The following is a 54439-nucleotide window of genomic DNA, read 5'->3' as shown; positions in this document are numbered from 1 at the left end:
CCGAGCAGGGCTCGTCCATCAGGATGACCTCGGGCTTCACCGCGATCGCGCGGGCGATGCACAGACGCTGCTGCTGCCCGCCGGAGAGGGAGAGCGCGTTCTGCTTGAGCTTGTCCTTGACCTCGTCCCAGAGCGCGGCCTTGGTCAGCGCCTCCTGGACCAGGTCGTCCATCTTTCCCTTGAAGCCGTTGACCCGGGGGCCGTAGGCGATGTTGTCGAAGATCGACTTGGGGAAGGGGTTCGGCTTCTGGAACACCATGCCGATGCGGCGGCGGACCTCGATCGGGTCCACGTGGTCGCCGTACAGGTCTTCGCCGTGGAAGGCGATCTTGCCGGCCGCGCGGGCGCCGGGGATCAGGTCGTTCATCCGGTTGAAGCAGCGCAGCACCGTGCTCTTGCCGCAGCCGGACGGGCCGATCATGGCGGTGATCTCGCGGTTGCCGATGGTCAGGTCGACGCCGCGGACGGCCTCATAGTCGCCGTAGAAGACGCTGAGCCCGCTGACCGTGAACACCGGGTCGAGGGCTTCGAGGTTACGTGGCACTTCGGGACCGCGCACTTTCACATTGGGCGTGGAGATTTCTATCTCGGACATATGCCTCTCACCAGCGCTTCTGGTAGCGGTTACGGAGCCAGATCGCGATCGAGTTCATCAGCAGCAGGATCGCCAGCAGGATCACGATCGCCGCGGAGGCCAGGACGTGGAACTCCTCCCGCGACTGGGTGATGAAGCTGTAGATCTGTATGGGCAGCACGGTGAAGCTGCTCCAGACGCCCTCGGGGTTGAACCGCACCAGCGTCGCCGCGCCCAGCATGAGGAACGGCGCGGCCTCGCCGATCGCCCGGGACAGCGCCAGGATGGAACCGGTGGCGATGCCGGGGATGGCGGAGGGAAGCACCTGGCGGTAGATCGTCTGCCACTGGGTGGCGCCCAGGGCCAGTGACCCCTCGCGGATCGACGGCGGCACCGCCCTGATCGCCTCGCGCGCCGAGATGATCACGATGGGCAGCACCAGCAGCGACACGGTCATGGCGCCGGTCATCACGGTGAAGCCGAACTCCAGCCAGCGGGCGATGATGCCGAGCCCGAGGATGCCGTAGACGATCGAGGGCACCGCGGCCAGGTTGGAGATGTTCAGCTCGATGATCTTGTTGTACCACTTGGTCCTGTCGGCGTACTCCTCCAGATAGATCGCCGCCAGGACGCCGGTGGGCAGGGCCATCAGCGCGGTGAGGCCGATGATCCACAGGGTGCCGACGATGCCGGACTGGACGCCCGCCGTCTCCGGGCGCCGGATCGACGGCATGGCCTCCCACAGCGTGGGACTGATCCTGGGCCAGCCCTCCTGCACCACGTAGATGAGCAGCAGCGCCAGGAAGCCCAGCGCGATGACCAGGCTGGACAGCAGCGCGATCCGGAAGAGGTGCTCGCGCAGCGGGCGGCCCTTGCCCGCCAGCTGCACGGCCGACCGAGGCGTCGAGAGAACGGCCATTACTCGTACACCTCTCGGTACTTCTGCACCAACCGGGCACTGAACCAGTTCATGGCGAAGGTCATGATGAACAGCAGCGAACCGACGGCGAAGATCGTCTTGTACGCGGTCGAGCCGGCGGAGGCGTCACCGGAGCCCGCCTGGGCGATGAACGCGGCCATCGTCGACATCTCGTTGGCCGGGTTGAAGGTGAACTCCGACCGGAAGCCGCCCGCGATCGCCACGATCATGGTCTCGCCCGCCGCGCGGGAGATCGCCAGGATGATGGCGGCGACGATGCCGGAGAAGGCGGCCGGCACCACGACCCGCACCGAGGTGAGCATCTTGGACGCGCCGAGCGCGTAGGAGCCCTCGCGCAGGCCGTTGGGCACCGCGGCCATCGAGTCCTCCGACAGCGAGGCCACGATCGGGATGATCATCACGCCGACGAGGAGCCCCGCGGCCAGCGCGTTCTTGGCCTCGAGGTTCAGGAACGGGAACCAGCTCTGCAGCAGCGGGGTGACGAAGACCAGTGCGAAGAAGCCGAAGACCACGGTGGGCACGCCCGCCAGGACCTCCAGCACCGGCTTGAAGATCTTGCGGACCCGCGGGCTCGCGTACTCCGACAGGTAGATGGCGGCGGCCAGGCCGAGCGGCACGGCGACCACGATGGCGATGAGCGTGATCTCCAGGGTGGCCACGATGATCGGCCACACCCCGAAGTAGGGCGGGCTGAACAGCGGGCCCCAGGTGGTGGAGCCGAAGAAGTCGGCGAACGAGATCTCCGAGAAGAACTCGATGGTGGGCTCCACCAGCGCCGCCACGATGCCGAGCGTCGTGGCCACCGAGATGAGCGCGGCGACCAGCAGGATCGCCTTGACGATGTGCTCCCCGTAACGCGGGCGCGACCGCGCGAGGGACTTGGCCCCCCGCGCGGTCGGCTGTTGCTGTGTCGCCATCAGCCAGCGCTCTTCAGTGCCTCGTAGTCGGACTTGAGCTTGGCCTCCTGCTCGGCGTTGAGCGGGATGAACTGGGCGTCCGTGGCGATGGCGTTGATGTTCCCGACGTAGTAGTCGAGGAACGCGGCCACCTCGGGCTTCTTGACCGCGGCCGTGGACGGGTAAATGAACAGCGGGCGGGACAGCGGCGCGTAGGTGCCGTTCTGGGCCGTCTCCACGCTCGGGGCGACGCAGCCGTTGCCCGAGTCGATCTGCACGGCGGTCAGCTTGTCGGCGTTCTCCTCGAAGTAGGTGAAGCCGAAGTAGCCGAGGCCGCCCTTGGCGCCGGAGACGCCGGTGACGATGTCGTTGTCGTTCTCGCTCGGACTGTAGTCCTTGCGGCTCGCGCCCTCCTCACCGTTGATCGCGTCGGTGAAGTAGTCGAACGTGCCGGAGTCGGTGCCGGGGCCGTAGAGCTTCAGCTCCTCGGCCGGGAACTTGGCGTCGACGTCCTTCCAGGTCTTGACCTTGCCCTCGGCCGCCGGCTCCCACATCTTCTTGAGCTGGTCGGTGGTGAGGCAGGTCGCCCAGGTGTTCTCCTTGGGCACGACCACGGTGAGGGCGTCGGTGGCCACGGTGAGCTCGGAGAAGGTGATGCTCTTCGCCGCGCAGGCGGCCTTCTCGTCGTCCTCGATGGCCCGGGAGGCGTTGGAGACGTCGGTTTCGCCGTTGCAGAACTTCTCGAAGCCGCCACCGGTGCCCGAGGTGCCGACCGGCACCCGGACCTGGGGCTGCTCCTCGCCGAACAGTTCCGAGGCGGCCTGAGTGAGGGGGGCGACGGTGCTGGAGCCGTCGACCTTGACTTCGCCGGAAAGCTGGGCGGCGGCGCCGCTCTCGGCCGGTGCGGCCGAGGACGTGTCGCTGGGATCGCCGGCATCGCTGCCACCGCAGGCCGCCGAAGATAAGACGACCACGAGCGCGGTCGTCGCCACCGCGCTCAGGCGGCGCTGTCCTCTGGTCACGGTATGTAGTCCTTCTCCGTAGTGAGATCCAAGCCGTTGGGTAAAGAAAACTTGGTGAAGATGAACGAAGATGAAACGAGTCATGACCGAGATCGGAAGACGTGTGACGAGGCATGTGAATTGGGTGAGTGCCTGATCCCCACGTTCTGAACACGCTCCGCGGGCTGGCATGCTGAGGCCATGAGCTACCACGTGTGCCTGGTCTGCCTGGGCAACATCTGCCGCTCCCCGATGGCCGAGGTCGTGGTGCGCCGCACTCTCGCAGATCACGGCCTGGACGGGCTGGTCACCGTGGACAGCGCGGGCACCGGCGGATGGCACGAGGGCGCCCCGATGGACGACCGCGCCGCCGCGGTGCTCTCCGGGGCCGGTTACGACGGTTCCGCCCACCGCGCCCGCAGATTCCTGCGCGAGTGGTTCGGCCACGCCGACCTGGTCCTGGCCATGGACGCGGAAAACCTGCGCGCCCTGCGCGCGCTCGCCCCTCCCGGCGCCGACGTGCGGCTCTTCCGCTCCTTCGACCCCGCCGCGCCGGAGAACGCCGACGTGCCCGACCCCTACTACGGCGGCCCCGAGGGCTTCGACGAGGTGCTGCGCATGGTCCAGGCAGCCGCCGACGGCCTCGCCAAGCACCTCGAAGCGCGGGTGAGATGAGAACGGTCCAGGACCTCGGCTCCTCGCACGGCTGGCACCGGCGGCGGGCGGAGCTTCCCGATGGCCGGCACGCCTTCGTGAAGACAGGGCTCGTTTCCCAAGTGTTCACTTCCGAGGCGGCCGGGCTGCGCTGGCTCGGGGAAACCGGCACGGTCGCCGTGCCGGAGGTGCTGGAGGCGGGCGAGGACCGGCTCGTCGTCGAGTGGGTGGAGACGGCCGACGCCACCGCCGAGGCGGCCGAGCGGTTCGGCCGCCGGCTGGCCGGGCTGCACCGCGCCGGAGCCGGCGGGTACGGCGCGCCGTGGCCCGGCTTCATCGCCGAGCTGCCGATGGACAACGGCCCGGCGGCCGACTGGCCGTCCTTCTACGCCTCCCGCAGGCTCCACCCCTTCATCCGGCTGGCCCGCGACACCGGGCGGCTCGGCGCGGACGACGTCGGCATCCTGGAGGAGGTCATCGGGCGGCTGCCGGAGCTGGCCGGGCCCGCCGAGCCGCCCGCCCGCCTGCACGGCGACCTGTGGAGCGGCAACCTGCTGTGGACGACCGGCGGCGTCGTGCTGGTCGACCCCGCCGCGCACGGCGGCCACCGCGAGACCGACCTCGCCATGCTCGCGCTCTTCGGCGCCCCGCACCTCAACACGATCCTGGCCGCCTACCGGGAGGAGGCCCCGCCGTCCGACGGCTGGCGGGCGCGGGTGCCGCTGCACCAGCTGCATCCGCTGCTGGTGCACGTCTGCCTGTACGGCGAGCCGTACCGGGACAGCCTGCTCGCCGCGGCGGCGCGCAGCCTGGAGATCTGAGGGGTCACAGGGCGCCGCCGAGGCGCTTGAGGACCTCCTCGTGCAGGGGGCCGTTGGTGCAGACCAGGCTGGCGCCGATGCCCGGGGCGCCGGCCAGGTCGCTGCACCTGCCGCCCGCCTCCTCGACGATCACCGTCAGCGCCGCCATGTCCCACGGCGACAGGTCGGGCTCCGCGGACAGGTCGACCGAGCCCTCGGCGACCATCACGTGCGACCAGAAGTCGCCGTAGCCGCGGGTGCGCCAGCACGCCCTGGTCAGGTCGAGGACGAGGTCCAGCCGGCCGGCCTTCTCCCACTCCTCCAGGTCGGAGAAGGAGAACGACGCGTCCTCCAGGCGGCGGACCGCCGACACGTGGATCGGGGAGGCGTCGCCCGGCCCGCGCCCGGCCCAGGCGCCCTGGTCGCGGGCGGCCCACCAGCGGCGGCCGAGCGCGGGCGCGGAGACGACGCCGGCCACGACCCGCCCCTCGTCCATGAGCGCGATCAGCGTGGCCCAGACCGGCACGCCGCGCACGTAGTTCTTGGTGCCGTCGATCGGGTCGACGATCCAGGACCGGGTGGCGCCCTGGCCGGTCCAGCCGTACTCCTCGCCCACCACGGCGTCGCCGGGGCGCTCGCGGCCCAGGATGGCGCGGATGGCCTCCTCGGCGGCGCGGTCGGCGTCGCTCACCGGGGTGAGGTCCGGCTTGGTGTCGATCCGCAGGTCGCTCGCCCTGAAGCGGCGCATGGTGAGCTCGTCGGCGGCGTCCGCCATGGCGTGCGCTAGGCGCAGGTCGTCGCTGTAACCCGTCACAGGGGGAAACGCTACCTTGTCCCGGGTGTCTCAGTCGGTCTCCGGGTCGGGCGCGCCCTCGCGGCTCGCCAGCAGGCGCCGCAGCGACGCCAGCCGCACCGGGTCGGCGTGCCCCTGGGCCACCCAGGCGTCCAGGGCGCACTGCTCGCCCAGGTGGGTGCACCCCTTGGGGCAGGTCAGGGAGCCCTCCACCAGGTCGGGGAAGGCGAGCAGGACGGTGTCGGCCGAGATGTGCGCGAGGCCGAAGCTGCGCACCCCCGGCGTGTCGATGATCCAGCCGCCCTCGGGGAGTTCGAGGGCCATCGCCGACGTCGAGGTGTGCCGGCCCCGGCCGGTCACCGGGTTGACGTGCGAGACCGCCCGGTCCGCGTCCGGCACCAGGGCGTTGACCAGCGTCGACTTGCCCACGCCCGAGTGCCCGACGAGCACGCTGATCCGGCCGGTCAGCCTCTCGCGCACCTCGTCCAGCGCACCGCCCTTGCTGACCACCACGAAAGGCACGCCGAGCGGGTCGTACAGCGCGACCAGGTCGGCGGGCGGCGCGAGGTCGGCCTTGGTGAGGCACAGCAGCGGATCGATCTCGGCGTCGTAGGCGGCGACGAGGATGCGGTCGATCATCCTGGGCCGCGGCGGCGGATCGGCGAGGGCGGTCACGATCACGAGCTGGTCGGCGTTGGCCACGACCGGCCGCTCGATGCCGTCGGTGTCCTCGGTGTCGTCGGCCGAACGACGCAGCATCGAGGTGCGCGGCTCGACCCGCACCACCCGGGCCAGCGTGTCCGGCCCCCCGGTCACGTCGCCCACCAGGCCGACCCGGTCGCCCACCACGATGCCCTTGCGGCCCAGCTCCCTGGCCTTCATCGCGGTGACGAGCACGCCGCCAGCCCCGCGGCGGTCCTTCTTACGCCGGCGGTCGGTGTCGCCATCGGACACCAGGCAGGTGTAGCGGCCGCGGTCGACCGCCACGACGAAGCCCTGCACGGCACCCTCGTGGGCAGGACGGATCCGGGTGCGCGGTCGGGAACCCTTGCCCGGCCGGACCCTGACGTCGTCCTCGTCGTACTCCCGCTTTCTCAGCGACCGGCCTCCTGCTCTCCTGTCAGCATGTCCTCCCACATCCGGCTGAACTGCGGCAGGGTCTTGGCCGTGGTCGCGATGTTCTCCACCTGGACCCCGGGCACCGCCAGGCCGAGCACCGCGCCCGCCGTGGCCATCCGGTGGTCCTCGTAGGAGTGGAAGACGCCGCCGGTCAGCGGCCGGGGATGGATCCGCAGCCCGTCGTCGGTCTCCCGCACGTCGCCGCCCAGCCCGTTGATCTCCGCGGTCAGCGCGGCCAGCCGGTCGGTCTCGTGGCCGCGCAGGTGCGCGACGCCGCGCAGGGTGCTCGGCGAGTCGGCGAGGGCGGCCAGCGCGGCGATCGTCGGCGTCAGCTCGCCCACGTCGTGCAGGTCGGCGTCGATGCCCTCGACCCGGCCGGCGCCGCTGACCCGCAGCCCGCCGGGCACCCACTCCACCCGGGCGCCCATCGCGGCGAGCAGCGAGCGGAGCTCGTCACCGGGCTGCGTCGTCTCCGCGGGCCAGCCCGGGATCGTCACCGTGCCACCGGTGATCAGCGCGGCGGCCATGAACGGCGCCGCGTTGGACAGGTCGGGCTCCACGGTGAGGTCGGCCGCGGTGATCGGCCCCGGCTCCACCCGCCAGACGTCGGGCTCCGCGTCGTCCACCGCCACGCCCTGGGCGCGGAGCATCTGCACCGTCATCCTGATGTGCGGCGTGGACGGCACCGGCGGGCCGTCGTGCCGGACCACGATCCCCTTGCCGAACCGCGGCGCGACCAGCAGCAGCCCGGAGACGAGCTGGGAGGAGGCGGACGCGTCGAGGACGACCTCGCCGCCGGTGACCGGCCCGTGGATCGTGAACGGCAGCGCGTCCGCGTCCACCCTGGCCCCGAGGGTGCGCAGGGCGGCCAGGATCGGGCCCATCGGGCGCTTGCGGGCGTGCGGGTCGCCGTCGAAGAACACCGCTCCGTCGGCGAGCGCGGCCATCGGCGGGACGAAGCGCATCACCGTGCCGGCCAGGCCGACGTCGATCCGCGCCCCGCCGCGCACCGGGCCCGGGGTGATCGCCCAGTCGGTGCCGGAGTCCGTCTCGCCGGAGGGGGTCATGGTGGTGCCGAGCGCGCGCAGGGCGGCGGCCATCAGGTCGGCGTCCCGGCTGCGCAGCGCCTGCCGTACCGTGCCGGGGCCGGTCGCGAGCGCGGCGAGGAGCAGCGCGCGGTTGGTGACCGACTTGGAGCCGGGCAGGGCGACGGATGCCGCGACGGGCTCGGTCGCGACCGGGGCGGGCCACAGAGACATGGTCAAAGCCTACCGGCCCGCCCCCCGGACCCACCGAATCCACCGGTTTCCCCCCGCCGGGGCCGGGTCACGGGACGAGCACGGCGCGGCCGGTGACCTCGACGGCTTCGAGTCTCTTCAGGACGGACATGGCGGCGGAGAGCGGATGGCGTTCGACGGTGGCCCTGATCCGGCCGGCCGCGGCGAGGGCGAGCACTTCGTGCAGGTCCGCGCGGGTCCCGCCGTACGGCTTGGTGATCGTCACGCCCCAGGGCAGGCCGACGGCGGCGGCGGGGAAGGGGAGCGACCCTCCGGCGAGGCCGACGGTGCTGATGTGGCCGTAGGAGGACACGACGGAGGCGCCGAGCGCCAGCGTGCCGTCGGTGCCGACGAAGTCGAGCACCACCTCGGCTCCGAGGCCGCGGGTGAGGCCGAGGACGCGCGCGGCGGCGTCCGGCCCGGCCGGCACCGTGTCGTCCGCGCCGTACCCGCGGGCGGCGGCGAGCCGTGACTCGTCCACGTCGACAGCGACGATCCGGCTCGACGTGACGGCCCGCAGGATCTGCACGGCCATGTGCCCGAGCCCGCCCACGCCGATCACCACGGCGGTCGCGGACGGGGTGAGCAGCGCGCGGCAGCGGTCGATCGCGTGGTAGGGCGTGAGGGCGGCGTCGGCCAGCGGCGCGGCGTCCACCGGGTCGAGCCGGCCCAGCGGCACCAGGCAGCGCGCCGGAGCGACGAGGTATTCGGCCATCGCCCCCGGGTGGCCGAGCCCGGGGCCGGGCACCATCCCGCGCGGGAACCGTTCGCAGGCGTTCTCGGCCCCGGCGGCGCACCGCCGGCACAGCCCGCACCCCCAGACGATGTAACAGATCACCGGCTCCCCGACCGTCCACCCCGTGACCTGCGGCCCGAGCGCCGCGACGTGCCCGGCGGGCTCGTGGCCGAGCGTCATCGGGTACGGCAGCACCTGGGTGCGCAGCAGGTGCAGGTCGGAGTGGCACACCCCGGCCCCCGCCACCTTCACCAGCACCTCGCCCGCCCTGGGCTCCGGCACCTCGACGTCCCGCACCTCGCCCTGACCCGAGGCGACCAGTTGAAAAGCCTTCATAAACCCGCAACCTACCCGGGCGGTCCGGAAACGGCCTCCTTGTTCACACGGCGACTTGGACATCGCACACGCGAGCGAGAAAGAGAAGTGGCAGGGTGGGCTCATGTGCGGTAGATACGCCTCTGCGCGGAAGAAGCACGAGCTTCTGGAGGAGTTCCAGGTCGAGATGGACGCGGCTCCGGAGGAGGAGCTGCGGCCCGACTACAACGTCGCGCCGACGAAGAAGGTCTACGCGGTCCTGAGCCGGGTGCCCAAGGAGAGCGGGAGCGACCGGGCCGTGCGGCAGCTGCGCGTGCTCCGGTGGGGGTTCGTGCCCTCCTGGGCCAAGGATCCTTCGATCGGTTCACGCATGATCAACGCCCGGATGGAGACCGTGGCGGAGAAGCCGGCCTATCGCAAGGCGTTCGCCGCCCGGCGGTGCCTGCTGCCCGCGGACGGCTATTTCGAGTGGTACCAGGTGGACAAGAAGCGCAAGCAGCCCTACTACATCCACCCGGCCGACGGCGGTGTGATGGCGATGGCCGGGCTCTACGAGTTCTGGCGGGACCGGGGGCGGCCCGACGACGACCCGGAGGCGTGGCTGGTGACCTGCACGGTCCTCACCACGCAGGCCGAGGACGAGCTGGGCCGCATCCACGACCGGATGCCGATGCTGGTCGAGCCCGACCGGTGGGCCGACTGGCTGGACCCGCACCTCACCGAGCCCGACCGGGCCCGCGCCCTGCTGGTGCCGGCCTCGCCGGACCGGCTGGCGGCCCACCCCGTCTCCACGGCGGTCAACAACGTCCGCAACAACGGGCCGGAGCTGCTTGAGCGTCAGGAGCCGGAAGGTGACGGGGAGCTGTTCTGATCGGAGCGGTGTAAGAGCGGCGCGGAATGGGAATCCGGTGAGGAAAGGCGAGCCTCCATCCACGTTGGACGCCGCCATATAAACCCCCTGCGCACGGCGGAAGATCCGGGGTATTCCGCCGACAGGCATGACCCATCCCGGAGGTGCGGATTCGTGGAGGACGCGACCGTGCGTATGCGCCTTGAAGGCATGTCGGCGGAGCTTCAGAGGTCGATCAGGGTCCTACGGGGTGATCCGGTCCCGGTGGGAGACCGGTCGGCGGCGGACGCGGGCGCCGACCTCTCCGACGCCGACCGGGTCAGGGCCATGCTCGACGCGGCGACCACCCAGCTCAAGGCGATCACCGAAGCCCTCCGCCGTCTGGAGGAGGGCAGGTACGGCCGGTGCGTGGACTGCGCGAAACCGGTGCCCGAAGGCCGCCTGGAGGCGAGGCCGGAGGCGGCCCGCTGCGTCCAGTGCCAGGCCAGCCGCGAACGCCGCCGCTGATCACACCTTCTTGGCGCTCGCCACCAGGTGGATGCCCACCGTGTCGTCGTCGTCCGGGTGCGCCTCCAACTCCGTGCGGACCAGCCAGGCCAGCGCGCGCGAGTCGGAGGCCAGGACGTGGTCCACCGTCGAAGGGGACAGCACGGTGCGCGGGCGCACCCACTCGACCTCCAGGCCGGCGCCGGCGAGGAGCTCGCGGAGCTGGATGCTGCTGAAGCAGCGGGTGATGCTCCCGTCCGGCCAGGGCACGAGCATGACCTCGCCGGTCTGGCACAGGTGGGCCCAGTAGTTCTGCTCGGCGAGGATGGCCATGCCGAGCACCAGCGAGTCGACGCACACCAGGGCCCGGCCGCCCGGGCGCAGCACCCGGGCCATGTCCTTGATCGCCGACTCGGCCATGAGCTCGACCGACAGCGCCCGCTCCTCGGCGACCACCGCGTCCACGCTCTCGTCGGGCAGGAAGCCGAGGTCGTCGGCGCGGATCTGGCGCACCTTGTCCACGTCGTGCAGCTTCCCCTGTGCGGCGAGCCGGAAGTCGATCACCTCGATCACCCGGTGTCCCGACCTGGCGGCCTGGGCGCCCCAGGCGCCGGCGCCGCCGGACATGTCGAGGAGGACGGACGGCCGCTCGGGAAGCCACCGGTTCAGCTGCTCGGCGGCGACGGCCCTGTAGAAGGTCCAGTACGGCCCCAGGCTTCCTGAGCCGTTCAGTTCTTCGGCCGGAATGGGCAGCACAAGCGGCTCCTGGGCGTCGGGGTTCCGGGGACACGGGTTACCAGGCGGTACGTATTCTTTTTCCCCGTACCGGGTCGATCGTCACCTTCCAGTTTGCGGGAACAGACGATCGGGCGCGGGTGTTGCAGAACGTCGAAGCACGATCTTCTCCCGAGAGGTTGGCTGCGCATGCTGGCGCTCCTCGACAACGGCACCCGCCCTGCCCGCCGGTTGGATACCGGTGAGCGGGTATTCTCCGCTGAGTACGGTATCCCGCTTCCGCCGGGCACCGGCGATCTTAAGGGGGTGGGTCAGGTTCCAGCGACAGACGCGGAGACCCTGGAGCAGCGGAGCTCACGGTTCGAGCGAGACGTCATGCCGTATCTCGACCAGCTCTACTCCGCGGCGCTCCGGATGACCCGGAATCCAGCGGATGCGGAGGATCTCCTGCAGGAGACCTTCGTCAAGGCGTTCGCGTCCTTCCACCAGTTCCAGGAGGGCACGAACCTCAAGGCCTGGCTCTACCGCATCCTCACCAACACCTTCATCAACAACTATCGCAAGAAGCAGCGTGAGCCCAAGCAGTCGGGCACCGAGGAGATCGAGGACTGGCAGCTCGCCCGCGCGGAGTCGCACACGTCGGCCGGGCTGAAGTCCGCCGAGATCGAGGCCCTGGAGCATCTCCCCGACAGCGACGTCAAGAACGCGCTGGCCTCCTTGCCGGAGGACTTCCGCATCGCGGTCTACCTCGCGGACGTGGAAGGTTTCCCATATAAGGAGATCGCCGACATCATGGGCACCCCTATCGGTACCGTGATGTCGCGGCTTCACCGCGGCCGTCGCCAACTGCGGGCGCAATTGGAGGATTACGCGCGTGAGCGCGGCCTGGTCCCGGTGGAGGGATCCTGATGAGTTGCGGCAAGCATCACGATACCGACTGTCGTGACGTTCTCGACATGGTCTACAGCTACATCGACGGCGAGCTCGACGAGGGCAACTGCTCTGACATCCGGGTGCACCTCGACGAGTGCGGCCCCTGCCTGGAGGAGTACGGCCTGGAGGAGGCGGTCAAGAAGCTGATCGCCAAACACTGCGGCTGCGACACCGTCCCCGCCGACCTGCGGGCCCGGGTGCTGACCCGGATCGACCAGGTTCGCGCCGAGCTGGCCGACTGACCTCCTAGGATCTCCGTAACGAGCAGCGAGCAAGTGTCGCGGCGCTCGGCGGTGACCATCCGACGCCACGGAGGCGGGGTGCGCGGCGCCCGCGCCGCCACGGACGCGAAGGGCGGACGGCATGCGGGTCCTGGTCACCGGCGGAGCGGGTTTCATCGGGTCCAACCTGGTGGACCGGTTGCTTGAGGAGGAACACGAGGTCGTCGCGGTCGACGATCTCTCCTCGGGAACCAGGGACAACCTCACCGCCGCCGCGCGCGACCCGCGGTTCGCGCTGCACGTGCTCGACATCCGGGACCCGGCGCTGGCCGGCCTCGCCGCGGAGCTGCGGCCGGAGGTCGTCTGCCACCTCGCCGCCCAGGTCAGCGTGCGCAGGAGCGTGGCCGACCCGGTGCACGACGCCCGGCTCAACGTGGAGGGCACCGCCTCGGTGCTGGAGGCGGCCCGGCTCGGCGGCGCCAGGAAGGTCGTCTTCGCCTCCTCCGTCGCGGTGTACGGCAGGCCGTCCGTCATCCCCGTCCCGGCCGGCGCGCCCACCGACCCCCACTCGCCGTACGCGGCGTCCAAGCTCAGCGGCGAGGTCTACCTGTCGGCCTACCGGGCCCTGCACGGCATCGAGTACACGACGCTGGTGCTGTCCAACGTCTACGGCCCGCGGCAGTCGCCCGACGGCGAGGCGGGCGTGGTGTCGATCTTCACCGACGCGCTGCTGGCCGGCACGCCGACCGTGCTCTACGGCGACGGCGGCCAGACCCGCGACTACGTCTACGTGGCGGATGTCGTCGACGGCTTCGCCCGCGCCTGCGGCGAGCGGGGCGACGGGGGGCGGTTCAACCTGGGCACCGGGGTGCAGACCACCGACCGGCGGCTGCACACGCTCGTAGCCGAGGCGGTCGGCGCGCCCGACGAGCCGCGGCTGGCGCCCGCCCGCCTGGGCGACCTGCCCGCGATGGCGGTCGACCCGGCGCCCGCCGCCGAGGCGCTCGGCTGGCGGCCCCGCACCGACCTGCACACGGGCCTCAAGGCCACCGCAGAGTGGGTGAGGACCCGCGCCCACTGATCGGTCGTGTCGCCGGGTGACGGGTTGATTACGCTTTGCTGGAGTCGGCCACCTCGCGAGAGGCGTTTCTGTAGCCTGAGGCTCGAAATCGACGTGGAGGCGGCACATGTTGAAGGGTATGGTCATCCGGCTGTTGGCGGCGGCTGTGTTGCTGGTCGTGCCGGTGACGTCCGTGGAGGGCACGACCGGCGCCCCTCCAGGCATCTCCTGGACGTGAGCACGCGCCCGTGACACCGTTAGGTGGCCGCATTGCGTGGACTGCCGTGGTTCGCCAAAGTCAATCTGGTGGCCGTGGCCGGGCTGGCGTTCGTCCTGCTCTGGCACGGCCTCATCGCGCGAGAAGAGTTCACCAGGCTTGAGTGGCCCACGCTGCTGGTGCTGGCGCTGCTCTTCCTGGTGTGCGAGTCGGTGCCCACCCTGCTCAACGTCCGGCAGGCGGCCATCTCGGTCAGTTTCTCGGCCGCGCTGGCCGCCGTGGTCCTGGTGGGCCCGGCGGGCGCGGCGATCGTGGGCTTCACCGCCGTGTTCAGCGTCCGCCCGGGGCTGCCTCTGGCCAAACGGCTGTTCAACGGCGCGCAGTTCGCGATCTGCGGCTACGCCGCGGGCGAGGTCTTCGTACGGCTCGGCGGCCGGCCCGGTGTGCCGGACATCGCCCGGTTCGACGAGCTGATCGTCCCCTTCGCGGGCGCGGCGGCGGTCTTCGTCCCGCTGAACTTCGCGCTGATCGCGGTCATGCTGTCGCTGGCCGGGCAGGTCGACCGGGTCCCGGTGCGCGGCATGGTCCAGCTCCTGGTGTCCTATCTCGGCTACGCCACCTTCGGGCTGCTGATCGCCGGGCTCTGGGCCACCGTGCAGTCGATCTCGGCCGTCCTGGTGCTGCTGCCGCTGTTCGTGGCCCGGTGGGCGTTCGGCCAGTACCTCGCGCAGCAGCGCTCCTACGACGCCACGATCGCGTCCCTCTGCCAGGCGGTCGAGACGAAGGACTACTACACCCGGGGCCACTGCACCCGGGTGTCGCTGGCCTCCACGATGATCGCCGAGGAGATCGGCATGGGCTCCGAGCGGCTGCGCGCGATCCGCTACGCGGGGATGCTGCACGACGTGGGCAAGCTCGGCGTGCCGACCAAGGTGCTGCAGAAGGACGGGCCGCTCACCGAGGAGGAGTTCGCCGCCATCCAGTTGCACCCCATGCGCGGCCTGGAGATCGTGCGCGGCATCGACTTCCTGGACGAGGCGTTCGCCGGGATCATGCACCACCACGAGAAGCACGACGGCACCGGTTACCCGATGGGCCTGGCCGGCGACGAGATCCCGGAGTTCGCCCGGATCATCGCGGTCGCCGACGCCTTCGACTCGATCACCTCCGACCGGTCCTACCGCGGGGCGCGGCCGGTGCCCGTGGCGATCGACGAGCTGCGCAAGGGCGCGGGCACCCAGTTCGACCCGGTGATGGTGACCGCGTTCGTCAAGGCCGTCGAGCGGGAGGGCTGGGAGCCGCCGCGCGCGGTGCCGGTGCCGCCCGCCGACCAGGACGAGACCGTCGTCAAGGACCACGACGACCCGACCGCGCCGATCCAGGTGGTGTCCGAGCGATGACCGTCATGACGCGCCCCTGGCGGGCCCTCGACTCCGGCCAGTTACTCCTCATCTGCGCCGCCGGGCTGGCGACCGTGGCGGGCGTCTCGCACACGGCCGCCGTGGGGCTCACGGACGGGTCGGTGGCCGTCGGGTTCGGCGCGCTGATCGCGGCCGGCGAGCTGGCCAGGCTGACCATGCCGGGCAACCGGGAGGTGGCCCCGATCAGCACGGCCGCCGCCCTCGGCTACACGCTGCTGCTCGACATGGGCGGCGACCAGGCACGGCACTCGGCCCTCCAGGTGATCGCCGTGCTCGCCGTCGGCATGATCGCCGGAGCGCTGCCGCATCTCGCGGTGGGCCGCCCGCCCCGGCTGGACGCGCTGGCCAGGCGGCTGCTCACCGGAGCCCTGCTCGCCTTCGCCTTCCGGCCGCTGGCCGAACCGCTGTACGAGCTGACCATGTCGCCGGGGCAGACGTGGTCGCCGGTGCTCGGCGTCATGGCCGTGATGATCCTGCTCGCGCTGTCCGCCGACATCGTGCTGGCCGCCATGCTCCGCGCCGACCAGGTGCGCACCGCCTTCAGTGTGGCGGTCCGCGACGAGCTGGGCATGGCCGCACCGCTCGGCGCGGCCGTCGCCGCCTCCGGGCTGCTGCTCGCGCTGGCCGCGCACAGCATGGACATGGCCGCCCTCCTCGTCTTCTCCGCCCCGCTCCTCGTCACCCAGGTGGCCTTCCGCAAGTACGCCGGGATCAGGGCGACCTACCTGCAGACCGTCCGAGCGCTGTCCCGGGTCACCGAGGTCGGCGGCTACGTCGAGCCCGGCCACTCGCGCCGGGTCAGCCACCTGGCCGTGGCCGTCGGCAGGGAGCTGGGCATGGCCGAGCCCGACCTGCTGGAGCTGGAGTACGCCGCCCTCATGCACGACATCGGCCAGCTCTCCCTGCGCGACCCCATTCCGGGCGGCGCCACCGTGCTCACCGATCCCGAGCAGGCCCGCCGCATCGCCGAGCTGGGCGCCGAGGTGATCAGGCAGACCGGGGTGCTCGACCGGGTGGCCGAGGTGGTCCGCCGCCAGTGCGACCCGCCGGCCGACTGCCCGCCGCCGGCCAGCCGCATCATCAAGGCCGCCAACGCCTACGACGACCTGGTCAGCGGCTCCGTCGACCGGGACCGCGCCGGGGCCGCGCTGGAGCGGCTGCGCCTCGCCATCGGCACCGAGTACGACCCGGCGGTGGTGGAGGCCCTCTCCCGGGTCGTGGATCGGCTGCCCCCGTCGCACCGGCTCTGAGACCAATCCGGCCGTCGCGAGAGGTGGCGTTGTTGTGGGCTTCCTACAGATCGCGCCCCGGGGAACGGTGGTTTCGGGGGAAAGGCTGTACGGGATCTCCGTCTTAGGGTGGTGAGGCGTCACAGGCGTTGCTGGGCGAGCGCAGGGGAGATCACAAGTGTTCGAGTCCGTTCTGGTCGCCAACCGGGGCGAGATCGCCCGGCGGATCATTCGTACGGTTCGCGGGATGGGGCTGCGGGCGATCGCCGTCCATTCGGAGGCGGATGCCGACCTGCCGTTCGTGCGGGAGGCCGACGAAGCCGTCCTGCTCGGCCCGGCCAACCCGGCACAGAGTTATCTCGACGTGGGCAAGGTGCTGGAGGCCGCGCGGCGGACCGGTGCGCAGGCGGTGCACCCGGGGTACGGCTTCCTCGCCGAGAGCCCCGCGTTCGCCCGCGCCGTGATCGAGGCCGGGCTGGTCTGGATCGGCCCCTCGCCGGAGGCGATCGAGCGGATGGGCGACAAGATCAACGCGCGGAACCTCATGGAGGAGGCCGGCGTGCCGGTCGCCGCGGGCACCCGCGAGCCGGTCGCCGACATCGAGCAGGCCAGGGCGGCGGCGCTGGCGATCGGTTACCCGGTCATGGTCAAGACCGCGGGCGGCGGCGGCGGGATCGGCATGAGCGTGGCCCGCGACGAGGACGGGCTGGCCAAGGCGTTCGACGCGGCGGCTCGGGCGGCGGCGCGGTTCGGCGGCGAGGTCGCCATCCTGCTGGAGCGCTACATCGAGCGGGCCCGGCACGTCGAGGTGCAGATCCTCGGCCTGGCCGACGGCACCGTGCTCGCCCTGGGCGAGCGCGACTGCTCGGTGCAGCGCCGGCACCAGAAGGTCGTGGAGGAGTCGCCCTCGCCCGGCATCACCCAGGAGCTGCGCGAGCGCATGCTGGCGGCGGCCGTGCGGGCCGGCGAGGCGGTCGGCTACCGCGGCGCGGGCACCGTGGAGTGCCTGGTGGACGCGGACAAGCAGGACTTCGTCTTCCTGGAGATGAACACCAGGCTCCAGGTGGAACACCCGGTCACCGAGCTGGTCACCGGCCTCGACCTGGTGGAGGCCCAGTTGCTGATCGCGGCCGGCGAGCCGGTGGCCGCCGACGTGACGCCGAGCGGGCACGCCATCGAGTTCCGGGTCTACGCCGAGGATCCCAAGCGGTTCTTCCCCGGCCCTGGCAAGATCGACCTGTGGGCCGAGCCGCAGGGCGACGGCGTGCGGGTCGACGCGGGTTACGAAGAGGGCAACACGGTCACCCCGTTCTACGATCCGCTGATGGCGAAGCTGTGCGTGTACGGCGCCACCCGGGCGGAGGCGCTGGAGCGGGGCAGGGAGGCGGTGGCCGCCTTCAAGCTCCAGGGGCCCAAGAACAACCTGCCGTTCTGCGCCGAGCTGCTGGAGCGGCCCGAGTTCGTGTCCGGCGACTATGACACCGGTCTCGTGTCCCGCATGCGCTAGCGGACCGACCCGGGCAGATCTGGCAGAGTTGCATCATTCTTGAGAGGGGAGCACCCGATGGCCGAGGTACGCGCGGAGATGGTGGCGAACGTCTGGAAAGTCGTCGCCGCCGAGGGAGACACCGTGGACGAGGGTGACACGCTGGTCATCCTGGAGTCGATGAAGATGGAGATCCCGGTCCTGGCCGAGGACCCCGGGGTGGTCGCCCAGCTCAGGGTGAAGGAGGGCGATGTCGTCCAGGAGGGTGACGTCATCGCGGTCATCGACGAATAGTCAGCGTGCGAGCCGGTTGAGAAAACGCTCGCGGTCCACCACGGCGCGCTCGATCGTTCCCGAGCTGACGAGCGCGTCCTTGGTGTTCGCGGTGAAACCGAAGACCAGCCGGGTGCCGTCGACCTTGGTGAGCTCCGCGCTGATCGCCACATGCGTGCCGACCGGGCAGGCCCACAGGTGGTCGAGCTCCACCCGGGTGCCGACGGTGGTCTGGCCGGGGTCGAGGTGGCCCTGGACCGCGCGCACGGTCGCCGCCTCGGCGAGCGCGAGCAGCCGCGGGGTGCCCAGCACGGGCACGTCGCCGCTGCCCATGGTGAGCGCGGTGTCCTCTCGCTCAACCATGATCGACATGTGGGCGGTCAGCCCTGGAACCAGCGTCATGCGCGCCAGTTTAGGGAGCGCGCCGGTGGCGGACGGTGTCAGACGTGCCGCTGGGGACGGTGGGCAGGCTGCATACCGGGCGCGAGCCCGGTAAGCTGATCGGCGCCTTACCCTTTATCACCCTTGGGGCGCTCTGACTTCCCGCAGGAGCGGTGCGGATCGGATAAACGCCGGGTTTCGTGACCTTGGTGTTATCTTGCCGCGATACTCATCCGCTTTGTTGGAGAATCCTTGAGGTGGGAGAGGTCGGACGCGACAGGGGGGTAACGGGGGAATCATGGTGGCCCAAGGTACGACGTTGGCGGGGCGGTATCGCCTGGATACCCGCCTCGGCGCCGGTGGCATGGGCGAAGTGTGGCGGGGCGAGGACGTCGTGCTCGGCCGTACGGTGGCCGTCAAGGTGCTGCTGCCCGGCCGTAGTGACGATCCCGGCTTCGGCCAGCGCTTCCGCGACGAGGCGCGGGCGATGGCGACGATCAACCACCCGGGTGTCGTGGACGTCTACGACTACGGTGTGGACCAGGTGCCGGGCGTGGGGGCGCAGGCTTACCTGGTCATGAAGTTCGTCGACGGGGAGGCGCTGGACCGGCTGCTCACCCGGATCGGTCGCATCGCGGCCGAGCCCGCCATGGAGCTGATCGCCCAGGCGGCCTCCGCGCTCTCCGCCGTGCACGAGCAGGGCATCGTGCACCGGGACATCAAGCCGGGCAACCTGCTGGTCAGGGCGGACGGCACGCTGGTCCTCACGGACTTCGGCATCGCCAGGGCCGACGCGGCGAGCCGGCTGACCGACGCCGGCATGGTGCTCGGCACCGCCGCCTACTGCGCGCCCGAGCAGGCCGAGGGCCAGCCGGTCACGCCCGCCGTGGACATCTACGCGCTCGGCGTGGTGGCCTACGAGTGCCTGGCCGGGCACCGGCCCTTCGAGGGCGACACCCCGGTGACGATCGCGCTCAAGCACATCCGCGAGGCTCCGCCGCCGCTTCCCGACGACGTGCCGATCGACATCCGGCGCCTGGTCGAGCGGGCGCTGTCGAAGGACCCGGCCCGCCGGTTCGCCAGCGCCGAGCTGATGAGCCAGGCCGCGCGGGAGGCGATCCAGGGCGGCACGGGCGAGTCGCCCGCGATCCCGCAGCCGCAGCCGCCCGCCACCGGCGCGCACTACACCGGCTCGTACGGCCAGGCCGCCGCGACAAGCGGCTACGGCGGGCTGACCGACGGCTTCGCCGCGGGCGCGCACCCTCAGACGGGCGCGCACCCCCAGACGGGCGCCCACCCCCAGACGGGCGCCCACCCCCAGACCGCGCACCCCCACACGGGCGCCCACCCCCACATGGGGACGCACGCCCAGACGGGCGCCTACGCGCAGACCGGCTCCTATGCCCCCGCCGACGCCTACGCCCCCACGGGTGCGCACGCCGCCCCCACAGGCGGCTACGAGGCGGCCGGGTACGACGGCGGGTACGAGGCGGGCGGATACGGCCCGGAGACGGGACCGGGGTATGACACGGGGCGGCCGGACACCGTCGCGGCCCGGAGTGTGGAAGGTTCCCGGGGCGGACGCAGGCGGTCGTCCCAGCCGTCGGCCCGCCGCCGGATCGGCGTGATCAGCGCGACCGTCGTCGCCGTGCTCGGCGTCGGCGGGGTCGCCGTCGCCCTGTCCGACTTCGGCGGCTCGGACGTGACCCCGCCGAAGAGCCACGTGGAGGGTGTCGCCAACACGCCCAACGTGCGGGACACCGAGCCTCTCGAACCCACCCCGACCAAGACGAAGCCGACCAGGGTCGCGGCGAAGCCGCCGCCCGTCAAGGAGCCGGAGGAGACTCCCGAGGAGGAGCCGACCCCGGATCCCTCCCCGACGCCCACCAAGTCGCCCAGTCCGAGCGCCAGCGCGTCCATCACCAAGAAGCCGGTCTCGCCCTCGCCGACGCCGGTGGCCAAGAAGCCGGTGCCCGGCCTGCTCGGGCTCATGCTGGTCGACGCCGTGGCCGAGATCAGGGCTGCCGGTTTCCAGGCCAAGGTGCAGGTGAGCGGCGGCGGCCCCGCACTCGACTGCTACATCGTCGTCCAGCAGGATCCGAACTCGGGATCCTCGCTGGAGCTGAAGAAGACCATCACGATCGTGGTCGATCCGCAGGCGGGCTGCGCCTCGCCCGATCCGGGGTCCACGCCGACGCCGACGGCGGGCAAGCCGGCGACCTCCTGACCCCGCTCGGGCGGGGCGGCGGTCGCCGGCGCAGGGTCACACCCCGGTGGTGTTGCGCGGGTAGGCGACCGCCGGGTCGGTCGCGATGTTGACCAGGTAGGGCACGCCGGAGTCGAGCGCCCGCCGCAGCGCGGGGCCGATCTCCTCGGGCGAGGTCACCAGCTCACCGCCGCCGCCCAGCGCGGTCACCACCTGGTCGTAGCGGCACTGGGGCTGCAGGTCGGCGGCCACGTCGTAGCCGTAGAGGAGCTGCATCGGGTGCTTCTCCAGCCCCCACATCCCGTTGTTGCCGCAGATCATCACGACCGGCAGGCGGTGCCGTACGAGGGTGTCCACGTCCATCAGGGAGAAGCCGGCCGCGCCGTCGCCGAGGAGCAGCACCACCTGGGAGGACGGGCGGGCGAGGCGGGCGGCGATGGAGTAGCCGAGGCCGGTGCCCAGGCAGCCGTACGGGCCGGGGTCGAGCCAGCAGCCGGGCTGTCTCGGCTCGACGTGCCTGCCGGCGTAGGAGACGAAGTCGCCGCCGTCGCCGATGACCACGGCGTCGTCGTCGAGGACCTTGGCCAGCTCGCCGTAGATGCGCATGGGGTGGATCGGGTCGGTCCCGGCGGCGAGCAGCGGCGCGTCGCCGGCGATGGCCGCCGCGGCCGTCTCGGCCAGCCTGGTCAGCCACGGCTCGTAGCTCTTGGGGGAGACACCGGCGGTGCCGCACGCGGTGGCGAGACCCCACAGGACGAGCGAGAGGTCGCCGGAGGCGGCGGCGGCCGTGCCGATGTGCGCGGCGAGCTGGGACGGCGCGTCGGCGATGTGCACGACCTTGGCCAGCGGCGCGCCCTCCTTGCCGCCGAACCAGCCGTAGCCGAGCCGGAAGTCGAGCGGGGCGCCGACGACGACGACCAGGTCGGCCTGGCCGAACGCGACGCTCCTGGCCCGGGTGACGAGCAGCTCGTGGCCGGCGGGCAGGATGCCGCGGCCCTGGCCGTTGGGGATGACGGGCAGCCGCCACTCCTCGGCGAAGTCGCGGGCGGCCTCCTCGGCACGGTCCATCCACACGTCGGAGCCGAGCACCAGCACGGGACGCTCGGCCTCGGCGATCAGCCGGGCGATCGCGGCCAGCGCCTCCGGGTCGGGCTCCAGCGGTGACGGGGTGAGCGTCTCGACCTGGTGGCCGGGCGAGGGGGAGAACAGGTCGTCCATGTAGAAGTCGAGGAAGACCGGCCCGCGGTGCGGCGCGATCGCGGTGCGGAACGCGCTTTCCACGTCCTGCCCGACGCTCTCGGCCGAGCCCGCGGTGAACGCCAGCTTGGTGATCGAGTCGAACAGCGGCGGGTGGTCCATCTCCTGCAGGGCGCCTTCGCCCCAGCGGGACTTCGGCGCCCGCCCGCCGAGGATCACCACGGGCGAGCCGTTGAAGTGGGCGGTGGTGACTCCGCTGACGCCGTTCGTGATGCCGGGACCGGCGGTGAGCACGGCCAGGCCGGGTTTCCTGGTCAGCCGGGCGGTCGCCTCGGCGGCGAAGACCGCGCTCTGTTCGTGGCGTACGTCGAGGATCGGCATTTCCTCGTGGACGGCTCCGTCATAGAGCGGGAACACGTGGCCGCCGGACAGGGTGAACATGGTCTCGACGCCATAGGCCCTGGAGACGGAGACGGCGATGTCACCCGCGTGCTTCGAAGACTCCATGCGGCGAACCTACCAGTCGGTCAGTTAGCGGGACAGGCCGTCGCGGAAGGCCGCGGCGTCGAACGCGCCGCCCAGCGCGGGCCCGAGCCCCGCCCGGCTGACCTCGGCGAACTGGGCCCGGTCCAGGTCGCCGGCCCCGGCCGGCAGCGCGCCGGCGAGCGGCCGGGCGGCGAGCATCTCCAGGTCGGCGACGTTGCACCGCTCGGCCAGGTCCGGGTCGGCCGGCCAGGAGCCGATCACCACGCCGGCGAGGTCGAGGCCGCGCGCGGCCAGCGCCTCCAGCGTCAGCGCGGTGTGGTTGAGGGTGCCCAGCGCGGCCCGCGCCACCACGAGCACCGGAGCCCCGAGCCGGCGGGCCAGGTCGGCGAGCGTCGCGCCGTCCTCGTCGAAGCGCACCAGCAGGCCGCCCGCGCCCTCGACGATCACCAGCCGGTGCGACTCGGCCAGCTCGGCGACCCGGACGGCGGCCTCGGCCAGCGACACCGGGGGCAGGCCGGACGTGCGGGCCGCGGCGGCGGGGGACAGCGGGTCGGGGAAGCGGGCCAGCTCGAACGTGGAGCGCACCCCCGCCAGCCGGATCACCTCGTCGAGGTCGCCGGGCTCGCCCGGCCCGACCCCGGTCTGCGCCGGCTTCACCACCGCGACGGACGCGCCGCGCTCCACCGCCAGCGCGGCCACCGCCGCGCTGACCACGGTCTTGCCCACGCCGGTGTCGGTGCCCGAGACCACAAGAACGCTCACCGGCCTCAGCGTACTCAGGGGCGGCGCAGCCGGGTGACGAACTTGTACCGGTCGCCCCGGTAGAGCGACTGGGCCCACTCCACCGGGTTGCCGTCGGCGTCGAACGCGTGCCGGGTCAGCAGCAGCATGGGCAGCCCGACGTCCACCCCGAGGACCTGGGCGTCGTACGGCGTGGCGAGCACGGTCTCGATGATCTCCTCGGCGTCGGTGAGACGCACGCTGTAGGCGTTGTGCAGCGTCTCGTACAGCGAGGAGTGCACCTCCAGCTCGCGGCGCAGCCGGGGGAAGCGGCGGGCCGACAGGTGGGTGGTGTCGATCGACATGGGCTCGCCGTTGGCCAGCCGGAGCCGGTGGATGCGCAGCACCCGGCCGCCCGGGTTGATCGCCAGGCGGCGGGCGAGCGTCTCCTCGGCGGTGATGTAGCTGATGTCCAGGATCTTGGTGTCCGGTTCGAGGCCCACCGTGCGCAGGTCGCCGGTGTAGGACGTGAGCTGGAGCACCTGGGCGACCTTGGGCTGCGCGACGAACGTCCCCTTGCCCTGGATGCGGACGAGCCGGCCCTCCACCACGAGCTCGGTCAGCGCCTGCCGCACCGTGGTCCGCGAGGTCTCGAACCGGACCGCGAGGGTGCGCTCCGGCGGCAGCGCCGTGCCCGCGGACAGGCTCTTGGTGAGCTCTAGCAGGCTCCGTTTGACGTCGTAGTACTTCGGGACCCGCGGGGAGTCGTCTGTCACGCGTTCACCTTCATCTCAGCCACGGCGGTGAGCGCGACCGTGATCACCGCGAGATCGTCCGAACTCAGATTGGCCCGCGCGGTCAACCGCAGGCAAGAGCGACCGGCGGGCACGGACGGCGGCCGGAAACATCCGGCGCGCACTCCGTTCTCCACGCAGATCGCCGCCCCCGCAAGTGCGACGTCGGGACGGCCGAGCACGAGGGGCACGACCGCACCGGCCGGCTCGCAGGTCTCAAGGCCGAGAGCTGCCACGGCGGCGGCCAGCTCGCGGGCCCTGGTTCTGACGTGTTCCGGCAGTTCGGGCTGACTTCGAAGAATAGCGACCGCGGCCAGTGCTGCCGCCACGCTGGCGGGGGCGAGCCCCGTGTCGAAGATGAACGATCGTCCGGTGTCGACCAGTGTGTCCACGATCTCCGGCGGTCCGAGTACGGCTCCGCCCTGTGAACCCAGCGACTTGGACAGTGTGATCGTTCTCACAACGTCCCGCGCGTCCGCCAGGCCGGCCGCGTGCACCGCCCCTCGGCCGCCGGTGCCGACCACGCCCAGCGAGTGCGCCTCGTCCACGACCAGCAGCGCGCCGTACCGCGCCGTCGTCTCGTGCAGCGCGGCCAGCGGCGCGAGGTCGCCGTCGACGGAGAAGAGCGCGTCGGTGACCACCACGGCGTGCTCCTCCGTACGGCCGGCCAGCGCCTTCTCGACGGCCTCCACGTCGTTGTGCGGCGTCACCACCACGCGGGAGCGGGACAGCCGGCAGGCGTCCACCAGCGAGGCGTGGTTGCCCGCGTCGGAGACGACCAGGGCGTCCCTGCCGAGCGCGGCGACGGCCGCGAGGTTGGCGAGGTAGCCGGAGGAGAAGACCAGCGCCCGTTCCGCGCCGGTGAACGCGCACAGCGCGTCCTCCAGGTCCCCGTGCAGCCGGGTGGAGCCCGTGACGAGCCGGGAGCCGGTGGAGCCGGTGCCCCAGGTCCGGGCCGCCCCGGCCGCCGCCTCGGCCAGCCGGGGGTCCCTGGCCAGGCCGAGGTAGTCGTTCGAGGCGAGGTCGATCAGCCCGTCGTCGTCCGGGGCGCGGAAACGCAGCGTGCGCCTCAGTCCGGCGGCTTCGCGGGCGGCTGCCGCCGTACGGAATCGGTCGAGCGGATCTGTCCGCGTGGGCTCCATACCCGCATTTTCGCAAGTGCGGCCCGCCGCGTCGTTCACCGGAGCCCGGTGGCGGTCGTGCCGCGCATTTTGTGCGCCGGTTTGTTCGGCGGGGCTCCCAGCACGCATGATGCAGACGTGCCGACTCTCAGCGACCTGGCCTTTCGCCATACCGAACTCGACAACGTGGACCTGGACTGGATGCACTCGCTGGTCTCCGACTGGCAGCTGCTCGCGGACCTGTCCTTCGCCGACCTGGTCCTGTGGGTGCCGCTGCGCGACGGGACCGGCTGGATCGCGGTGGCCCAGATGCGGCCGACGACCGGCCCGACCGTCTACCACGACGACGTGGTCGGCACGGTGGCCGCCAAGGGCGAGCGCCCGCTCATCGACACCGCCTGGAACGAGCGGCGGATCTGCCGTGAGGGCGATCCCGACTGGTCCAGCGGCGTCCCGGTGCGGGAGGAGACGATCCCGGTGCGCCGCCCGGCCGAGGGGGCGCCCGGCGGGCGGTATCTCGGCGTGATCCAGCGTTCCACGAACCTCTCCTCGGCCCGCACGCCGTCCCGGCTGGAGCTGACCTATCTGCAGAGCGCCTCCGACCTGGCCCAGATGGTCGCCGAGGGCCGGTTCCCGTTCTCCGGCGAGGAGCCGATCCTGGTCCGCTCGCCGCGCGTCGGTGACGGCCTGCTCCGGCTGGACCGGGCCGGCCGGGTGACCTACGCCTCGCCGAACGCGCTGTCGGCCTACCGCAGGCTGGGCCTCAACGCCGACCTCGTCGGTGCGGAGCTGGGGTGGGTGACCGCCTCGCTGTGCTACGGCGACGAGCCGGTGGACGAGTCGCTGATGGTGGTGGCGAGCGGCCGGGCGCCCAGGGAGACCGAGGTCGAGTCGGGCGGCACGATCGTCCAGCTCAGGGCCATCCCGCTGATCGTGGGCGGCGGCAGGATCGGCGCCCTCGTGCTGATCAGGGACGTCACGGAGCTGCGCCGCCGCGAGCGGGAGCTGATGACGAAGGACGCGACGATCCGGGAGATCCACCACCGGGTGAAGAACAACCTGCAGACGGTCGCCGCGCTGCTGCGTCTCCAGGCCAGGCGGCTGCGGGTGCCGGAGGGCCGCGAGGCGCTGGAGGAGGCCGTACGGCGGGTCGGCTCGATCGCCATCGTGCACGAGACGCTGTCGCACGCCCCGGAGGAGTTCGTCGACTTCGACGACATCGCGGACCGGGTGATCGGCATGACGGGGGAGGTGTCCGCGCCCGAGGCCCAGGTCACGCCGCGCAGGGTGGGCACCTTCGGCGTGCTGCCCGCGGCCATCGCGACGCCGCTGGCCATGGTGCTCACGGAGTTGCTGCAGAACGCGGTGCAGCACGGGTTCGAGCAGCGGAGCGGGAAGCTTCAGGTGATCGTGTCACGCGGGGCGGAGCGGCTCGACGTGCTCGTCTCCGACGACGGCAAGGGGCTGCCGGAGGACTTCGACCTGGAGACGTCGAAGAGCCTCGGGTTGCAGATCGTGCGGACGCTGGTGGTCGGGGAGCTGGCGGGGCGGCTGTCCATCGATCCCCGGCCCGGTGGCGGTACGGAGGTGAGCCTCACGGTGCCGATCCCGGCGAGCACCTGAACCCCGGCTGAGGTTCCACCCGCGGTTGCCGCTATTCTTGCTTGATCGCGTACGCACCATGATCGCGTTCGCGTCGTGTTCGCGTGTTCGCGTGTTCGCGTTCGGACAAAGCGATGTCCCCAGGGGGCATCCTGGGGACGTGCCGGGCCGTGTGGCCGGAAGGGAGATTCGGTTAGAGGGGTCGTTCAGCGTTGCGGCCGGTCGGGTGTGGTTCAGACGCTCGCGCGGGTGCGGGCGCGGGCCGTGCGGCGCTTGAGGGCGCGGCGCTCGTCCTCGCTCAGGCCGCCCCAGACGCCGGCGTCCTGGCCGGACTCCAGGGCCCACTTCAGGCACGCCTCGTTGACGGTGCACTGACGACAGACCTGCTTGGCCTCTTCAATCTGCATCAGAGCGGGCCCGGTGTTGCCGATCGGGAAGAACAGCTCGGGGTCCACGTCACGGCAGGCAGCTCGGTGGCGCCAGTCCATGCGTTCCACTCCTTCGTAAGGTGGAGCCTGTAGCTCCGGCGGCGTACTTTGTGAAGACTTTCACTAACCTCGGCGAACATGTCCCCCCGTCCAGGGTGTGGACCGGGGGGTCTGCTCCTGATGGTCGGGGGCCAGGGAGCGGGGGTGGCCCGCTCAAAGGTCCTACGTTCCGACGTCAGTCTGAGATTGTCAGCCACTCTTCGTGCACGCAAGGGGTTTGAGGCGAAGTTTTGGGTGATATGGATGTCGGATGCGTCACACTATGACCGATTGTAACGGGCTAGACCAAAACTTGTAACGCGTTGGGGATAGACCGGAACGTCACGCGTTCGCGTTCGCCCAGGTAGTCGCCGTCGAGCTGGAACGCGATCGGGCGGGACGCCGTCACCGTGATTTCCGGCTCGTCGTGCAGTTGCACCAGGTGGCGGCCACGTGGCAGGGCGTCCGTCTCGCCGAGCATCTGGCCGATCGTCCACAACAGCGTGTGCAGCCGCAGCTTACGCAGGGCGAGCAGATCGAGCCCGGTCTCGAAGCTCGCCCACGGCGTCGGGTGCACCGCGCGGTTGCCAAGGTAGGACCAGGGTGTGGTATTGGAGACGATCGCCAGGTGGACGCCGCGGGCCCGGGGGATGCCCGGACCGGTGACGGTTATCGCCGGGTGACGGCGGTCGGTCATGAAGTAGTGGCGCACCGCGGTGGCGACGTACCGGGTGGGGGTGGCGCGGAACCCGGCGCCGCGCAGCCCTTCGACGGCCCGGATGACCTCGGCGTCATACCCCAGACCCGAGCAGAAGGTGAAATATCGGCTTTCGTCGTCCCAGAGGGCTTGGCCCAGGCCGACGATCCGCCGCCGGCCCTCCCACAGCGCCTCCAGCACCGCGCCCGTGGCCTCCACCGGATCGTTCGGCAGGCCCAGCGCGCGGGCGAACACGTTGGCGCTGCCGCCGGGGATCACCACCAGCTTCGGCCGGTCGGCGGCCCCGGCGCCGTTGGCCGGGTCGAGCAGGCCGTTCACCGTCTCGTTGATGGTGCCGTCGCCGCCGAGCACGGCGACGATGTCGAACCCCTTGGCGTGAGCCGTACCGGCCAGGGCGGCGGCGTGGCCCCGGTAGGCGGTCTCCTCCACCGACAGGTCGACGGCCGCCCCCAGTGCGCGGATCAGCACATCCCGCGTCCGGCGATTGGTCGTCGTCGCCTTGGGGTTGACCAAGAGCATGGCGCGCATGCCGCCAGCGTATCCGCCCGCCCTCAGAGCGTTTCCCGGGATTTCCACCTTCGCCCCGATGGAGCGGCCGAGGGGCCGGGCGGGGGGATGGGCGAGTAGGCTCAGCAGGTGTGTCGAGTCGTCCGATGACCTTGCTGATCGCCGCGGCCGTGATGGCGGTGGAAGGCGTCACCGCCCTCGTGCTGGGCGGTTATGTCGGCGTGGAGACCGTGGTGGGGGCCCCGGAGGTGCTGAGCACCTCGATCGCGGTGGCGGTCTTCGGGCTCGCGGTCGGCGCGGGCCTGCTCTGGGTCGCCTGGGGCCTGTTCACCGAGGAGCGCTGGAGCAGGGCTCCCAGCGTGGTGACGCAGATCATCCTGGTTCCGGTGGCGGTCACCCTCATCGACTCCGGCCGTCTCGACCTGGGCATCCCGCTCGTGGTGATCGCCCTGGCCGCCCTGGTCGCGCTGCTCGCGCCGCGGACCACGCACGCGCTCTACGGTGACGACGCCGAGCATCCGTCCTGACAGTCTCCCCGGCCGCCCAGGTCATGGGCGGCCGGTCGGTCAGTCGTCGGCGGTGAGGCCCTCGCGCAGCTGGGCGAGGGTCCGGGCCAGCAGTCGCGAGACGTGCATCTGCGAGATGCCCAGCTCGGTGGCGATCTGTGACTGGGTCATGTTGCCGAAGAAACGCAGCAGCAGGATGCGCTTCTCCCGCGGCGGCAGCCGCTCCAGCAGCGGCTTGAGCGACTCGCGGTATTCGACCCCCTCAAGGGAGTCGTCCACGATGCCCAGCGAGTCGGCCACCGCGGGGGCGTCGTCGTCGCCGGAGTCGGGGGCGTCGAGGGAGACGGTGGAGTAGGCGTTGGCCGACTCCAGACCCTCCAGCACCTCCTCCTCGGTCATCTGGAGGTGGCCGGCCAGCTCGGCGACCGTCGGCGCCCGGCCCTCACGCTGGGACAGCTCGCTGATCGCCTTGGTCAGGGAGAGCTTGAGCTCCTGGAGGCGGCGCGGCACCCGGACCGCCCAGCCCTTGTCGCGGAAGTGCCGCTTGATCTCGCCGACGATGGTCGGGGTGGCGTACGTGGAGAACTCCACCCCGCGCTCCAGGTCGAACCGGTCGATCGACTTGATCAGGCCGATCGTGGCCACCTGGGTCAGGTCGTCGAGCCACTCGCCGCGGTTGCGGAAGCGGCGGGCGAGGTATTCGACCAGCGGCAGGTGCAACTCCACCAGCTCGTCGCGGATGCGCTGGCGGCGCGGGTCGTCGGGAGCCAACTCCGCCAGTTCCGCGAAGAGCGTGCGCGCGCGCACCCTGTCGGGCACCGCCTCGTCGCCGGCGGCCATGGCACGAGTCCTTTCCGTCACAGCGGCCTCGCCACGCCTCGGCGCTTGCGCAGCACGATCGCCATACGGTCGGAGGAGTCGGTCACCGCGTCGACGTCGTCGGCCAGGGCGGTGAGCACCATCCACGCGAAGTCGTCACGCTTGGGAGCGGTGCTCCCCACCGTGCTGACCTCGACTCTCACCTGCATCTCCTGCCCCGACAGCTCGAACTCGGCCACCAGGTCGGTACCCGGCACGGCCTGGCCCAGCAACATGGCGCACGCCTCGTCCACGGCGATGCGCAGGTCCTCGATCTCGTCGAGGGTGAAGTCCAGCCGCGCGGCCAACCCGGCGGTAGCCGTACGCAGGACGGACAGGTAGGCGCTCGCGGCGGGCAGCCTTATGCTGACCACGTCGCGGATGCCGTTGACACCGTCCGCTCGCGTCTCGGTTTCCTCGGTCACGTTCCTCCCTCACGCCTCAGCGCATATTGCCGCTGACTTGCAACCTACAGCCCCGGAGGGCCAGATGTCGGGTTGAGACTCGCGATCATGAAAAAATGGTCAGGCCCCGTGTGCGCAGATCGACACACGGGGCCTGTGAGAGCCGCGATCAGGCGGCCTTCGTCTCCCAGAAGATCTTGGAGATCTCGTCGATCTTGCCCAGCAGCTCCTCGGCCTTCGCCGCGTCCACGGTGCCCTTGGCGCCCGCCGCGCCGGCGAGCTTGGTGGCCTCCCAGAAGAGCTGGTGCAACTGCGGGTACTGCTCAAGGTGCGGAGGCTTGAAGTAGTCGGTCCACAGCACCCACAGGTGGTGCTTGACCAGCTCGGCCCGCTCTTCCTTGATCTGGATCGCCCGAGCACGGAAGACGGGGTCCTCGTTGGCCGCGTACTTCTCGATGATGGCCTTCACGGACTCGGCCTCGATGCGGGCCTGCGCCGGGTCGTAGACCCCGCACGGCAGGTCGCAATGGGCGGACGCCACGTGCTTGGGCCGCAACAGTCGTGCGAGCATCGGAAATCCTTCCTTGATGCTGAATACAGCATGGTCCGCTTACTGACCTTACTCGTCCTGAATCACCGTGTGGGAGGGGGCCCGCCTGTCATGAGAGTCCGTGTCGAGGGCGATTCGATGTTGCCGGGGCTGGCGCCGGGCGACTGGCTGCTGGTACGGCGCGGCGTCCCGATCCGTCCCGGGGACGTGGTCGTCGCCCGGCTGCCCGGCGACGAGTCCAGGCTCATCGTCAAACGGGCGGCCATGATGACCTCGGACGGGTGGTGGCTGGAGAGCGACAACCAGCGCGCCCCCGGCCGCAGGGACAGCTGGGACTTCGGCGCCCTGCCCCCCGGGCTCCTCGTGGGCCGCGTGGTGCTGCGCTACTGGCCCCTCGCCCGCAGGCCCCCCGCGCGCGGGAAGGGGCCGGCCTAGGCGACGGGGGCGACGTTGCGCCTGCGGGCGCGGTAGGCCGCGACGTTGGCCCGGCTGGCGCAGCGGTCGGAGCAGTAGCGGCGCGACCGGTTGGAGGAGGTGTCCAGGTAGGCCCGCCGGCAGGGAGCCGCCTGGCACAGGCCGAGCCGGTGCACGCCCAGCTCGGTCACCAGCGTCGCGAGGCCCATCACCGCGCCCACCGCGTACTGGTCGGCGAGCCTGCCCGCCTCGGTGAGGTGCAGGTGCCAGGGGTTGCCGTCGTGACCGGAGATCTGCGGGCGGACCGGGTGGCGGACCAGCAGCGCGTTGAGCCGCTCCACGGCGGCGCGCTCGTCGCCGGCGGCCGCGGACTCGAAGACCTCGGCCAGCTCGCCGCGAAGCTCGCGCAGGGCCTCCAGATCGGCTCTGGTGGCCCGGCAGGGCTCGGCGGGACGGCCGGCCGCCGACAGCAGCGCGGCGACGCCGTCGGGGCTTTCCAGCCGGTCGGGGCCGTTGATGAGCAGCACCGCCAGCTCGGCGTAAGAGATGAGATCCACGGACGCCCTCGGTAAGAGACGACTCCCTGACCGAGTATTACACGGGGGCGCCGCGCCCTGCGCCCCCCGGTGCAATCGTCAGCTGACCTGGTCGGGGTTGAGCACCCGGCTGAGGAACGCGCGGGTGCGCTCGTGGCGGGGGTCCCCGATGACCTGCTTCGGCGGCCCGTCCTCGACGATGACGCCGCCGTCCATGAAGACCACCCGGTCGGCCACCTCGCGGGCGAAGCCCATCTCGTGGGTCACCACGAGCATGGTCATGCCCTCCTGGGCCAGCGTGCGCATGACCTTCAGCACGTCGCCGACCAGCTCGGGGTCCAGCGCGGAGGTGGGCTCGTCGAAGAGCATCAGCGACGGGCTCATCGCCAGCGCCCGCGCGATGGCCACCCGCTGCTGCTGGCCGCCGGAGAGCTGGGCGGGATAGGAGTCGGCCTTCTCGGCGAGGCCCACCCGCTCCAGGTTCTCCCTGGCGACGCGCTCGGCCTCGGACCGGTTCCGCTTCAGCACCCGCTCCTGCGCGATCGTGACGTTGCGCAGCACGGTCAGGTGCGGGAAGAGGTTGAACTGCTGGAACACCATGCCGAGCCGGCGCCGGGCGGCGTCGATGTCCACGTCCGGATGGGTCAGCTCGATCCCGTCCACGAAGACCTGGCCCGAGGTGGGCTGCTCCAGCAGGTTCACGCAGCGCAGCAGGGTGGACTTGCCCGAGCCGGACGGCCCGATCACGCACACGACCTGCCCGGAGGCGACCTTGAAGTCGATGCCCTTGAGCACCTCCAGCTTGCCGAAGTACTTGTGCAGGTTCCTGATCTCGACCGTGCTCATCGGTGGGCCCCCTTCCTTGCCTCAAGCCGTCTGGCCACGTACCCGAGGGGGATGGTGATGATGAGGTAGGTCAGTCCGGACACCAGGATCGGCGTCGGGTTGGCGAACGTCGACGCCTGGTCGTTGCCGAACTTCGCCAGCTCCACCTGCGCGGCCGTGACCCCGAGGAACAGCACCAGCGAGGAGTCCTTGAACAGCAGGACCAGCTCGTTGGTCAGCGGCGGGATCACGATCCTGATGGCCTGCGGGATGACGATCGACACCATCGCCCGCATGTACGGCATGCCGAGCGAGCGCGCCGCCTCCATCTGGCCCTTGGGCACGGCCTGCAACCCGGCCCGGAACGTCTCGGCCATGTAGGCGGCCGAGACCAGGCCGAGGCCCAGCGCCGCCTTGCCGTACACGTCGCCGGGGAGGGTGAGTTCGGGGAAGGCCAGCGGCAGGCCGCTGCCGATCATCAGGAAGATCAGCAGGGCCGGCAGCCCGCGGAAGACCTCCACGTAGGCCGCGGAGATCCACCGGTAGGGCGCCACCGACGACTGCCGCATGAGCGCCAGCACCAGCCCGAGCGCGAAGCCCAGGACGAAGCCGGAGAGCGTGTAGATGACGGTGTTCCGCAACGCCACGGTGAACAGCGCGGGCATGCCCTCGCCGGCCACCGTGAAGTTGAAGAACGACTTGCTGATCTCGCGCCAGTCGGCGAGCAGCGCGATCACCGCGATGACGACGACGAGGATCGCGTACTGCACGCCGCGGCTGAGCTGCTGCCGCCTGCGCGGGCTGAGTCCGCCCGGCGGCGCGGCCGTCAGGGTAGGGGACGAGGATGGTTCGCTCATGGGGTCACGATGCCGCGGGCGCCTGAGTGGGTTCCGTGCCGAACCACTTCTTGTAGATGGTGTTGTAGGTGCCGTCCGACTTGGCGGTCTCGATCGCCTCGTCGACGACCTTCTTCAGGGCGGTGTTGCCCTTCTTCATGCCGATGCCGTACTGCTCGCCGGTGTCCAGGCTGGCCGCGACCTCGTACTGCGAGCCGATGTCGGGCTTCTTCAGCCAGGTGAGCACGACCGGCAGGTCCTGGACGATCACGTCCGCCTGGCCGGTCTGCAGGCCGAGCAGCTCCTTGGGGGAGTCGGCGAACTGGATCGGGTCGAGGCCCTTGTCGGTGACGTACTGCAGGCCGGTGGTGGACGCCTGGGCGCCGATCTTGAGGTTCTTGGCCTTGACGTCCTCCAGCGAGGTGATCCCGCTGCCCTTCTTGGCCATCAGCGCCTGGGTGGCGTCGAAGTAGGGGATGGAGAAGTCGATGTTCTGCTGGCGCTCGGGGGTGATCGTCATGCCCGCCGCGGCCAGGTCGCACTGCCCGGCGTTGAGCGCCGCGCCGCTCTTGATGACGGCGAAGTCGATGTCCACGATCTCCTGGGTCACGCCGAGCTTCTTGGCCGCCAGGTCCACCATGTCCACGTCGAAGCCGACGACCTTGCCGTTCTGGTTGAACTGGAAGGGCTCGTACGGCACGTTCGTGCAAACGGTGAGCTTGCCGGCCTTGACGAGCTTCACGCCGCCGGGCGCGGTCGCCGTCGCGGACGTGGCACCCTCGTCGGAGGACCCGCAGGCGGCGAGCACAAGGGCCGAGAGGGCGGCGACGGCGCCGACCGCGGCCCGGCGCCGCGAGCTGCTCGACAGAAGGTTCCTACACCCAAAAGCCACTGCGGGCCTCCTCAAGTGATTTAACCGATATCCATGCTTTACAGGCAGTTTAGAGGGCGAATCGCCAGCCCCCCCACCCGCGTGTTAACGGACCGTCAACGATCGGGAGTCGGTAGTGACACCGGTCAGGCGGCCGTGTGGCACAATCGAGCAACGGGCGACCCCCGTGCCCGAGCCCCAAGAGACGACCGCCAGCACTGAGCGGGCCGGCTGCTACCGAAGCCGCAGCTCCCAGCCGTGCGGCGTCTACCCAAGGAAGCCGTTCATCTCATCAACAGGGGTCGCTGTGGCAGTCACGCCATCCACCGTTCCGCTAGAAGAGCTCGACAAGGACCCGGCCTTCGCGCTGCACCGGGGCGGCAAGCTGGAGGTCCGCTCCGCCGTCTCCGTGCGCGACGCCGACGACCTCTCCCTGGCATACACGCCCGGCGTGGCCAGGGTCTGCACCGCCATCGCCGACACGCCGGAGCTCGCCCAGGAGTACACCTGGGTGTCCAGGGTCGTGGCCGTCGTCACCGACGGCACCGCCGTCCTCGGCCTCGGCGACATCGGCCCCTCGGCCGCCATGCCCGTGATGGAGGGCAAGGCCCTGCTGTTCAAGGACTTCGCCGGGGTCGACGCGGTGCCGATCTGCCTCGACTGTACCGACGTGGACGAACTGGTCGAGACCGTCGTCCGGCTCGCACCGTCGTTCGGCGGGATCAACCTGGAGGACATCAGCGCGCCCCGCTGCTTCGAGGTGGAGGACCGGCTGCGCGAGCGGCTGGACATCCCCGTCTTCCACGACGACCAGCACGGCACCGCGATCGTGGTGCTCGCCGCCCTGCGCAACGCCGCGCGGCTCACCGGCCGCCCGCTGGGCGAGCTGCGGGCCGTCGTCGCGGGCGCGGGCGCCTCGGGTGTGGCGGTGACCCGCATCCTGCTCAACGCCGGCATCGGGGACATCGCGGTCTCCGACTCCAAGGGCCTCATCCACGCCGGCAGGGAGGACCTCAACGCGGTGAAGCGGGCGCTGGCCGCCGACACCAACCGGGCCGGGTTCACCGGCTCCACGGAGGAGGCGCTGGCCGGCGCCGACGTGTTCATCGGCCTGTCCGGCTCCACCCTGACCGAGCACGCGCTGGCCTCGATGGCGGCCGACGCGATCGTCTTCGCGCTGTCCAACCCGACGCCCGAGGTGCACCCCGAGGACGCGCGCAGGCACGCCAGGGTGGTCGCCACCGGCCGCTCCGACTTCCCCAACCAGATCAACAACGTGCTGGCCTTCCCCGGCGTCTTCCGCGGCGCCCTCGACGTGCGGGCGAGGACCATCACCGAGAACATGAAGGTCGCCGCGGCGGACGCGCTGGCCGGCGTCGTCGGCGACCGGCTGGCCGAGGACTTCGTGATCCCCAGCCCGTTCGACGAGCGGGTCGTCCCCGCCGTCGTCGCCGCGGTGGCCGCGCAGGCCAGGGCGGACGGCGTGGCCAGGATCTGACCCGGCCGGCGTCACCGAGCGCCCTCCGCCCGTCCGGGTGGGGGGCGCTTCGCGTCGCCTACCCATTCCGCGCCTGATCTTTACTCCCTTTTGGGGAAAACCTCAAAGCCGACTACGCTGCGTGCTATAACAAAAGCTCTCCGTTGCCGTACCCGGGCATTGGGTGCGACACGGGGTGGAGTGGGGCGGGCGCCCAACCCGGCGCGCGGCCCACATCGGCGGGGGGAGGAGAAGGATGCAACGCGAGCCCAACCGGCTGCTACAGGAACTGATCGCGGAGTCGGGTTTTTCCCACAAGGGTCTGGCCCGACGGCTCAACGATCTCGGCGTGGCAAGGGGCCTGGCCGGGCTGAAGTACGACCACAGCTCGGTGCTGCGATGGATCGGCGGCCAGCGGCCCCGTGACCCGGTGCCCGGGCTGCTGGCCGAGATCTTCGCCCTGCGGCTCGGCCGGCCGGTCAGCTCCGAGGACGTCGGCATGCCCGCTGTCTGCATCTCTCTCGATCTGGGACAGGAGTTTTCGCATACCTGGCAGGAGGGGGTGACGACCGTGACAGCCTTGTGGCGAGCGGACATGGAGAGACGAAGGTTCCTCCTCGACTCCACGTTCGCTCTGGGAGCCGGGTCGGCGGGAGCCGTGCGCTGGCTGACCCTGCCGGCCGAGGGCCGGCCGACCGGCACCGGCTCGCGCAACGTGGGGCAGGCCGACATCGCGGCGATCCGCGAGGTGACCCGGTCCTTCGGCGAGCTCGACAACCGCTTCGGCGGCGGGCGGGTCAGGCCCGCCGTCGTGAAGTACCTCGACACCGCGGTCACGCCGCTGCTCCGCGACGGCGTGTACGGCGAGGCCACCGGCCGCCGGCTGGCGTCCGCCACCGCCGAGCTGACCAGGCTCGCCGGCTGGATGGCCTACGACCTGGAGCAGCACGGGCTCGCCCAGCGCTACCTCATCCAGGCGCTCAGGCTCGCCCGCGGCGCCGGAGACCACGGCCTGGGCGGTGAGATCCTCGCCGGCATGAGCCACCAGGCCGCCTACATCGGCCAGCCCGCCCACGCGCTGGACCTCGCCAGGGCGGCCCAGCTCGCCGCCCGCCGCTCCGGCATCCACTCCCTGATGGCCGAGGCCCACGTCCTGGAGGGCCACGCCCTGGCCCTGCTCGGGCAGCGCACCGCGTGCGTCAAGGCGCTGCACGAGGCCGAGGTGGCCTTCGAGGGCCGTTCGCCGGACGACGAGCCCGACTGGATCGCCTACTTCGACGAGGCTTACCTGTCCGCGAAGTTCGCCCACTGCTTCCGCGACCTCGGCGACGGCCCGCAGACCGTGCGGCACGCGAGGCGGTCGCTGGACATGGACCCCCGCTACGTCCGGGGCAAGATGTTCAACCTCTCACTGCTCGCGGCCGGCCTGGTGCGGTCCGGTGAGCTGGAGGAGGCGTGCGTCGTGGCGGGCAGCGCGCTGGACACCGCGGGCGGCATCAACTCCGCCCGCACCCAGACCTACGTCACCGATCTCCGCAAACGCTTCGAGCCCTTCTCCGCCGCCCCGGCCGTCCGCAGCCTCACCGAGCGCAGCCGCGAGCTGGCCGGCAGCCGAGCCTGAGCCCGGAAACGAAAAGCGGGACCCGGCACAGGCCGGGCCCCGCTTCGCAGGGAAGTCCCTACTACTTGAGAAGCTCGCCGTTCGGGCCGACGATCTTCACGCTCTGCACAGCCTGGGCCTTGTTGTACACGGCCAGGGTCTCACCGTCGAAGTACGGCGAGCTGATGTAGTCGATCCGGTCGTTGCCGTCCTGGTCGTGGAACACGCTGGTCACGCCGTTGATGTAACCGATGCGCTTGTTGTTGTCGTACTTCGTGACCCACGGGCCACCGTCGGCGCCACCGGTCATCGAGCACTTCAGCGCGACGTGGTTGGCGACCTTGTAGGCGTCGGCCCGGAAGGTCTGGGCACTGGTCTTGCCCGCGCACCACTTCGGCGTGAGGCCGGTGAAGGGCTTGTTGCCGTCGGGGTGGGCGTCCGCCGGGTAGCCGAAGGCGTACACGCTCTGCGCCACCGGCTGGTTCCAGGCGAGACCCTGGACGCCGGCGACGTCACCGAGCCGGCCCAGGTCCTTGGCGATGCCGACGTAGTACGCGTCGGCGAAGTACAGCTCCTTGACGGTGCTCTTGACCCACTTCTTGGTGAAGTACTGGGTCTTGAACCACGCGGTCTCGTTGCCGTTCTTGTCCTTGGTGGCCTCAAGCTTGCCAAGGAACTTGCCGTCCGCCTTCTGGGCCAGGAGAGACTTGTACTCTTCCTGGCTGATCGGCAGCTTGGTGGTCTTCGTCAGGAACTTGCTGTTGTTGTCGAACCCACCCGGAGCGGCGTTGAAGGTCGCCTCGGTGACCTCGACCGCCGCGACCTTGACGCCCTTGTACCCGTCGTCCTTGAGGTACTCGTCGAACTTCTGCTGGGCGTCGGCCGGCTTGGCCACGGTGGCGATCTCGGGGTCGGAGAGCTTCTTCCAGAACGGTCCCTCGGGGCCGTACTTGTCGACGCCGGCGTTGTAGTCGTCGGCGCTGACCGGCTTGCTCTCGACCCACTTGTCGCCCGCCCACGCCGTGTAGGCGCTCTTGACGACTTCCTTCTTGTCGGTCATCTGCACGCCGTTGTAGACGGCGACGAACGCGTAGTCGCGGTCGAAGTCTTCGTAGTTGTCGAAGTCGTAGTGGGTGACGGCGGTCTGGCCCACGTAGATGCCGAGAGGAGCCTTGCCCTGGAAGTAACCGGGGACGAAGACCCAGTTCTTCATGACGTCGCTGTTGCCGTCGACGTCGTAGACGCAGTGACCGGCGGTGGCCACCAGGTTGGCGTAACGCGACTGCACGGCGCTGGCCGAGCAGTAGCGGTACTCGCCCTTGCTGGTGATGAAGAACACCTTGCCGATGGTCCTCGGCAGGTTGATGTTCTTGACCACGCCGGTCGGCTTGGTGCTGCCGCCGGGGGCGACGCTGCCGGCCTTGCCGTCGGAGGTGTCGCCGCTGCCGCGGACCGCCTTGGTCACGTCCTTGGCGTCCCAGTTGTACTCGGACGCCTTCTTCAGGGCGGCACCGTTGGCGTCGAGCCAGAACTTGGCTACGGCGTAGGCGTCGGGCTTCTTGCCGGTCAGGGCGTCAGTGGCCCAGTCCGGGGCGGCCGAGGCGCTGCCCACGAACGAGGTGCCGATCATGCCGCCCGTGACCAGGGCGCCGACCAGGGGGAGGGCCAAGCGCTTTGCTCGGGTGTTCAAAGGGGGGACTCCTTGCGCTGTCGCGGACGCATCTTGCGTCCCACGCGTCAGAAAAGGGATGTCAAGGACGATATCGAGGGCTGAGTCCGCCCGGAAGGTATTCGGTCGATGAAGATCTACTGTTACCCGATCGTGACATCGAGTCAGTAAACCTGCCGTCTACCTGCGGCGACCCTGCAAAAGCCTGGAGAAAGCACAAGGCCCAGTCGAACCGACTGGGCCTTGCGTTGACGCTGGTCGAGCTCAGAGGTTTGGACCCTCGTCGCTCAGGGGTTGAACCTTACTTGAGGATCTCGCCCTTGGGGCCGACGATCTTGCCGGACCAGGTGTTGGCGGCCTTGGCGTAGATGGAGTAGGTCTCGCCGTCGAAGTAAGCCGACGAGATGTAGTCCACGCGACCGTTCTGGTCCTGGTCGCCGAACAGGCTGGTCACACCGTTGACGTAGCCGAGACGCTTGGTGTTGCTGTACTTGACGAGCCACGGGCCACCGTCGGCGCCCCCGGTCATCGCGCACTTGATCGCAACGTGCTCCTCGACCTTGTAAGCGGCCGCGGTGTAGACCTTGCCACTCGGCTTGGCGCTGTAGCACCACTTCGGCGTGGTCCCGGTGTAAGGCTTGTTGCCGTCCGCGTGGGGCGCGGCGGGGTAGCCGAACACGAAGGTCGCCTGGCCGGTCTTCTGGTTCCAGGAGAAGCCCTGGGCGCCAACGTTGCTGGCCAGCGTGCCCCGGTCCTTGACGAACTGGATCACGTAGCTGTCGACGAAGTACAGCTCCTTGACGGTGCTCTTGACCCACTTCTTGGTGAAGTACTGGGTCTTGAACCACGCGGTCTCGTTGCCGTTCTTGTCCTTGGTGGCCTCGAGCTTGCCAAGGAACTTGCCGTCCGCCTTCTGGGCCAGGAGAGACTTGTACTCCTCCTGGCTGATCGGCAGCTTGGCGGTCTTCGTCAGGAACTTGCTGTTGTTGTCGAACCCGCCCGGAGCGGCGTTGTAGGCAGCCTCGGTGACCTCGACGGCCGCGACCTTGACGCCCTTGTACCCGTCTTCCTTGAGGTACTCGTTGAACTTCTGGGCGGCGTCAGCCGGCTGGGCGACGGTCTCGTTGACCGGGTCGGCGAGCTTCTTCCAGAACGGACCCTCGGGGCCGTACTTGTCGATGCCGGCCGCGTACTCCTCCGCGGTGATCTCCTTGGAGGAGGTGTACTTGTCGCCCTTGTAGCCGTCGTACTCGGACTTGGTGACCTGCTTCTCGCTGTCCAGCGAGATGCCGTTGTACACCGTGACGAACGCGTAGTCGCGGTCGTAGTCCTCGTAGTTGTCGAAGTCGTAGTGGGTGAAGGCCTGCTTACCCACGTACACGCCCCACGGAGCGTTGCCCTGGTAGTAACCCGGGACGAACACCCAGTTCTTCAGGACGTTACCGTTGCCGGCGGTGTCGTAGACACAGTGACCGGCGGTGGCCACCAGGTTGTTGTACTTCGACTGGATCGAAGTAGCGGAGCACCAGTTGAGCTCACCCTTGGTGTTGGTGAAGAACACCTTGCCGATGGTCTTCGGCAGGTTGATGTTCTTCACAACCGAGGTGGTGGGCTTGACCGAGCCGGGCAGGGTGGTCGAACCAGCCTTGCCGTCGGGGTTGTAGCCGCCACCGGACACCAGCTTGGTGACTTCCTTGGCGTCGTACTGGAACTCCTTCGCCTTCTTCAGCGCGGCGCCGTTGGCGTCGAGCCAGAACTTGGCGACCGAGTAAGCCGGCGCAGAGGAGCTGGCGAGCGGGTCGGTGGCGATGTCGTCAGCCGCCTGAGCGGTGCCGGCCAGACCAGCGGCGAGCAGACCGGTGGCGAGAACGGCGCCACTGGCCGGGAGGAGGATGCGCTTCACGAGGTAACTCCTTGCGCTGATGTGGAACGCCTCTTGCGTCCCATGCGTCAGTAAAGGGATAGCCAGAAACATACAGGGCCGATCTTGGGTGCAGTAGCCGCTTCGAGCGGGAAGATCCGCTTCTGTGTGGCCGTTACCCTTCTGTGATGTTTAGGTCGGCGATGCGGCTGAGGTGGCCCGATCTGCGATCAAGGCTGTTTGTGCAGATCACCCAGACCGTGAGATTTCTGTGACCGATGGGACGTAAGTGGGCAATCACGGTGCGTAGCGGGTCGTATGTGGCCTAGATCACACTAAATCGATGGCACCGAATCGGCCCGGCCCACGTCTAACGCGCGCACACAGCAGAGGGGCCCCGGCGATCCGCCGAGGCCCCTCTGCTTGCAGTTTGTGACAAACCCACTCAAACCGGTCAGTTGATCGCGATGCTCTGTGCCCGGTTGTAGATCGCCTGGGTAATCGTATTGAAGTAGGGCGACGAGATCTCGTCGTTCTTGCCGCCCTTGCGGTTCCAGCTCAGGCTGTTGATGCCGTCGAGGAAGCCGAGGCCGGTGCCGGCGTTGTAGACGACCAGCCAGGGGCCGCCGCTGGCGCCCGCGGTGAAGTCGCACTCCTTGATGGAGATGCCCTGCTCCAGTTGGTAGGTCGGCGAGACCACCTTCTTGGTGGTGCCCGAGCACCACTTGAGGGAGTGGCCGTCGTAGGGCCTGCTGCCGTCGGGCTGGGCGCCGGCCGGGTAGCCGAAGGCGGTGGCCGCCACCGTCGTCCCCCGGCCCGCTGTGATGCCCTGACCGCCCACGTTGTCCTGGAGGTACCCCACCGACACCCGGCGGTAGGTCAGTTGCCCCTTGGCGTCCTTCTGGGCCTGCCACTTGAAGCCCTTGTTGACCGTGATGAACGCGTAGTCGTAGTCGTAGTCGCCCTTGCCCGCGTAGTCGAGGTGCAGGGAGAGCGTGTGGCCCACGTAGATGCCGTCGGGCTGCTGGCCCGGCCGGTAGTTGGGGACGAAGATCCAGTATTCGACCGGCTTGCCGGACCGCACGTCGAACGCGCAGTGCCCGGCGGTGGCCACCAGGCTGCGGTTCTGGGCCCGCACCGCCGAGGCCGAGCACCAGTACTCCTTGGCGCCGATCCGGAAGAAGACCTTCCCTATCGTCCGCGGCGTGGTGGAGACCGGCAGGGCCTTCGCCGGGGGCGCCGGCTGGACCGTCCAGGGCGCAGGGAGGCCCGGGGCGGTGGCGCTCTCCGTGGTGCTGGGGGCGGCGGCCGCGGTCGGCGACGCCTTCGCGGCGGCGGTGACCGCCGTGCTGCCGACCTCGGCGCGCGCCGGGGCGACCGGCTTGGGGTCCGCCGTCTTGGGGGTGGAGTTGTCGGCCTTGGAGAGCCGGTCGGGACGCCAGTACTCCTCCACCTTCGCCACGTCCGCGCCGGTTCTCGCCATGGGCACGGACATGACCTCGGCCGTGATCTTGCGCGACGGCTCCGCCGCCGCGGACATCCCCGAGAACGCGGACATAATGATCACACTCGCGGCGGTCAAACCGCCGAGTGCGCTCATGATCCGCGGAATACGGGGGGACATCGAGCCTGGCCTTTCAGAGTTCAGAGTGGCGACGGAAGATGATTTTTCCAGATCCACTTGGTTCGCCGTAGCTTGCGGGCACGATCTGGTTCTGGTCCGTTACCTGATCAAGTTTGCCCTGCGTGATATAAGGGCCGCGTCAACAGGTCCTTCGCGTCGCGAAAACCCGGGAAAACTCGGGTAAGCGCGCGCGGAGAGCGAACGAGGGGACCCGGTGTCAACCGAGCCCCCTGGTACGTTCACCTGCCGTTACCTCAGCTTCCGAGCTTGCCGGTCCAGAGGTTCGCCGCGTACTTGTAGATGCCGTAGGTCTCGCCGTCGAAGTACGGTGTGGTGATCCGGTCGTAGCGCCGGTTACCGTCCGTGTCAAGGGTGAGACTCACCACACCGTTGATGTAACCGGTCCGCTTGGCGTTCTTGTACTGCAGCAGCAGCGGGCCGCCGCTGGCTCCCGGAGTGAAGGCGCACTTCAGCGCCACCTGCTCCTGGACCTTGTACGACGACACGGCCGGCGCCGGGTACATCTTGTTGTAGCACCACTTCATGGTCTGCCCGGAGTAGGGCTTGTTACCGTCCAGGTGTGGTGCGGTCGGGTAACCGAAGGCGTAGGCCTTCTGGTAGAGCTTCTGGTTCCACGCGAAGCCCTGCTCGGCCACGTTGTCGCCGAGGCGCCCGGCGTCGGTGAAGGTCTTCACGTAGTAGTGGCTGCGGAAGTACAGCTCCTTCACCGTGGTCTTGACCCACTTCTTCACGAAGTACTGGGTCTTGAACCAGGCGATCTCGTTGCCGTTCTTGTCCTTGTCGGCTTCGAGCTTGCCGAGGAACTTGCCGTCGCCCTTCTGGACGAGGAGCGACTTGTACTCCTCCTGGCTGATCGGCAGCTTGACGGTCTTGCGCTCGTACTGGGCGTTGTTCTCGAGGCCCTTGGGCGCCTTGGCGTAGGTCGCCTCGGTGACCTCGACGGCGGCCAGCTTGACGCCGTTGCGACCGTCCTTGATGTAGTCCTCAAGGTACTTCTCGGCGTCGGCGGGCTTGCCGACGGTCTCGACCGTGGGGTCGGACAGCCGCTTCCAGTACGGGCCGTTGACGCCGTACTTGTCGACGCCCTCCTCGTACTCCTTCTGGGAGATCGCCTTGTCGACGGTGTACTTGAAGCCCTTGTGCTTCTCGTACTCCGACTTGACGACCTCCTTCTCGCCCGTCTGCTTGATCCCGTTGTAGACGTTGACGAAGGCGTAGTCCTTGTCGTAGTCCTCGTAGACGTCGAAGTCGTAGTGCGTGTGCACCTTGGCGCCGACGTAGATCCCCCAGGGAGCCTTGCCCTGGTAGTAGCCGGGGATGAACACGAAGTTCTGCACCGGCTTGTTCTTGTCGGTGTCGTAGACGCAGTGCCCGGCAGTGGCGACCAGGTTGTGGTACTTCGACTGGATCGCGGAACCGGAGCACCAGTACGGCTTGCCGTCGACCTCGAAGAAGACCTTGCCGACCGTGGTGGGCAGGTTCACGTTCTTCGACTTGCCGGCCGTGCGGCTGGTCTGGCCCGACGGGGCGATGGAACCGGCCTTGCCGTCGGCCGCGGCCTTGGTGGCGGAGGACTTGAGGCGGCCTGCGGCGGTCGAGTCTTCGAGGTAGCTCTTGGCGGACTGGAGCTTCTTGGCGTTCCAGTTGCCGGCGATCGCCTTGGCGTCGGTGGAGGCGGCCAGCGTGGCGCTCTTCCGGTCCGGCGCCGCCTGCGCCGTCGCGGACATCGAGACGCCGACGACGGTGGACGCGAGGAGCGCGCCGCCGACCGGCAGGATCAGGCGCTTGGCTCGGGTGTTCAATCTGACTCCTTCTCGGAGAGTCGTACGGCGGGGCCGGCGATGAGGGGTGCTGCGGCCCGTACATCCGTACGCACTTTGGTCACAAGGATCACAAAGGCGATCCATGACCTCGTAAAGAGACAAGTCGAGACCGTACTCGGCTGATCATGCTCGAAGCACCTTGAATCGGTACAAACGGAAAGACCGTTATCTCTTCGTTATCTGATCAGTGGAACCGAAATGGTGATCTTGCCGTCTGATTTTGACTCAATCCCGGGGCGTCGCTCCGGCCCTGGATCGATCCGGTACGGGACGCTGGGCGGGACCTGACGTCAAGCGAACACGGGGGATTGATGCGACGTCTTACGCAGCTGGCCGTCCTCGGCTCGGCTCTGATCATCGGCATGACCATGGCCACCGCCTCGGCCCAGGCGACCGCCGCCGGGCCTGAGACCCGCACCGTGGCCGCGGATCCGTTCCCGCCCGTCGACTGGCTGGGGGGTGACGACTGGGACTTCCACCCGAGGCCCGGTTACCGCGTGCTGGAGCTCACGACCCGGGACAGCTTCAACGGCAGGTGGCGGGAGCGTTCCGTCACCCTGTGGTGCAACCCGGCACGACCCGGGCACCCGTACCGCTGGGCCGCCTGCAACGAGGTCAGCGGTGTCGGCGGGAACCCCGGCTTCCTCACGCCGCAGCCGGCCGCCTGCCCGAGGATCTACGCGCCCGTCAACGCGAGGGCGCAGGGCACCTGGAACGGGCGCACCATCCGCTTCCAGCAGACCTTCGGCAACCGCTGCCTGCTGAACGCCGCCACCGGCGCCGTCTTCCGGTTCTAGTCCGCCGCCGATCCGCGGAACCCCGCGGATCCCGAGGGGCCCGGGCGATCCTGCCCGGGCCCCTCCGGCGTTCCCGGACCCGGGCGCCGGCGCCGGTCCGATACGGCAAGCTGTGGGGAATGAGCCGGTCCAACCTGGCGCGCAGGGTCGCGGACGCGGCCGAGGTAGCGCTCACCCACCGCAAGTACGTCACCTTCATCGATGTGGCGACCGGCCTGCGCTGGCTCCGCTCCCGGCATGTGGACGAGTGGCGCCAAGGTCGCGCCCCCGCCCTGGAGCAACTGGCCGCCGTCGACGCCGAGCGCCTCGTCACCGCCGCCGACCTGCTGAAACGGTGGGCGGAGGAGAAGGGCCTGCGCCCGGTCGAGACGCCTTACCTGTCCGGCACCCGGGACCGCAGGGAACTGCGCTTCACGGCGGCCGGCGGCGACGCGGCCGAACGCGCGTTCCGCGTGCACTGGATCTCGCCCGACCTGAGCGAGGCCAGGGTCCAGAAGCTGACCGAACGCCAGCTGAAGGCGCCCGACCTGGTGGCGGTCGCCCCGGTCGAGCCGTGGACCTGCGTGAGCTGCCGCGGCACCGGCCCGTACCTCATCATGGAGGCCGACCGCCCGCACTGCCTCACCTGCGCCGACCTCGACCACCTGGTCTTCCTCCCCGCGGGCGACGCCGCGCTGAGCCGCCGGGCCAAGAAGGAGAGCGGTCTGTCCGCGCTGGTCGTCGCCTACAACCGGCGCCGCAAGGTCTACCAGCGTCAGGGCATCCTGGTGGAGGAGGCCGCGCTGGCCCGCGCCGAGGAGCGGTGCTTCGCCGACGAGGAGGTACGGCAGCGCCGTCGCGAGCGCGACCGGGAACGCCGGGCCGACCAGGACGTGGAGTTCCAGGCCCGGATGGCCGCCGAGATCCTGCGGCTCTTCCCCTCCTGCCCGCCGGACCGCGCAGAGTCGATCGCCGGTCACGCCGCCCTGCGCGGCAGCGGCCGGGTCGGCCGAACGGCCGCCGCCCGCGCCCTGGACGAGAACGCCATCACCCTCGCGGTCGTCGCCTCCATCCGCCACCTGGACACCGACTACGACGACCTGCTCATGTCCGGCGTGCCGAGGATGGCGGCCAGGGATCGGATCCGGGCCAGGCTGGACGCCAAGCTCACCGAGTTCCGCACGTCCCTGGGCGGGTAGCCCCGCCCGGGTCACCGGGTCAGGCGAGCCAGGTCTCGTCGTCGGTGGCGTGCGCGAGCAGCCGCTGGAGGAGGCGGCGGAGGAGCTCGATCTCGCGCGAGGTCAGGCCGCTGAGGAAGTCGGCCTCCATCCACTCCACCGGCTCGCGCAGCCTGACCAGCAACCGCCGGGTCTCCGGGGTGAGGGCGAGCCTGCGGGTGCGGCCCGAGGCGCCGGGACCCCGCATGAGGCGGCCCGCGCGCTCCAGCTCCGCGACCATCTCGTGCAGCGACTGGCGGCTGACGCCGAGCTGGCGGGCCAGCTCGGAGGTGGTCAGCTCCGGCTCCAAAGCCAGTTGGGCGAGCACGCCGTACTGGCGGATGGTGAGGCCGTGCGGTCGCAGCTCCTCCTCCGCGTGGCGGGCGGCGAGGGTGTGCGCGTAGGCCAGGAGGTAAGGAATCGGCGGCTTCGGGGGACGTCGCTCGGATAAATCGTCAGGCACCCTGACATTTTACCGTCATTCTAACCTAGGCTTTTCGAACTCCCGCCGGGCGAGAACCACGGCGGGCAATCCCACCCTGGTCACGCGGCGATTCGCGCTGCCCCGAAGCGGGCTTCGTGCTGCCCGAAAACGGAGGAAAAGAATGATTCACACCCGTGGACTGGCCCGGCGTTTCCGGGTCAGGAAAGAGGTCGTCGAAGCCGTTCGCGGACTCGACATCGATGTCGGAGAAGGAGAACTCGTGGCCTTTCTCGGGCCGAACGGCGCGGGAAAGTCGACCAGCCTGCGGATGCTCACGACGCTGCTCCCGCCCACCGCGGGGACGGCCGTCGTGGCGGGCTGCGACGTGGTGGCCGACCCGGCGGGGACCCGGCGGCGGATCGGCTACATCGGCCAGGGCCACGGCGCGGGGGAGCAGTTCGTGGTGCGGGACGAGCTGATCACCCAGGGCCGCTGCTACGGGATGAGCGGTGCCGAGTCGCGGACGCGGGCGGCGGAGCTCCTCGACTCGCTCGACCTGGCGGAACAGGCCGGCCGTACGGCGGGCACGCTCTCCGGCGGGCAGCGGCGGCGGCTGGACATCGCCCTCGGCCTGGTGCACCGGCCGAGACTGCTCTTCCTGGACGAGCCCTCGACCGGCCTGGACCCGCAGAACCGCGCCAACCTCTGGCGGCACATTCTGCGCCTGCGCGCGGAGTCCGGCACCACGATCTTCCTCACCACGCACTACCTGGAGGAGGCCGACTCGATGGCCGAGCGGGTCATGGTGATCGACCACGGCAGGGTCATCGCCGACGACACCCCGCAGCAGCTCAAGGCCGACCTGGCCGGCGACGTCATCACCCTCACCACCGGCACCGGTCCCGAAGCCGCGCGGGCCGGCGGGGTCGCGGAACGCTTCGCGTCCGGCCCGGCGGTGACCGTGGAGGGGACGACCGTGCGGGCGCGGGTACGGCAGGGCGACGCCGTACTGCCCGAGTTGCTGCGCACGCTGGACGGCGAGGGGGTCAAGGCGCTGACCGCCGACCTGCGCCGGCCCACCCTCGACGACGTGTTCCTCAACCTCACCGGGCGCAGCCTGCGCGAGGGCGACGCCGAAGGAGCCGCGGCATGAACCTCGTCACCGCCACCGGGATCGTCTTCGCCCGGCAGGTCCGCCCCGAACTGCGCAGTCCCCTGGGACTCGTGCTCACCATGATGGAGCCGCTGGTCTTCCTGGTCTTCTTCGGCCCGCTGCTGGCCGGCCTCCCCGGCGTCGGGGCGGGGTCGCCGTGGCAGTGGTTCGTCCCCGGGATCCTGGTGATGCTGGCGCTGTTCGGCGCGTCCGGCGCGGGCTACACGATGATCACGGAACTCGCCACCGGGTCGTTCGAGCGGATGATGGTCACGCCGCTGAACCGGGCGGCGATCATGATCGGTCACACGATGAAGCACATCCTGATCCTTCTCGCCCAGGCGGCGCTGATCGTGCTGGTCGTCATGCCCTTCGGCTTCCGGCTCCACCCGGCCGGCGTAGCGGCCGGCCTGCTCCTCCTGGTCACGCTCGGCGTCGGGCTCGGTTCCCTGTCCCTCGCCCTGGCGATCGCCGCCCGGCGGCAGCCGGCGCTCTTCTGGAGCGTCCAGCAGTTCGCGCTCTTCCCGTTGCTGCTGCTGTCCGGCGTGCTGCTCCCGATGGAGAACGCGCCCTCCTGGCTGGCCGTCGCCGCCCAGTTCAACCCGCTCCGTTACGTCGTCGAGGCCACCAGGAGCCTCTTCGCCGGCGACCTCCTCCACCCGTCCGTCCCGCCCGGCCTGCTCGCCGCCGCCGCGATCGCCGCGCTCGGCGTCGTCCTCGGCACCCTCGCCATGCGCCGCGCGTCGTTGTGAGGCGATAACCGGATGACCCGGCGGGGCGGCGTGGACCACACTCATGCACCGTCCCCACGGAAGGAGAGGATCTGATGGTTCGTCACGTCGTCGTGCCGGGTCTGTTCCCCCCGCCGGGCTACGCGCACGCCGCGGTGGTGGAGGCGGGCGACCGGCTGGCCTTCATGGCGGGAGCCGTACCCCTCGACCCCGCCGGTCACCTCGTCGGCCCCGGCGACGCGGAGGAACAGACCCGCCGGGTGTTGGCCAACCTCGCCGAGGCCCTGGCCGAGGTCGGCAGCGACCTGGGCAGGGTCCTCGCCAGCACGGTGTACGTGGTGTCCGCCGACCCGGCCGACCTGAGCCGCGTCTGGCAGGTCGTCCGCGACTCCGCCCTCTCCTGGGGCCCGCACACCTCCACCCTGCTGGGCGTCTCCTGTCTGGGCTACCCCGGCCAGCTCGTGGAGATCACCGCGGTCGCGTCGGTTCCCCGGGACTGAGTCGCTCCCCGGGACTGGGCCGGTTCCCCGGACTGATGGGTCGGTTTCCCCGGACTGGGACGGCGAAAAGGGCCCGGACTGAGGGATCCGGGCCCTTTTCTGGGTCAGGGGCGGCCGAATGGCCTGACGGCCGCCCGGAGGGTTACTCGGTCCAGCGGTTGGCCGCCTTCTTGTAGACGTCGTAGGTGTCGCTGTTGAAGTACGGCGACGAGATGCGGTCGTAGCGGTCGTTGCCGTCGGTGTCCCAGGCGACGCTGTTGACGCCGATCAGGTAGCCGGTGCGGCTGGAGTTCTTGTAGCTGTAGAGCAGGGGGCCGCCGCTGGCGCCGGCGGTGAAGGCGCACTTGAAGCCGACGTGCTCCTGGATGCGGTAGGCGGGCCCGGCCGGCATGGGAGCCGTCGTGCCGTAGCACCACTTCATCGTCCGGCCCGTGTACGGCTTGTCGCCGTCGGGGTGCCGTCCGGCCGGGTAGCCGAAGGAGAAGACGGTGGCCTTGGTGCTGCGGTTCCAGGTGAATCCCTGGCCGCCGACGTTGTCACCGAGGCGACCGGCCTTGGTGACGTCGTCCGGCACCCACTTGCCGTTGACCTGCTTCCACTTGATCTTCACGCCGCCGTGCACGTTGACGAAGGCGTAGTCGTAGTCGTAGTCCTCCTTCACGACGAAGTCGTCGTGCGCGTTGAACCACTTCGCGGCGTAGATCCCGTACGGCGTCTTGCCGTCCCAGATCTGGTCGCCGTCCCAGTAGGACGGAATGAAGATCCAGTTGTCGTAGAAGGTGTTGCGCTTCACGTCGTAGACGCAGTGGGCCGACGTGGCGACCACGTTGCGGTACTTGCCCTGGACGGAACTGCCTGAGCAGTACTTCCAGCTCGCCGGGTCGGTCGGGCTCTTGCCCGGCAGGGTGAAGAACACCCGGCCGACCGTGTTGGGCAGGTTGACCTGCTTGGTGCTGATCGGCTTGGCCTTCTCTGCGCCGATCGGCGGAACGGTGCCGGCAGGTCCGTCGGGGACGGCCTTGTGGCTGCTGCCCGTGCCGCGGACGTTGACGTCGAGTTCGTCCGTGGCGTCCTTGGCCGCGCGCATCTTGGCGGGCGACCAGAATTCGATGGCCTCCTCGACGGAGGCCGACGCCGCGCGGGACACGACGTCGCCTGGTGCCGCGGCCCCGGCGTTCGCGCCGGTGGCCGTGGTGGCGCCGATCACGCCGGTGGCGAGGAGCACACCGGTGAGGGGGATCATGAGGCGCCGTGCTCGGGAAATCATGGAGCTCCTTCCGTTTCTCCGAGCTGGGCGGGACTTCCCAGCCGTAAAAACGTTCGGAACGCTAACGGACTCGATGTGACGCGCGCCGCAGAACCAACCGGAAAGCTATCGGCGATGCGCGTCCGTTATGGATATACCGTTTATGAATAACTGTGCGACCGATGTATCCGCAGGTCGACGGCGGGTACGGCGGGCGGAAACCGGCGTTTGCCCTCGCGGATTCCTTCGGCAACAAACAGCGTCCGGCGAAACTCCGGCACCAGATCCGGCGAAATGGAAACGCGTCACACCGGTAACTCGGGTCGCGGTGGGGTCGTTTCGTCGTCGTTTTCCTCGCCGTGGCGTCCCGGGCGGTTGTGGGGTTCCGGTTACACGTTGGGTTGCCATACGATTACCTTGGGTGTTGACATCATGATGCCGACCGGGGAGGCTGGAGTCATGCGCAGAACCACGTTTCGGCTCGACGAGACGCTTCTGAGCGAGGCGAAGGCCTTCGCGGCGGAGCACGGACGCAGTCTCAACTCAGTGATGGAGGATGCCTTGCGGCAGCTGCTCAATCGCGCGATCCAGGCCGACCACCGGCCGATCGTCGTGCTGCCCACCGCCGGACACCGCGCGGACGCGCCGGCCGCGCACTTCAGCACGGAAGTGATCAAGGAACTGATCGATGTCGAGGAGTGCTCTGGATACGAGGAGGTCCGGGATGCAACTGCTCGACGTTAACGTGCTGATCAACGCCCATCGCGAAGACGCGGACCGGCACAAGGACTACCTCGCCTTCGTCGGTGACCTGGTCAACGGAGAGGAGACCTACGCGGTCAGCGACGCCGTGATCGCCGGCTTCCTCCGTGTTGTCACGAACGCGCGAATCCCCAATCCGTCACCGCTGGACGTCGCGCTGGAGTTCGCCGAGCGGGTGCGCAACCAACCGCATGCGGTCGTCCTCCATGCCGGGCGCAGGCACTGGGAGATCTTCTCGCGGCTCTGCCGGGAGACGGCGGCGACCGGGAAGCTGGTGCCCGACGCCTATCTCGCCGCGCTCGCGATCGAGCATGGTTGCGAATTCGTGACCTGTGACGGCGACTTCGCCAAGTTCAAGGGCTTGCGTTCCCGCCACCCGCTGAACTGAACTTGAAGCAGGCACCCCCGGCTTCGAAGGCGGCACGGTGGTCGGCGACGACCGATACGAGATCATCGAAGTTGAGCCGCCCCGGCGGCGCGGCCGGATCACGATGGTGATCGTCGCCGCGCTGGTCGCGGTGCCCCTCGTCGGCCTGGTGGTGGACTTCGAACCGGCGCCCATCCCGCCGGTTCCCGGGCAGCGGACGCCGGGGCCGACCCCGCAACCGGCGCTGACCAGCGTCGAGGCCCGGCCCAACGTGCTCTACCCCGAGCCGAGGCCGGCCGGTGACGGGCGGGAGTCGCTCGACGTCACCTTCCCCGACGGGTCACGGGCCCGGGTCAGCTACCCCGCCTCCCTGGACCTCGCCGGGCTCGGCGTGCGTCCCGCCATCGGGGTGCGCTACGACGAGCTGGGTGTGGCGCGGCGGCTCTACGCGCCGCTCGGCGGCGAGGTGGAGATCTCCGGCGGGAGCGGCGAGAAGCTGCGGGACCTGACCGGCAACGTCGCGCTGTGGCCGCGCCGGGCGGGGCAGCCTGAGGGGCATGTCACCGTCTACACCTTCGGCCGGTGGACGATGGCGATGCGCGACCCGGGCACCAGCGCGCTCACCTTCGACCGCCGCATGACCATGGCTGAGAACCTGCGCGGCGAGGTCCGCTCCGACGGCTATCTCGTGCTCAGTGCGCGACAGCCCGTGGAGCTGGCCAGGCCGGGGGACATCTCCCGGGAGCGGGCGGTGGGGCCGCAGCTGTGGTTCGGCGGCGAGACGGGGCCCCTCGTGGTGCTGACGCCGACACCCCGGTGCGGGCGCGGCTCGCCGTTGCCGTTCCACGTCCTGAGCGGCGTTTTCTCCGGGCGGGCCTGCCAGGGGGACGTGCTGGTCGTCGTCGGCGCGGGCCCGGAGCTGACCGATCGGCTCCTCCAGGGCATCCAGGTGCGTTCCCTGGAGGAGGGAAAGAGTTAAGGTGCGGCCATGTTCGCCGTAACCGCCACACAGTTCGATCCCGACAATCCGCTCACCGGGCTCACGCTCGGCGATCACCCGGAGCCCAAGGTGCCCGACGGCTGGACGACGGTGACCGTCAGGGCGACCGCGCTCAACCACCACGACCTGTGGACGCTCAAGGGCGTGGGCATCCGGAAGGAACGCCTGCCCATCGTCCTCGGCTGTGACGCCGCCGGGGTGGACGAGGACGGCAACGAGGTGATCGTGCACTCGGTGATCGGTACCGGGGCCGACGAGACGCTCGACCCGAAGCGTTCCCTGCTGTCGGAGGTGCACGACGGCACCTTCGCCGAGCGGGTGGCCGTGCCGCGCCGCAACCTCGTGCCCAAGCCGGCCGCGCTGTCCTTCGAGGAGGCGGCCTGCCTGCCCACCGCGTGGCTCACGGCCTACCGGATGCTGTTCGACAAGGCGGGCCTGGAGCCGGGGTCGACGGTGCTCGTGCAGGGGGCCGGCGGCGGGGTGGCGACCGCGCTCATCGCGCTCGGCCGGGCCGGCGGCTACCGGATGTGGGTCACCAGCCGTTCGGAGGAGAAGCGGGCGAAGGCGCTGGAGCTCGGCGCGGACCAGGCGTTCGCGTCCGGCGCCCGGTTGCCCGAGCGGGTGGACGCGGTCATGGAGACCGTCGGCCAGGCCACCTGGGACCACTCGCTGAAGTCGCTGCGGCCGGGGGGCCGGATCGTGGTCTCCGGGGCGACCTCCGGCCAGACCCCGTCGGCCGAGCTGAACCGGGTCTTCTTCCTCCAGCTCTCCGTCACCGGCACGACCATGGGCACCCGTGACCAGCTCGGCCGGCTCGCCACCTTCCTCACGCAGACCGGCGTCCGCCCGCTGATCGATCGCACCCTCCCGCTCACGCAGGCGCGCGACGGCTTCTCCGCCCTGCACGAGGGCGACGTCTTCGGAAAGATCGTCTTCACCCTCTGACCCCCGGGAAACACCGCCCCCGGACGGCCCCGCACCGTCCGGGCGCACGGGGGACGGGGGACGGGCCGCGGGTGGGGCGTCCCCGGGTCAGGTGTTCTGGGTCGGGGTGGACGGGGCGGGGGTGGGGGTGTGGACCGGGGGGTCGTCGTCGGGGGAGTGACCTGGGCGGAGGAGGGGAGGGCGCAGGGCCGCGAGGGTCATCATCGCCGCAGGGTGTCGCGGATGCGCGCGGCGGCCTCGTCGAGGGCCGCGCGGCATTCGGCGACCGTCGCCTCGGTCAGTTCGGTGTCGGACGCCGCCCGCCGTACGGCGCTGACGAAGTCCGCGAGCACCTCGCCCAGCTCGGCGTCGAGCCGCGCCCTGGTGTCGGTGTCCTGGACGCCGCCGAAGACGGCCCAGGTGTCCTTCCAGATGCGGTTCCACTCGCCGGACCAGCGCTCGCCCTCCTCCCGCCAGTCGTTGGCGTGCCTGCGCCAGTCGGTCGCGTGCCGCCGCCACTCGTCGGCCTGCTCGCGGGCGAGGCGCTGCCACTCGGCGGCGTGCCGCTTCTGCTCCCGCTCCCACTCGGCCCGGTGGGCGCGCTGCCACTTGTCGTGCGACTCCTTGCGCGACCGCGTGCCGTCGGTCTTCTCCGACGTGCCGTCCCGCCGTACGTCGCGGGCCATCTGGGTGAGCTCCTCGCGCAGCGAGCGGACCGTGTCGCGGACGTCCTCCTTCACCTCGCGGGCGATGTCGCGGACCGACTCGGTGATCTCCTGCTCCAGGTCGGCCAGCTCGTCCAGCCGGTCGTCGAGCTCGGCGCGGCCCTTGTCGGTGAGCTGGAAGACCTTCTTGCCCTCCACGACCTCGTGGGTGACCAGGCCCTCCTCCTCCAGCCGCGCGAGCCGGGGGTAGATCGTGCCGGGGGAGGGCGAGTAGACGCCGAGGAAGCGGTCCTGGAGCAGCCGGATCACCTCGTAGCCGTGCCGGGGGCTCTCCTCCAGCAGCTTGAGCAGGTAGAGCCGGAGGCGGCCGTGACCGAACACCGGGCTCATCGCTTGTCTCCCTTGAGCAACGTGACGTCGGCCGAGATCGTGGTGGCGGACAGCGAGGCCATGCCGCCGCCCAGCCTGCCGGACAGGGACTTGGTGCCGGGGAAGTCGTCCGCCCCGTTCAGATGGTCGAACGTCGTCTCCAGCTGGCCGGATGTGGAGCGCAGGCTGACGTCGGTGTCCACCTGGTGCGGCAG

57 protein-coding genes (2 of these 57 running past the window's edge) are annotated in these 54439 nt (G+C 70.2%); 26 read left to right on the top strand and 31 right to left on the bottom strand.

The window, feature by feature from the left end; genetic code table 11:
• The 4 genes in view from pstB to QSK26_RS07125 are tightly spaced (at most 7 nt apart) and all read right to left on the bottom strand, a layout consistent with a single transcriptional unit that may run on beyond the window.
• Nucleotides 1–595 carry the 5' portion of a phosphate ABC transporter ATP-binding protein PstB gene (gene pstB / locus QSK26_RS07140; RefSeq protein ID WP_285774167.1) on the bottom strand. Its footprint begins 254 nt before the window's first position, so 595 of the gene's 849 nt are visible here — the first part of the coding sequence; it begins with the start codon at nucleotides 593–595; its stop codon lies beyond the left edge, outside the window.
• A 7-nt stretch (nucleotides 596–602) separates the two neighbouring features.
• On the bottom strand, nucleotides 603–1493 hold the full coding sequence (gene pstA / locus QSK26_RS07135; protein WP_285774166.1) for a phosphate ABC transporter permease PstA: 891 nt from the start codon (nucleotides 1491–1493) through the stop codon (nucleotides 603–605).
• Nucleotides 1493–2431: a phosphate ABC transporter permease subunit PstC gene (pstC, locus tag QSK26_RS07130; protein WP_285774165.1), complete on the bottom strand. Its 939-nt coding sequence runs from the start codon at nucleotides 2429–2431 to the stop codon at nucleotides 1493–1495. The genes pstA and pstC overlap by 1 nt, the downstream gene beginning before the upstream one ends.
• Complete coding sequence (locus QSK26_RS07125) at nucleotides 2431–3432, bottom strand: PstS family phosphate ABC transporter substrate-binding protein (protein WP_285774164.1); 1002 nt, start codon at nucleotides 3430–3432, stop codon at nucleotides 2431–2433. Before QSK26_RS07125 ends, pstC begins: the two co-directional genes overlap by 1 nt.
• Nucleotides 3433–3612: 180 nt before the next feature.
• Here QSK26_RS07125 and QSK26_RS07120 point away from each other — a divergent pair, with 180 nt between their 5' ends.
• Together QSK26_RS07120 and QSK26_RS07115 are read left to right on the top strand one after the other, a co-directional pair.
• On the top strand, nucleotides 3613–4086 hold the full coding sequence (locus QSK26_RS07120) for a low molecular weight protein-tyrosine-phosphatase (RefSeq protein WP_285774163.1): 474 nt from the start codon (nucleotides 3613–3615) through the stop codon (nucleotides 4084–4086).
• Nucleotides 4083–4886 carry a fructosamine kinase family protein gene (locus QSK26_RS07115; RefSeq protein WP_285774162.1) on the top strand — a complete coding sequence of 268 codons (804 nt, stop codon included), beginning with the start codon at nucleotides 4083–4085 and terminating at the stop codon, nucleotides 4884–4886. Before QSK26_RS07120 ends, QSK26_RS07115 begins: the two co-directional genes overlap by 4 nt.
• Before the next feature lie 4 nt (nucleotides 4887–4890).
• Here QSK26_RS07115 and hisN read toward each other — a convergent pair whose 3' ends face one another.
• From hisN to QSK26_RS07095, 4 genes are all read right to left on the bottom strand, one after another.
• Complete coding sequence (hisN, locus tag QSK26_RS07110; RefSeq protein ID WP_285774161.1) at nucleotides 4891–5679, bottom strand: histidinol-phosphatase; 789 nt, start codon at nucleotides 5677–5679, stop codon at nucleotides 4891–4893.
• A gap of 30 nt (nucleotides 5680–5709) precedes the next feature.
• The gene (rsgA, locus tag QSK26_RS07105; RefSeq protein ID WP_285774196.1) at nucleotides 5710–6756 is read right to left on the bottom strand and encodes a ribosome small subunit-dependent GTPase A; all 1047 of its coding nucleotides are present in this window, start codon (nucleotides 6754–6756) and stop codon (nucleotides 5710–5712) included.
• Entirely contained in the window at nucleotides 6753–8036 is a 1284-nt protein-coding gene (gene aroA / locus QSK26_RS07100) for a 3-phosphoshikimate 1-carboxyvinyltransferase (RefSeq protein ID WP_285774160.1), read from the bottom strand. Before aroA ends, rsgA begins: the two co-directional genes overlap by 4 nt.
• 67 nt (nucleotides 8037–8103) lie before the next feature.
• Nucleotides 8104–9126, bottom strand: a complete 1023-nt coding sequence (locus tag QSK26_RS07095) for an NAD(P)-dependent alcohol dehydrogenase (protein ID WP_285774159.1) — start codon at nucleotides 9124–9126, stop codon at nucleotides 8104–8106.
• Between the two features lie 103 nt (nucleotides 9127–9229).
• Between QSK26_RS07095 and QSK26_RS07090 the strand changes: the two genes are divergently transcribed.
• Nucleotides 9230–9976 carry an SOS response-associated peptidase gene (locus QSK26_RS07090; RefSeq protein ID WP_285774158.1) on the top strand — a complete coding sequence of 249 codons (747 nt, stop codon included), beginning with the start codon at nucleotides 9230–9232 and terminating at the stop codon, nucleotides 9974–9976.
• A gap of 243 nt (nucleotides 9977–10219) precedes the next feature.
• The gene (locus tag QSK26_RS07085) at nucleotides 10220–10462 is read left to right on the top strand and encodes a TraR/DksA family transcriptional regulator (RefSeq protein ID WP_285774157.1); all 243 of its coding nucleotides are present in this window, start codon (nucleotides 10220–10222) and stop codon (nucleotides 10460–10462) included.
• Here the strand turns inward: QSK26_RS07085 and QSK26_RS07080 are convergent, their stop codons facing one another.
• Nucleotides 10463–11197 carry a methyltransferase domain-containing protein gene (locus QSK26_RS07080; protein WP_285774156.1) on the bottom strand — a complete coding sequence of 245 codons (735 nt, stop codon included), beginning with the start codon at nucleotides 11195–11197 and terminating at the stop codon, nucleotides 10463–10465.
• Between the two features lie 285 nt (nucleotides 11198–11482).
• Between QSK26_RS07080 and QSK26_RS07075 the strand changes: the two genes are divergently transcribed.
• From QSK26_RS07075 to QSK26_RS07045, 7 genes are all read left to right on the top strand, one after another.
• Complete coding sequence (locus QSK26_RS07075; RefSeq protein WP_285774195.1) at nucleotides 11483–12085, top strand: sigma-70 family RNA polymerase sigma factor; 603 nt, start codon at nucleotides 11483–11485, stop codon at nucleotides 12083–12085.
• Complete coding sequence (gene rsrA / locus QSK26_RS07070) at nucleotides 12085–12351, top strand: mycothiol system anti-sigma-R factor (RefSeq protein WP_285774155.1); 267 nt, start codon at nucleotides 12085–12087, stop codon at nucleotides 12349–12351. The genes QSK26_RS07075 and rsrA overlap by 1 nt, the downstream gene beginning before the upstream one ends.
• 121 nt (nucleotides 12352–12472) lie before the next feature.
• On the top strand, nucleotides 12473–13411 hold the full coding sequence (locus QSK26_RS07065; protein ID WP_285774154.1) for an NAD-dependent epimerase/dehydratase family protein: 939 nt from the start codon (nucleotides 12473–12475) through the stop codon (nucleotides 13409–13411).
• A gap of 249 nt (nucleotides 13412–13660) precedes the next feature.
• Nucleotides 13661–15007, top strand: a complete 1347-nt coding sequence (locus QSK26_RS07060; RefSeq protein ID WP_285774153.1) for an HD-GYP domain-containing protein — start codon at nucleotides 13661–13663, stop codon at nucleotides 15005–15007.
• Nucleotides 15004–16278 carry an HD-GYP domain-containing protein gene (locus tag QSK26_RS07055; RefSeq protein WP_285774152.1) on the top strand — a complete coding sequence of 425 codons (1275 nt, stop codon included), beginning with the start codon at nucleotides 15004–15006 and terminating at the stop codon, nucleotides 16276–16278. The genes QSK26_RS07060 and QSK26_RS07055 overlap by 4 nt, the downstream gene beginning before the upstream one ends.
• 157 nt (nucleotides 16279–16435) lie before the next feature.
• Nucleotides 16436–17764 (top strand): acetyl-CoA carboxylase biotin carboxylase subunit, encoded by a 1329-nt coding sequence (locus tag QSK26_RS07050; RefSeq protein ID WP_285774151.1) that lies wholly within the window; start codon nucleotides 16436–16438, stop codon nucleotides 17762–17764.
• Between the two features lie 57 nt (nucleotides 17765–17821).
• Nucleotides 17822–18037, top strand: coding sequence for a biotin/lipoyl-binding carrier protein (locus QSK26_RS07045; protein ID WP_285774150.1), 216 nt, complete (start codon nucleotides 17822–17824; stop codon nucleotides 18035–18037).
• On the opposite strand, the gene QSK26_RS07040 is transcribed toward QSK26_RS07045, so the two are convergent.
• Nucleotides 18038–18418, bottom strand: coding sequence for a thioesterase family protein (locus QSK26_RS07040; RefSeq protein WP_285774149.1), 381 nt, complete (start codon nucleotides 18416–18418; stop codon nucleotides 18038–18040).
• Nucleotides 18419–18761: 343 nt separating this feature from the next.
• Between QSK26_RS07040 and QSK26_RS07035 the strand changes: the two genes are divergently transcribed.
• A complete protein-coding gene (locus tag QSK26_RS07035) occupies nucleotides 18762–20624 on the top strand; it encodes a serine/threonine protein kinase (RefSeq protein WP_285774148.1) in 1863 nt (620 codons plus the stop codon).
• 36 nt (nucleotides 20625–20660) lie between these two features.
• Here QSK26_RS07035 and QSK26_RS07030 read toward each other — a convergent pair whose 3' ends face one another.
• Genes QSK26_RS07030 through QSK26_RS07015 form a run of 4 tightly spaced genes read right to left on the bottom strand, consistent with a single transcriptional unit; the run spans nucleotide 20661 to nucleotide 24942 of the window.
• A complete protein-coding gene (locus QSK26_RS07030) occupies nucleotides 20661–22307 on the bottom strand; it encodes an acetolactate synthase (protein ID WP_285774147.1) in 1647 nt (548 codons plus the stop codon).
• 24 nt (nucleotides 22308–22331) lie between these two features.
• A complete protein-coding gene (gene bioD, locus QSK26_RS07025) occupies nucleotides 22332–23048 on the bottom strand; it encodes a dethiobiotin synthase (RefSeq protein ID WP_285774146.1) in 717 nt (238 codons plus the stop codon).
• 14 nt (nucleotides 23049–23062) lie between these two features.
• The gene (locus tag QSK26_RS07020) at nucleotides 23063–23782 is read right to left on the bottom strand and encodes a GntR family transcriptional regulator (protein WP_285774145.1); all 720 of its coding nucleotides are present in this window, start codon (nucleotides 23780–23782) and stop codon (nucleotides 23063–23065) included.
• Entirely contained in the window at nucleotides 23779–24942 is a 1164-nt protein-coding gene (locus QSK26_RS07015; protein ID WP_285774144.1) for an 8-amino-7-oxononanoate synthase, read from the bottom strand. Before QSK26_RS07015 ends, QSK26_RS07020 begins: the two co-directional genes overlap by 4 nt.
• Before the next feature lie 117 nt (nucleotides 24943–25059).
• Between QSK26_RS07015 and QSK26_RS07010 the strand changes: the two genes are divergently transcribed.
• On the top strand, nucleotides 25060–26544 hold the full coding sequence (locus QSK26_RS07010; RefSeq protein ID WP_285774143.1) for a PAS domain-containing sensor histidine kinase: 1485 nt from the start codon (nucleotides 25060–25062) through the stop codon (nucleotides 26542–26544).
• A 212-nt stretch (nucleotides 26545–26756) separates the two neighbouring features.
• Here QSK26_RS07010 and QSK26_RS07005 read toward each other — a convergent pair whose 3' ends face one another.
• The gene (locus QSK26_RS07005) at nucleotides 26757–27011 is read right to left on the bottom strand and encodes a WhiB family transcriptional regulator (protein WP_285774142.1); all 255 of its coding nucleotides are present in this window, start codon (nucleotides 27009–27011) and stop codon (nucleotides 26757–26759) included.
• A 280-nt stretch (nucleotides 27012–27291) separates the two neighbouring features.
• A complete protein-coding gene (locus tag QSK26_RS07000) occupies nucleotides 27292–28236 on the bottom strand; it encodes a diacylglycerol/lipid kinase family protein (protein WP_285774141.1) in 945 nt (314 codons plus the stop codon).
• A gap of 125 nt (nucleotides 28237–28361) precedes the next feature.
• Here QSK26_RS07000 and QSK26_RS06995 point away from each other — a divergent pair, with 125 nt between their 5' ends.
• The gene (locus tag QSK26_RS06995; RefSeq protein ID WP_285774140.1) at nucleotides 28362–28742 is read left to right on the top strand and encodes a hypothetical protein; all 381 of its coding nucleotides are present in this window, start codon (nucleotides 28362–28364) and stop codon (nucleotides 28740–28742) included.
• Between the two features lie 39 nt (nucleotides 28743–28781).
• Here QSK26_RS06995 and QSK26_RS06990 read toward each other — a convergent pair whose 3' ends face one another.
• The 3 genes from QSK26_RS06990 to sodN all read right to left on the bottom strand — a co-directional run bounded on the left by QSK26_RS06990 (nucleotide 28782) and on the right by sodN (nucleotide 30554).
• Nucleotides 28782–29561 (bottom strand): RNA polymerase sigma factor SigF, encoded by a 780-nt coding sequence (locus QSK26_RS06990; protein WP_285774139.1) that lies wholly within the window; start codon nucleotides 29559–29561, stop codon nucleotides 28782–28784.
• A gap of 17 nt (nucleotides 29562–29578) precedes the next feature.
• Nucleotides 29579–30004 carry an ATP-binding protein gene (locus tag QSK26_RS06985; RefSeq protein WP_285774138.1) on the bottom strand — a complete coding sequence of 142 codons (426 nt, stop codon included), beginning with the start codon at nucleotides 30002–30004 and terminating at the stop codon, nucleotides 29579–29581.
• A 148-nt stretch (nucleotides 30005–30152) separates the two neighbouring features.
• Nucleotides 30153–30554 carry a superoxide dismutase, Ni gene (sodN, locus tag QSK26_RS06980; protein ID WP_285774137.1) on the bottom strand — a complete coding sequence of 134 codons (402 nt, stop codon included), beginning with the start codon at nucleotides 30552–30554 and terminating at the stop codon, nucleotides 30153–30155.
• A gap of 90 nt (nucleotides 30555–30644) precedes the next feature.
• Here sodN and QSK26_RS06975 point away from each other — a divergent pair, with 90 nt between their 5' ends.
• Nucleotides 30645–30968: a S24 family peptidase gene (locus tag QSK26_RS06975; RefSeq protein WP_285774136.1), complete on the top strand. Its 324-nt coding sequence runs from the start codon at nucleotides 30645–30647 to the stop codon at nucleotides 30966–30968.
• Here the strand turns inward: QSK26_RS06975 and QSK26_RS06970 are convergent.
• The 4 genes from QSK26_RS06970 to QSK26_RS06955 form a co-directional block, all read right to left on the bottom strand.
• Nucleotides 30965–31504: a CGNR zinc finger domain-containing protein gene (locus tag QSK26_RS06970; protein ID WP_285774135.1), complete on the bottom strand. Its 540-nt coding sequence runs from the start codon at nucleotides 31502–31504 to the stop codon at nucleotides 30965–30967. The genes QSK26_RS06975 and QSK26_RS06970 overlap by 4 nt on opposite strands.
• A 78-nt stretch (nucleotides 31505–31582) precedes the next feature.
• Nucleotides 31583–32329, bottom strand: a complete 747-nt coding sequence (locus QSK26_RS06965; RefSeq protein ID WP_285774134.1) for an amino acid ABC transporter ATP-binding protein — start codon at nucleotides 32327–32329, stop codon at nucleotides 31583–31585.
• Entirely contained in the window at nucleotides 32326–33165 is an 840-nt protein-coding gene (locus QSK26_RS06960; protein ID WP_285774133.1) for an amino acid ABC transporter permease, read from the bottom strand. The genes QSK26_RS06965 and QSK26_RS06960 overlap by 4 nt, the downstream gene beginning before the upstream one ends.
• A gap of 4 nt (nucleotides 33166–33169) precedes the next feature.
• The gene (locus QSK26_RS06955; RefSeq protein ID WP_285774132.1) at nucleotides 33170–34036 is read right to left on the bottom strand and encodes an ABC transporter substrate-binding protein; all 867 of its coding nucleotides are present in this window, start codon (nucleotides 34034–34036) and stop codon (nucleotides 33170–33172) included.
• Nucleotides 34037–34322: 286 nt separating this feature from the next.
• Here QSK26_RS06955 and QSK26_RS06950 point away from each other — a divergent pair, with 286 nt between their 5' ends.
• Together QSK26_RS06950 and QSK26_RS06945 are read left to right on the top strand one after the other, a co-directional pair.
• Nucleotides 34323–35513, top strand: coding sequence for an NAD(P)-dependent malic enzyme (locus QSK26_RS06950; RefSeq protein WP_285774131.1), 1191 nt, complete (start codon nucleotides 34323–34325; stop codon nucleotides 35511–35513).
• Between the two features lie 235 nt (nucleotides 35514–35748).
• The gene (locus tag QSK26_RS06945) at nucleotides 35749–37113 is read left to right on the top strand and encodes an NsdA family TPR-like regulatory protein (RefSeq protein ID WP_285774130.1); all 1365 of its coding nucleotides are present in this window, start codon (nucleotides 35749–35751) and stop codon (nucleotides 37111–37113) included.
• A gap of 61 nt (nucleotides 37114–37174) precedes the next feature.
• Here the strand turns inward: QSK26_RS06945 and QSK26_RS06940 are convergent, their stop codons facing one another.
• From QSK26_RS06940 to QSK26_RS06925, 4 genes are all read right to left on the bottom strand, one after another.
• Complete coding sequence (locus QSK26_RS06940; protein ID WP_285774129.1) at nucleotides 37175–38782, bottom strand: trypsin-like serine peptidase; 1608 nt, start codon at nucleotides 38780–38782, stop codon at nucleotides 37175–37177.
• 280 nt (nucleotides 38783–39062) lie between these two features.
• Nucleotides 39063–40664 (bottom strand): trypsin-like serine peptidase, encoded by a 1602-nt coding sequence (locus QSK26_RS06935; protein WP_285774128.1) that lies wholly within the window; start codon nucleotides 40662–40664, stop codon nucleotides 39063–39065.
• Between the two features lie 412 nt (nucleotides 40665–41076).
• Complete coding sequence (locus QSK26_RS06930; RefSeq protein WP_285774127.1) at nucleotides 41077–42222, bottom strand: trypsin-like serine peptidase; 1146 nt, start codon at nucleotides 42220–42222, stop codon at nucleotides 41077–41079.
• Between the two features lie 278 nt (nucleotides 42223–42500).
• Nucleotides 42501–44069: a trypsin-like serine peptidase gene (locus QSK26_RS06925; protein ID WP_285774126.1), complete on the bottom strand. Its 1569-nt coding sequence runs from the start codon at nucleotides 44067–44069 to the stop codon at nucleotides 42501–42503.
• A gap of 332 nt (nucleotides 44070–44401) precedes the next feature.
• On the opposite strand from QSK26_RS06925, the gene QSK26_RS06920 reads away from it, so the two are divergent.
• Together QSK26_RS06920 and QSK26_RS06915 are read left to right on the top strand one after the other, a co-directional pair.
• A complete protein-coding gene (locus QSK26_RS06920; RefSeq protein WP_285774125.1) occupies nucleotides 44402–44887 on the top strand; it encodes an SSI family serine proteinase inhibitor in 486 nt (161 codons plus the stop codon).
• A 119-nt stretch (nucleotides 44888–45006) separates the two neighbouring features.
• Nucleotides 45007–46065, top strand: coding sequence for a DUF2293 domain-containing protein (locus QSK26_RS06915; protein WP_285774124.1), 1059 nt, complete (start codon nucleotides 45007–45009; stop codon nucleotides 46063–46065).
• A 19-nt stretch (nucleotides 46066–46084) separates the two neighbouring features.
• On the opposite strand, the gene QSK26_RS06910 is transcribed toward QSK26_RS06915, so the two are convergent.
• Nucleotides 46085–46546 (bottom strand): MarR family winged helix-turn-helix transcriptional regulator, encoded by a 462-nt coding sequence (locus QSK26_RS06910; protein WP_285774123.1) that lies wholly within the window; start codon nucleotides 46544–46546, stop codon nucleotides 46085–46087.
• Nucleotides 46547–46688: 142 nt separating this feature from the next.
• On the opposite strand from QSK26_RS06910, the gene QSK26_RS06905 reads away from it, so the two are divergent.
• From QSK26_RS06905 to QSK26_RS06895, 3 genes are all read left to right on the top strand, one after another.
• A complete protein-coding gene (locus tag QSK26_RS06905; RefSeq protein ID WP_285774122.1) occupies nucleotides 46689–47660 on the top strand; it encodes an ATP-binding cassette domain-containing protein in 972 nt (323 codons plus the stop codon).
• A complete protein-coding gene (locus QSK26_RS06900; RefSeq protein WP_285774121.1) occupies nucleotides 47657–48412 on the top strand; it encodes an ABC transporter permease in 756 nt (251 codons plus the stop codon). Before QSK26_RS06905 ends, QSK26_RS06900 begins: the two co-directional genes overlap by 4 nt.
• A 74-nt stretch (nucleotides 48413–48486) precedes the next feature.
• Nucleotides 48487–48891, top strand: coding sequence for a RidA family protein (locus QSK26_RS06895; protein WP_285774120.1), 405 nt, complete (start codon nucleotides 48487–48489; stop codon nucleotides 48889–48891).
• Between the two features lie 142 nt (nucleotides 48892–49033).
• On the opposite strand, the gene QSK26_RS06890 is transcribed toward QSK26_RS06895, so the two are convergent.
• Nucleotides 49034–50158 (bottom strand): trypsin-like serine peptidase, encoded by a 1125-nt coding sequence (locus QSK26_RS06890; protein WP_285774119.1) that lies wholly within the window; start codon nucleotides 50156–50158, stop codon nucleotides 49034–49036.
• Between the two features lie 438 nt (nucleotides 50159–50596).
• Between QSK26_RS06890 and QSK26_RS06885 the strand changes: the two genes are divergently transcribed.
• Genes QSK26_RS06885 through QSK26_RS06870 form a run of 4 tightly spaced genes read left to right on the top strand, consistent with a single transcriptional unit; the run spans nucleotide 50597 to nucleotide 53211 of the window.
• Nucleotides 50597–50881 (top strand): hypothetical protein, encoded by a 285-nt coding sequence (locus tag QSK26_RS06885; protein WP_285774118.1) that lies wholly within the window; start codon nucleotides 50597–50599, stop codon nucleotides 50879–50881.
• Nucleotides 50862–51287: a type II toxin-antitoxin system VapC family toxin gene (locus QSK26_RS06880; RefSeq protein ID WP_285774117.1), complete on the top strand. Its 426-nt coding sequence runs from the start codon at nucleotides 50862–50864 to the stop codon at nucleotides 51285–51287. Before QSK26_RS06885 ends, QSK26_RS06880 begins: the two co-directional genes overlap by 20 nt.
• A gap of 37 nt (nucleotides 51288–51324) precedes the next feature.
• The gene (locus QSK26_RS06875) at nucleotides 51325–52245 is read left to right on the top strand and encodes a hypothetical protein (protein ID WP_285774116.1); all 921 of its coding nucleotides are present in this window, start codon (nucleotides 51325–51327) and stop codon (nucleotides 52243–52245) included.
• Between the two features lie 9 nt (nucleotides 52246–52254).
• Nucleotides 52255–53211: a zinc-binding dehydrogenase gene (locus QSK26_RS06870; RefSeq protein WP_285774115.1), complete on the top strand. Its 957-nt coding sequence runs from the start codon at nucleotides 52255–52257 to the stop codon at nucleotides 53209–53211.
• A 200-nt stretch (nucleotides 53212–53411) separates the two neighbouring features.
• Here the strand turns inward: QSK26_RS06870 and QSK26_RS06865 are convergent, their stop codons facing one another.
• The gene (locus tag QSK26_RS06865) at nucleotides 53412–54245 is read right to left on the bottom strand and encodes a PadR family transcriptional regulator (RefSeq protein ID WP_285774114.1); all 834 of its coding nucleotides are present in this window, start codon (nucleotides 54243–54245) and stop codon (nucleotides 53412–53414) included.
• Nucleotides 54242–54439 carry the end of a DUF4097 family beta strand repeat-containing protein gene (locus tag QSK26_RS06860; RefSeq protein ID WP_285774113.1) on the bottom strand. The gene runs 603 nt beyond the window's last position, so only the last 198 of its 801 coding nucleotides appear in the window; the start codon falls outside the window, past its right edge; the stop codon is at nucleotides 54242–54244. Before QSK26_RS06860 ends, QSK26_RS06865 begins: the two co-directional genes overlap by 4 nt.

Origin of the sequence: Microtetraspora sp. NBRC 13810, from assembly GCF_030268685.1 — a bacterium.
In the GTDB taxonomy this organism is placed as follows: Bacteria; Actinomycetota; Actinomycetes; order Streptosporangiales; family Streptosporangiaceae; genus BSRQ01.
Note: the sequence above shows the minus strand (reverse complement) of the source record. Positions and strands in the feature narration are given on the sequence as shown.

Excerpts from the sequence above, each read along its gene's own strand:
- pstA (WP_285774166.1), bottom strand. The coding sequence starts at position 1,493 with ATGGCCGTTCTCTCGACGCCTCGGTCGGCCGTGCAGCTGGCGGGCAAG.
- pstC (WP_285774165.1), bottom strand. The coding sequence starts at position 2,431 with ATGGCGACACAGCAACAGCCGACCGCGCGGGGGGCCAAGTCCCTCGCG.
- QSK26_RS07120 (WP_285774163.1), top strand. The coding sequence starts at position 3,613 with ATGAGCTACCACGTGTGCCTGGTCTGCCTGGGCAACATCTGCCGCTCC.
- QSK26_RS07115 (WP_285774162.1), top strand. The coding sequence starts at position 4,083 with ATGAGAACGGTCCAGGACCTCGGCTCCTCGCACGGCTGGCACCGGCGG.
- aroA (WP_285774160.1), bottom strand. The coding sequence starts at position 8,036 with ATGTCTCTGTGGCCCGCCCCGGTCGCGACCGAGCCCGTCGCGGCATCC.
- QSK26_RS07095 (WP_285774159.1), bottom strand. The coding sequence starts at position 9,126 with ATGAAGGCTTTTCAACTGGTCGCCTCGGGTCAGGGCGAGGTGCGGGAC.
- QSK26_RS07090 (WP_285774158.1), top strand. The coding sequence starts at position 9,230 with ATGTGCGGTAGATACGCCTCTGCGCGGAAGAAGCACGAGCTTCTGGAG.
- rsrA (WP_285774155.1), top strand. The coding sequence starts at position 12,085 with ATGAGTTGCGGCAAGCATCACGATACCGACTGTCGTGACGTTCTCGAC.
- QSK26_RS07065 (WP_285774154.1), top strand. The coding sequence starts at position 12,473 with ATGCGGGTCCTGGTCACCGGCGGAGCGGGTTTCATCGGGTCCAACCTG.
- QSK26_RS07055 (WP_285774152.1), top strand. The coding sequence starts at position 15,004 with ATGACCGTCATGACGCGCCCCTGGCGGGCCCTCGACTCCGGCCAGTTA.
- QSK26_RS07045 (WP_285774150.1), top strand. The coding sequence starts at position 17,822 with ATGGCCGAGGTACGCGCGGAGATGGTGGCGAACGTCTGGAAAGTCGTC.
- QSK26_RS07040 (WP_285774149.1), bottom strand. The coding sequence starts at position 18,418 with ATGACGCTGGTTCCAGGGCTGACCGCCCACATGTCGATCATGGTTGAG.
- QSK26_RS07035 (WP_285774148.1), top strand. The coding sequence starts at position 18,762 with ATGGGCGAAGTGTGGCGGGGCGAGGACGTCGTGCTCGGCCGTACGGTG.
- QSK26_RS07030 (WP_285774147.1), bottom strand. The coding sequence starts at position 22,307 with ATGGAGTCTTCGAAGCACGCGGGTGACATCGCCGTCTCCGTCTCCAGG.
- QSK26_RS07015 (WP_285774144.1), bottom strand. The coding sequence starts at position 24,942 with ATGGAGCCCACGCGGACAGATCCGCTCGACCGATTCCGTACGGCGGCA.
- QSK26_RS07005 (WP_285774142.1), bottom strand. The coding sequence starts at position 27,011 with ATGGACTGGCGCCACCGAGCTGCCTGCCGTGACGTGGACCCCGAGCTG.
- QSK26_RS07000 (WP_285774141.1), bottom strand. The coding sequence starts at position 28,236 with ATGCGCGCCATGCTCTTGGTCAACCCCAAGGCGACGACGACCAATCGC.
- QSK26_RS06995 (WP_285774140.1), top strand. The coding sequence starts at position 28,362 with ATGACCTTGCTGATCGCCGCGGCCGTGATGGCGGTGGAAGGCGTCACC.
- QSK26_RS06990 (WP_285774139.1), bottom strand. The coding sequence starts at position 29,561 with ATGGCCGCCGGCGACGAGGCGGTGCCCGACAGGGTGCGCGCGCGCACG.
- sodN (WP_285774137.1), bottom strand. The coding sequence starts at position 30,554 with ATGCTCGCACGACTGTTGCGGCCCAAGCACGTGGCGTCCGCCCATTGC.
- QSK26_RS06975 (WP_285774136.1), top strand. The coding sequence starts at position 30,645 with ATGAGAGTCCGTGTCGAGGGCGATTCGATGTTGCCGGGGCTGGCGCCG.
- QSK26_RS06965 (WP_285774134.1), bottom strand. The coding sequence starts at position 32,329 with ATGAGCACGGTCGAGATCAGGAACCTGCACAAGTACTTCGGCAAGCTG.
- QSK26_RS06960 (WP_285774133.1), bottom strand. The coding sequence starts at position 33,165 with ATGAGCGAACCATCCTCGTCCCCTACCCTGACGGCCGCGCCGCCGGGC.
- QSK26_RS06945 (WP_285774130.1), top strand. The coding sequence starts at position 35,749 with ATGCAACGCGAGCCCAACCGGCTGCTACAGGAACTGATCGCGGAGTCG.
- QSK26_RS06930 (WP_285774127.1), bottom strand. The coding sequence starts at position 42,222 with ATGAGCGCACTCGGCGGTTTGACCGCCGCGAGTGTGATCATTATGTCC.
- QSK26_RS06920 (WP_285774125.1), top strand. The coding sequence starts at position 44,402 with ATGCGACGTCTTACGCAGCTGGCCGTCCTCGGCTCGGCTCTGATCATC.
- QSK26_RS06915 (WP_285774124.1), top strand. The coding sequence starts at position 45,007 with ATGAGCCGGTCCAACCTGGCGCGCAGGGTCGCGGACGCGGCCGAGGTA.
- QSK26_RS06905 (WP_285774122.1), top strand. The coding sequence starts at position 46,689 with ATGATTCACACCCGTGGACTGGCCCGGCGTTTCCGGGTCAGGAAAGAG.
- QSK26_RS06900 (WP_285774121.1), top strand. The coding sequence starts at position 47,657 with ATGAACCTCGTCACCGCCACCGGGATCGTCTTCGCCCGGCAGGTCCGC.
- QSK26_RS06895 (WP_285774120.1), top strand. The coding sequence starts at position 48,487 with ATGGTTCGTCACGTCGTCGTGCCGGGTCTGTTCCCCCCGCCGGGCTAC.
- QSK26_RS06890 (WP_285774119.1), bottom strand. The coding sequence starts at position 50,158 with ATGATTTCCCGAGCACGGCGCCTCATGATCCCCCTCACCGGTGTGCTC.
- QSK26_RS06885 (WP_285774118.1), top strand. The coding sequence starts at position 50,597 with ATGCGCAGAACCACGTTTCGGCTCGACGAGACGCTTCTGAGCGAGGCG.
- QSK26_RS06880 (WP_285774117.1), top strand. The coding sequence starts at position 50,862 with ATGCAACTGCTCGACGTTAACGTGCTGATCAACGCCCATCGCGAAGAC.
- QSK26_RS06870 (WP_285774115.1), top strand. The coding sequence starts at position 52,255 with ATGTTCGCCGTAACCGCCACACAGTTCGATCCCGACAATCCGCTCACC.
- QSK26_RS06865 (WP_285774114.1), bottom strand. The coding sequence starts at position 54,245 with ATGAGCCCGGTGTTCGGTCACGGCCGCCTCCGGCTCTACCTGCTCAAG.